This window comes from Streptomyces sp. NPDC003379 (genome assembly GCF_053589195.1).
The window spans coordinates 171,488-225,226 of sequence record NZ_JBSFRK010000011.1 but is presented as its reverse complement, the minus strand read 5'-3'; the positions used below and the strand labels follow the sequence as shown (position 1 = coordinate 225,226).

The window sequence follows — 53,739 nt, the reverse complement described above, 5'->3', positions numbered from 1 at the left end:
CACCCCCACCCCCACCAAAAACCACATCCCGCAAAGAACCCCTCAACACCCCATCAAACCCCGAACACACCTCATCAAAAGCCTCAGCGAACACCGGAAACGCCTCATACAAACCCCGCCCCATCCCCACCCGCTGCGCACCCTGACCCGAGAACAGAAACCCGACCGGTCGGCGTTCGCCGCTCGACGGCGCGCCCGTTGCCAGTCGGTCGTCGCCGAGCCATACGGAGCGGTGCGAGAGCTGCGTACGAGCCGCCAGGGCGGCGCCGACCTCGGCCGGGTCGGTGGTGGGTGAGGCGGCCAGCCATTCCCGGAAGCGGTTCTCCTGCCTGCGCAGTCCGTCCTCGCCCCGCCCGGACACGACCCAGGGCACGACCGGCAACTCCCGGCCCTGCATCGGCAGTGCACGGGAGGGCTCTTCCGGCGCCTGCTCCAAGATCACGTGGACGTTCGTGCCGCTGATCCCGAACGACGACACACCCGCCCGACGCGGCCGCCCCACAACCGACGGCCACGGCCTGTTCTCCCGCAACAACTCCACCGCACCCGCCGACCAGTCCACCTCCGGCGACGGATCGTCCACATGCAACGTCTTCGGCAGCACACCGTGCCGCAACGCCATCACCGTCTTGATGACGCCCGCCGCTCCCGCCGCGGCGGCCGTGTGCCCGATGTTGGACTTGACGGAGGCGAGCCACAGCGGATCGCCGCCGTCCCGTTCCTGTCCGTAGGCCGCCAGGAGTGCCTGGGCCTCGATGGGGTCGCCGAGTTCGGTTCCCGTGCCGTGCGCCTCCACGGCGTCCACGTCGGACGGGGACAGACGCGCGTCGGCCAACGCCGCGTGGATGACGCGCTGTTGGGAGGGGCCGTTGGGTGCGGTCAGGCCGTTGCTGGCGCCGTCCTGGTTGACGGCGGTGCCGCGTACCACCGCGAGGACACGGTGGCCCAGGCGGCGGGCATCGGAGAGGCGTTCGAGGAGCAGCAGGCCGACGCCCTCGCTGGAGCTGAAGCCGTCCGCGGCGGCGGCGAACGCCTTGCAGCGGCCGTCCGGGGCGAGGGCACGCTGGCGGGAGAGTTCGACGAAGACCGCGGGGCTCGCCATCACCGTCACACCGCCGGCGATGGCCAGCGAGCTCTCGCCCGCGCGCAGGGACCGGCAGGCGAGGTGCAGGGCGACCAGGGAGGACGAGCAGGCCGTGTCGACGGTGACGGCCGGGCCCTCCAGGCCGAGCTGGTAGGCGAGGCGGCCGGAGAGGACGCTGGAGGTGTTGCCGGTGAACGCGTACCCCTCGGTGCGCCGGGGCGCGCGGACGAGGTCCGGGATGTAGGTGGACGTCGACGCGCCGACGAAGACGCCGGTCGCGCTGGACCGCAGGGTCGCGGGGTCGATCCCCGACCGTTCGAGGAGTTCCCAGGACGCTTCGAGGAGGAGGCGCTGCTGGGGGTCCATGGCGAGGGCCTCGCGGGGTGAGATGCCGAAGAACTCGGCGTCGAACTCGCCCGGGTCGCGCAGGAACCCGCCCGCGCGGACGTATGACTTCCCGGGGGCGCCGGGGTCGGGGTCGTAGAGGCCGTCGAGGTCCCAGCCGCGGTTGTCGGGGAACCCGGTGGTGGCGTCCGTGCCGCTGACGACGAGGTCCCACAGCTCCTCGGGGCAGCGTGCCTCGCCGGGGAACCGGCAGGCCATCCCGACGACGGCCAGGGGTTCGCGGTCGGAGCCCGCGAGGCGCCGGTTCTCGTCGCGGAGGCGTTCGGTCTCCTTCAGGGACGCGCGCAGTGCGGCGACGATGTCCTCGGTGGGGGTGCTCACCTGTGACTCACCTGTCACTCTCGTTGCCCGCGATGCGGAGCAGGTCCTGGACGCTCATCGCGTCGATGGGGTGGGCGGGCCCGCCGGGCGCGTCGTCCGGGGCGAGCTCGCCGTGCAGATGCCGGGCCAGCAACGCCGCCGTGGGGTGGTCGAAGATCAGCGTGGCGGAGAGGCGGAGGCCCGTCGCCGCGCGCAGGCGGCCCCTCATCTGCACGGCCGTGACCGAGTCGAAGCCGAAGTCCTTGAAGGCCCGGTCCGGTTCGACGGCGTCCACGCCGTCGTGCCCGAGGACGGACGCCACCTCGCCGCGGACCAGGTCCAGGAGGATCCGCTCGCGTCCCGCCGCGGTCGTCTCCCCGGCGAGGCGTGCCGCAAGGGCCGCCGCCCGCGATCCGGGGCCGCCGCCCGGCGCGCCGTCCCGGTCCGGCCCCGCGCCGCTCCCGGCGCCCGCGCCGGGGATGTCGGCGATGAGGGGGCGCGGGCGGGCCGCCGCGAAGGACTCGGCGAAGCGGGGCCAGTCCATGTCGGTGACGGAGAGCGTGGTGTCGCCCCGCTCGACGGCCTGCCGCAGGGCGGCGAGTGCCATGGGCGGCGGCATGGGGCGTACGCCGCGCCGGGTGAGGAACCGCTCGGCGTCCGGTGTCGCGGCGCCGCCGCTGTCCGCCCAGGCGCCCCAGGCGATCGAGGTGACGGGCAGTCCGCGCGCGGCGCGCCGCTCGGCGAACGCGTCGAGGTAGGCGTTGGCGGCCGCGTACGGCCCCTGGCCGCTGCTGCCGTAGACACCGGCGTTGGAGGAGAACAGGACGAAGGCGTCGAGCCGTCGGTCGCCGAGGAGCGCGCCCAGGTGGGCGGTGCCCACGACCTTGGGTCCGAGGATCTCCGCGAGGTCGGCCACGGTGACCTCCGCGAGGGGTTTGCGCTCCCCGATCACCGCGGCGGCGTGGACGACCGTGGTCAGCGGCGACTCGTCCGGGATCCGCGCGAGGACGCCGGCCAGTGCCTCCTTGTCCGTGACGTCACAGGCCTCCACGACGACCTCGGCCGTGCCGGACCGCTCCAGCTCGGCGAGGAGTTCGCTCACGCCGGGCGCGTCCTTGCCGCGCCGGCTGACCAGGACCACCCGTTCGGTGCCCGCTCCGGCGAGCCAGCGCGCCACCTGCGCGCCGACGCCGCCGGTGCCGCCGGTCACCAGTGCCGTGCCGCGCACTCGCCAGTCGGGCGGGGCCGGGCTCTCCAGGGGTGCGGGTGTCAGGCGCCGCACCCATGCGTTCCGGCCGCGCAGCGCCACCTGGTCCTCGTCGCCCAGGGCGCCCGCGAGCACCGCGCACAGCGCGGGCCCGGGGTCGCCGCCCACGTCCACCTGGCCGCCCCAGCGTCGGGGCTCGTCGAGGCCGAGCACCCGTGTCAGGCCCAGTACCTGCGCCTGGGCCGGGCTGGTGACGGGGTCGTCGGCGCCCACCGACACGGCGCCGCCGGTCACGCACCACAGGCGTGCCTCGACCTCGGCGTCGTCCAGTGCCTGGGAGAGGACGACCGTGGCGGCCAGCCCGGCGGCGACGCCCGGTTCGGCCGCGTGGGGTTCTTCGTCGAAGGCGAGCAGCGAGACGACCCCTTGGATCTCCCCGGACTGCCGTGCGGCGGCGGTACGCAGTTGCCCGGCGAGCCCGACGCGGTCGACCCGTGCCGCATCCACAACAACCTCACGCACATCAGCACCGCCTGCCGCCAGGGCGGCCAGGCACCGCGCCACCGTCCCGCCCTCCGCGCATGGCGCAGCCTTGTCGTCGTCCGCACGCCGCGCCGCCTCATCGTCCGCCGCACCCCGCGTCGCCGTCCCGTCTTCCGCACGCCGCGCCACCGTCCCGTCCGCCCCGCACCGCTCGGGCAGCACGACAAGCCACGTCCCCGCCAGTTCCGCCGGGGTCGGCAAGGGCGTCCGTCGCCACGTGACGCGGTAGCGCCAGGATTCGCCGACGTGTCGTTCGTGGTGGCGGCCGCGCCAGGTGGCCAGGGCGGGCAGCAGCGCTTCCACGGCCCGCCGTTGCTCGTCCGTGGCGTCCAGGTTCAGCAGGCCGGTCAGTTCTTCGGCGTCGCCGCTCTCCACTGCCTGCCAGAAGCCTTCGTCGTCGCCCGATGTGAGGTCCGAGGCCGTAGAACCCCGGCCGCTGGGCAGTTCGGGGCGTCGGGGCCCCGTCCCGGTGAACAGCGCGGGCCAGTCCACGGCGACACCGTGGGCGTGCGCCGCGGCCAGCGAGGTCACGAAGCGGCTCATGCCGCCGTCGTCGCGCCGCAGCGTCTCCAGCGCGGTGATCTGGACGCCCATGGCGCTGCCCGTCTCGTCGAACCCGGCGGCCAGCAGCGGATGGGCGCTGACCTCCAGGAACACCGAGTGGCCTTCCTTGATCAGGGCGCGCGCCGCCTTCTCGAACTCCACCGTCTCGCGCAGGTTGCGGAACCAGTAGGCGGCGTCGAGCCCGGAGCCGTCCATGACGTCACCGGTGACGGCCGAGCAGAACGCGATGTCCGACGAGCGCGGCGCGAGCGGGGCGAGTACGTCCAGCAGCTCGTCCTCCAGCTGGTCCATCTGCGCGGAGTGCGCCGCACAGTGGACGGTGAGGCGACGCACTCGTACGTCCGTCTCGGTGAGGACCGCCTCCAGTTCGTCCAGGGCGGCCATCTCACCGGACACCACCACCGAGCCGGGGCCGTTCACCGCCGCCACCGACAGGCGCTCGCCCCACCGCTCCAGGAGGGCGGTCACCTCGTGCCGGGACATGCGTACGGAGAGCGCGCCGCCGCGCCCCGCGAGGTCCCGGTGCAGTGCCCGGCTGCGCAGGGCGACGATCCGGGCCGCGTCGTCCAGCCCGAGCGCGCCCGCCACACAGGCGGCGGCTATCTCGCCCTGGGAGTGGCCGAGCACCGCTCTGGGCACCACGCCCACGGACTCCCAGAGCCGGGCGAGCGCGACCATCACCGTGAACAGGACGGGCTGGAGCACGTCGTTGCGGGCCAGGTCGGGCGCGCCCTCGGCGCCGCGCAGCACGTCGACGACCGACCAGCCGGTGAACGGTTCGAGGGCGGCCGCGCACGCCTCCGCACGCTCCGCGAACACCGGGGAGGCGTCCAGCAGTTCGCAGCCCATCCCGGCCCATTGGCCGCCCTGCCCGGGGAAGACCATGACCACGCCGGACGGGTCGTCGAGGACGGTGTCCGTGATGACGTTCGGCGCGTCGGCACCGGCGGTGAGCGCGTCGAGCCCGGTGAGGAGCGCGGTCCGGCGCCCGGCGACCACCGTGGCCCGGCAGGGCAGCACGGGCCGGTCCGCGAGCGCGGCCCCGAAGGCGTCGACGTCCAGCGCGGGACTCTCTCGTACGAAGGACGCCAATTGGGCCGCGTAGCTTCGCAGTTCGGCCGGATCCGGGGCTGACAGGACGCACGGAACCGCCGTCTCCGTCCGGCGGACCAGCGGCTCGCGGTACCAGTGGGTGCGGTGGTGCTCCCACGGATAGGCGGGCAGGCTCACCGGGCACACGGGCGTCTCGCCGGGCACCGGCTCGTACCCGGTGGCGAAGAGCTCGGCGGCCGTGTGCACGATCCGCTCCAGCGGGTCGGCGCCGTCGGCGTCGTCGGCATCCCATGGCAGTACGTCGAGGACGATCGTGTCGCCCTCCGGGACCTCGTCGCAGACTTCGTGCCGGGACTGCCGGGGCTGCGGGGACTGCCGGGCCTCGCCGCAGAGTTCGCGCAGCGCCTCCCGTACGCTCACCCGGCCCTCGGCCCACGCCGCGCCGAGCCGCCCCGGTCCCTCGCCGGTGGCGTGCCGCGGGCGCACGCCGATCGCCGCCCACAGCGCGGTGGCGGCGACGTGGTGGCAGAAGACGTGCGCGTCGCGCAGCGCCGGGTCCGGGTTCTCGGTGAGGTCCGTCGAGGTGCCGGTCACGGCGGCAAGGTCGGCCGCGCAGCCGTCCAGGGCGCGCCGGTAGTCGGGGTCGGCGGTGAGCCGCTGCCAGGTGGCGGGCAGCTCGGCGGGGTAGCGGAAGGTGGCCGTGACGGTGGTCTCCGCGTCGCAGCGGCCACGGTGCACGGCGGTGACCGGAGGAGTGTCGCCGCCCGCCGCGGCCGACTCCAGGGCGGCGGCGAGTTCCTCGGCGTCGGCGCCCACGGCGACGATCCTGTGTTCGAGCAAGGAGCGCCGGTGCGTGGCGGTTCCGACGAGCGCGTCCAGGTCAGGATGGGCGGGGTGGCCGGGATGGCCGGGGTCGGTTTCGCGCAGGTGCCGCGCCATCCGGAGCGCGGCGGTACGCAGCGCCCTCGCGCTCGCCGCGGTCACCGGCAGGGCGTACGGACGGGCGTACGGCCGTGCGGGGTGGCGCGGCGCGGCGGTGTCGTCGTCCGGTCGCTCGTTGGCCTGTTCGAGCAGGACGTGCGCGTTGGTGCCGGTGAGCCCGAAGGAGCTGACGCCCGCGCGTGCGGGGCGCCCGTGCCGGGGCCAGGGGCGTGGCGCGGTGGCCAGTTCGACGGGCAGGCCGGCCCAGTCGATGCGGGACGAGGGGCGGTTCACGAGATGGCGCGGTATCCGCCCGTGGTGCAGGGACAGGACCGTCTTCAGGAGTCCGACCACGCCGGCCGCCGCCGCCAGGTGGCCGACGTTCGGCTTCGCGGAGCCGATGAGGAGCGGGGCGTCCGGGGCGCGCCCGGGCCCGTACGCCTCGGCGAGCGCGTTGACCTCGATGGGGTCGCCGACGGGGGTGCCCGTGCCGTGCGCCTCGACGTAGTCCACGTCGGCGGGCTGCCAGCCCGCCCGGTCCAGGGCGCGGCGGATCAGGGCCTGCTGCGCGGCCGCGTTGGGGACGGTGAAGCCGCCCGCGGCTCCATCCTGGTTGACGGCGCTGCCACGGATCACCGCGTAGACGCGGTCGCCGTCGCGGCGCGCCGCCGCGAGCGGTTTGAGCACGAGCGCGACGGCGCCCTCGCCCACGCCGTAACCGTCGGCGGCCTCGTCGAAGGTCTTGCACCAGCCGTCGGCCGCGAGCGCGCCGCTCTCCGACATCGCGACCATGAGAGTGGGGGCGATCATCGTGTGGGCGCCGCCGACCACGGCGACCTCGCAGTCGCCGCCGCGCAGGCCCTGGCAGGCCAGGTGCACCGCCGTCAGCGAGGCGGAGCACGCGGTGTCCACGACCAGGCTCGGACCGCTCAGCCCAAGGACGTACGACAGTCGTCCGGCCACGGCGGCGAACGACGTGCCCGTGCCGAAGTACAGGTCGACGTTGCGCATGTCGCGGGCAAGGAGCTGCTGGTAGTCGGCGGCTTCCAGGCCCACGTAGACGCCGACGGGCCGGCCGGTCAGCGCGGCGGGGCGGCTGCCCGCGTCCTCCAGGGCCTCCCAGGCGACCTCCAGCATGAGCCGCTGTTGCGGGTCGAGTGAGGCGGCCTCGCGCGGCGAGATGCGGAAGAACCCCGCGTCGAAACCGGCGATGTCGTCCAGGTAGCAGCTCCTGCTGGGGATGTCGGCGGCCGCGGCCTCGCCCCATACGGGGTCGTCCCTGCGGCCGGGCGGCGGTTCGGACACCGAGTGCCGCCCCGCCGTCAGCAACTCCCAGAACTCCTGGGGGGATCCGGCGCCGGGCAGGCGGCAGGAAATACCGGTGACGGCGATGGCGGCACCGGCGTCTTCCCCCTCGCCGGTTCCGGGCCCGTCCGCCAGGACGGCATCGACCAGAGCCTCTTCCGGCCCCGCCTCCTGTACGGCCTCCTGTCCTTCCTCCCGTACGGCCTCGCCGTCCTCCCGCGCCCCGAGCTCGGCCAGGTACGCCACGAGCGCCTCGACGGTGGGATGTTCGAATATGGCGGGCACGGGGAGGGTGACCCCGCACTCGCGGTCAAGGCGGCGGCGGAGCGTGGCGGCGCTCAAGGAATCGAGGCCCTGCTCGAACAGTCCCCTCCGGCGCAGCAGGCGCTGGCCGTCGGGGAGGCCGAGGACCTCGCGGACCGCCGTCTCGACGCGGGCCGACAGGGCGCTGCCGCCCGTGCCCGTCGCGCGTTCCCGGCGTACTGGGGACGGAAGCGGTCGTACGTACGTCTCCTCGGCCCGCGGCCGCTGTCCCGCGGGAAGCCAGTAACGGTCGCCGCCCCAGGTGGGCACCGGCAGCGAGTGGTACCTGCCGGGACGCCCGGTGACGTTCTCCCAGTCGATCGGCACGCCGTCGACGTGCAGCCGGGCGAGCGTCCTGTGCAGGGCGAGGCCGCCCGGCTCGTCGCGGTGCAGGGTCGCGTGCGCCTGCCCGGCGCGGCCCCGGTGCCGCAGCGCGTCGGTGAGCGCCCCGGTGAGGACGGGGTGCGGGCCCACCTCGACGAGGGCGCACTCCTGTTCGGCGAGGAGACGGTCGACGGCGGGCCACAGGAGCACGGGGCGGGTGATGTTGCGGGCCCAGTAGTCGGCGTCGACGCCGGTCAGGTCCCGGTCGGGGTCCACGGTGGACAGCCACCGCAGGGTCGCCTCGCGGTGGTCGAGTCCGGCCGCGGCCTCCCGCAGCGGCGGCCCGCAGTGCGCCACGGCCGGGCCGTGGCTGGCGAGCTCGACCTTCAGCCGTCGGCAGCGCAGACCGCGGGCCTCCAGCGCGTCCGCGGCGGCCACGGCGTCCTCGGTGGGCCCGGAGAAGACGCACGACGCGGGGCCGTTGACGGCGGCGACCGCCGCGGCGAGGCCGGTCTCGGCGAGCGCGGCGGCCACCCTGTCCGCGCCGCCCTGAACGGCGTACATCAGGCCGGAGCCCGCGGCGAGTTCCCGGGCGATCGTCGAGCGGACCAGCACCAGGCTCATGGCGTCCGCCAGGGACAGGACGCCCGACACGTGCGCGGCGGTGATCTCGCCCAGGCTGTGCCCGATCACCGCGGCGGGCCGCACGCCGCGCTCCGCGAGCCACCGCGTCACCGCGACCTGCACGGCGAAGATCGCGCAGTGGGAGATGTCCGTGCGGTCGAGGCGGCTGTGCTCGGTGCGGCGCATCTCCTCGGTCAGCGACCAGGACGAGTCGGTCCGTATCAACCCGTCGGTCCGCGTCAGCCCGTCGGTCCCCAGCATCCCGTCGGCCCGCAGCAGCGCGTCGCACTCGTCCAGCGTGGCGCGGAAGACCGGGTCGGTGGCGTGCAGGTCCATCGCCATGCCCGCCCACTGGCCGCCCTGCCCCGGGTAGACGAAGACGGGGGCCGGTGCGGAGTCCGGGTCGGGTACCGCTCCCGTGTAGGCGCCGTCCGGTGGTTCCTCCGGGTCGTCGAGGCCGTCCAGGAGCGCGGGTACGTCCATGGCGACCGCCGCGTACCGGTGGGCCTCGTGGGTACGGCGGGTCGCCGCGGAGGCGATCAGGTCACCGATGCGGTCGGTGCGCGCCGCGTGCTCGCGCAACCCGGTCACCTGCGCGGCGAGACCTTCGGGGCGGGCGGCGGAGGCGAGCAGGAGGTAGGGGGCGCGGCCGGGCCGTACGCCTTCTGGGTCCTCGGGGGCGGCCTCGACGACGGCGTGCACATTGGTCCCGCTGAGGCCGAACGCGCTCACCCCCGCCCGCAACGGCCTTCCCGGCACGGCGAGTTCGGTGTGGTCGAGTGGTACGGCGATGCCCGCCGCCGCCCAGTCGACGGCGGGGTGCAGGCTGTCGATGCCGGGCTGGGCGGGGGCGCGCCCGGAGCCGACGACCCACAGCGCCTTGAGGAGGCCGGTGATGCCCGCGGCGGCGTCGGTGTGCCCGAGGACCGCCTTGAGCGAGCCGACCCGCAAGGGGCGCCCCGGCTCGCGTCCGGTGCCGTAGACCTCGTCGAGCACGCCCAGTTCGTACATGTCGCCGAGGTGGGTCCCCGTGCCGTGCGCCTCGACGTAGTCGACGTCGGCGGGGCCGACGCCCGCGTGGGCGAGGGCGTCGCGCAGCAGCCGGGCCTGGGCGGCGGGGTTGGGGGCGGTCAGGCCCATGCTGGCGCCGTCGTTGTTGGCGGCGGAGCCGCGCAGGACGCCGTGGACGCGGTCGCCGTCGGCCAGGGCGTCGGTGAGCCGTTTGAGTACGACGACACCGCAGCCCTCACCCCGTACCGTGCCGTCCGCCGCCGCGTCGAAGGGGCGGCAGGAACCGGTGGCGGAGAGCGCGCCGACGCGGTGCATGAAGACGCTGATGTCGGGCGTGATGAGGAGGCTGACCCCGGCGGCGAGCGCGGTGTCGCAGTCGCCGCCGCGCAGGCTCTGGCAGGCCTGGTGCACGGCCAGCAGTGAGGAGGAGCAGGCGGAGTTGACGGCGAGCGCCGGTCCCCGGAGGTCGAAGGTGTAGGCGAGGCGGCCGGCCGCGAAGCTGAACTCGACGCCGCTTACGTAGTGCTGGTCGACGCCCGCGGTGCCGAGTGTGCGCGCGTGCAGGAGGTGGTAGTCGCCCGCGAGCATGCCGACGAAGACGCCCGTGCGGGTGCCGCGCCACTGTTCCCGGGTGCGCCCCGCGTCGCTCATCGCCTCCCAGGCGACTTCCAGGAGGAGGCGCTGCTGGGGGTCGAGCAGGCTCGCCTCGGGCGGCGCGATGCCGAAGAACTCCGCGTCGAAACGGGCGACGTCGTCGAAGAACACGCCCTTGGTGGGGGTGCCGTCGGGGTACCGCCCCCAGCGCCCCTCGGGCACGTCGCGGACCAGGCCGCGTCCCGATTCCAGGGCGTGCCCGAGGGAGGGCAGGTCGTGGGTCCCGCCGGGGTAGCGGCAGCCGACACCGACGATCGCGACGGGTTCGGGGGGCGGCGTCTGAGCGGTGCGGGCGTCGGTCATCTACCTCGCGTCCTTTCCCGCTCCCAGGGAGACGACCAGCGCGGTGATGTTGTCGATGTTCTTGAAGCTCTCCGGTGAGACCGCGGTCGGCGGCACGCGCACGCCGAGCCGCTCGCGGATGAAGGCGAGCAGGCGCGCCGTGTTGAGGGAGTTGAGGACGCCCCACTCCAAGAGCGGTGTGCGCGCGTCGAGTTCACCCTTCTCGTCGCCGTCCAGGAAGGTGTCCTTGACGTAGCCCGTGATGAGCTCGGCGGTCTCTTCGGCTGTTGTGGGGCGAGCTGTCATGGGGCGTCCTTCACTGGTTGCGGGGCGTCCTTCACTCGGTGCGGGGCGTCCTTTGCCCGGTGCGGGACGCTCGACGCGAGCGCCGACCGGTCGGTCTTGCCGTTGCGGGTGCGCGGCAGTTCCGGGACCACGTACACGTCGTGGGCGACCATGTAGCGCGGTAGCCGTCCGGCGCAGTGCCGCTTGAGGGCGAGCACTCCCGGGTCGCGTCCGGGCCACGGCACGACGTACGCCACGAGGCGGGCGTCCAGTCCGTCGCCGACCACCACGGCGGCGGCCTCGGCGACGTCGGGGTGCGCGGTGAGGGCGGCCTCGACGTCGCCCAGCTCGACGCGGTTGCCGCGGACCTTGGTCATGTGGTCGCGGCGGCCCAGGTAGTGGAGGGTGCCGTCGGCGTCGGTGCGGACACGGTCGCCGGTGGCGTAGGGGCTGCGGGCGGGTACCGCGCCCCAGTAGCCGAGCATCACCGAGGGCCCCGCGACGAGCAGCTCGCCTTCCTCCCCCGGCTCGCAGGCGGTGCCGTCGGGGCGGGCCGCCCAGACGTGGTCGCCGCTCGCGGCACGGCCGATGGGCAGCGGCTCCTCGCCGGCCAGGTCCTCGGGGGTCGGCTCGTGGAAGGTGCACACGTTCGTCTCGGTGGGCCCGTAGAGGTTCAGGAGCCGGGCGTCCGTCCAGAGCGCCAGCTGCCGGACGTAGCGGACGGGGAAGGGCTCACCGGCGAACAGCACGGCTCGCAGGGCGGCGGGTGCGGGGCGCGCGAGGAGCCCGCCCTCGCGCATCATCAGGGCGAGCACGGACGGTACGGAGTACCAGACGGTGATGTCCTCCTCGTACAGGAAGTCCACCAACTGAGCGGGCGCGTACGCGAGTTCCGCTGAGACCAGGTGAACCGAGGCCCCCGCGGCGAACGCCACGTACAGGTCGAGGACGGACAGGTCGAAGCCGAACGGCGCGTGGTTGGCGAACCGGTCCTCGGGCCGCGCACGCAACTCGGCGGCGGCCCACTCCACGAAGGCGAGGGCGCCCCGGTGACTGACGCAGACGCCCTTGGGGGTGCCGGTGGATCCGGAGGTGTAGAGGAGGTAGGCGAGATCGTCCGGGACGGTGGCTTCGTCCACGGCGGGGGTTCCGTTTGCCGCGGGGGCGGCGTCGCCGGTCCAGGTCACCTGATCCACGGCGCCGGACCCGCTCGCCGCGGGGGCACCACCGGCCCCGCTCTGCGTGCGGGCACCGCCGGACTCACTCGTCGCGAAGGCGCCACCGGATCCGTCCGAGGCGGAGGCGTCACCGGCCCCGCTCGACGCGGAAGCAGCACCACCAGTTCCGTCCGACGCAGAAGCGCCACCACTCCTGTTCCAGGTGGAGGCACCACCGGCCCCGCTCGCCGCTGAGCGCTCACCGGGCCCTTCCGAAGCCGAGCACTCACCGGTCCCGCCCGACGCTGAGCACTCACCGGCCCCTTCCGAAGCGGAGGTGTCACCGGCCCCGCCCGACGCTGAGCACTCACCGGGCCCTTCCGAAGCCGAGCACTCACCGGTCCCGCCCGAGGCGGGGGCGCCACCGGTCCCGCCCGACGCTGAGCACTCACCGGGCCCTTCCGAAGCCGAGCACTCACCGGTCCCGCCCGAGGCGGGGGCGCCACCGGTCCCGCCCGACGCTGAGCACTCACCGGGCCCTTCCGAAGCCGAGCACTCACCGGTCCCGCCCGAGGCGGGGGCGCCACCGGCCCCGCCCGACGCTGAGCACTCACCGGCCCCTTCCGAAGCGGAGGTGTCACCGGTCCCGCTCGCCGCTGAGCGTTCACCGGCCCCTTCCGAAGCCAAGCACTCACCGGTCCCGCCCGAGGCGGGGGCGCCACCGGTCCCGCCCGACGCGAGGGCGTCACGGTCCCCCGCGGGCGGTGGCAGGAGCGGTGCGCACGGGATGCCGGAGCCCAGTTCCGCGGCGGTCTCCTCGATGCGGTCCGCGTCGGTGAGGACCACGCGGGCGGCGCAGTCGCGGGCCATGAGTGCGACGCGGGCGGCGGGGGTGGTGTGGTCGGCGGGGACGTAGGCCGCGCCGAGCCGCAGTACGCCCTGCATCGCGGCGACGGCGGCGGGGGACTTCTGCGTCCACACCACGACGCGGTCGCCGCGGCCGACGCCGAGTCCGCGCAGCCGGTGGGCGAACAGGTCCGCCCAGTGGTCGAGTTGGCGGTACGTGACCCGGCTCGCGGCCCCGGAGACCGCGAGCCGGCCGGGGTATCTGCGCGCGGCGTCGATGAGGAGGCGGTGCAGTTTCACGGACCGGTTCACAGACCGGCCTCCCGGGCGATGAGTTCGCGCTGCATCTCGCTCGTACCAGAGAAGATGGTGCCGGGCACGGCGTCGCGGAGCTGCCGTTCGACCCCGCTCCCGGCGAGGTAGCCGGAACCGCCGTGGAGGTGGACCGCGTCCAGGCTGTTGGCGACCGCGGCCTCCGAGACCGCCACCTTGGCCAGCGCGGCGGCACCGTCGGCGGCGCCGTCCCTGTCCAGCAGCCAGCACGCCCGGTACAGGAGGAGGCGGGCGCTCTCCAGCCGCTGCTTCATCGTGGCGATGCGGTGCGACACGGCCTGGAAGCGGCCGATGGCGCGGCCGAACTGGGAGCGTCGCCCCGCGTGTGCGACGCACATCTCGAACTGCCGGTCCATCATGCCGAGATACGTCGCGAAGAGGCAGGCCCGCTCCCAGCCCATGGAGTGCTGGAAGACGATCTGCCCCTGGCCCTCCGCGCCGAGCCGCCGGGTGTCCGGCACCGGCGCGCCCTCGAACCGCACGCGTCCGGCGGGGCAGCCGTGCAGCCCCATCTTCCGGAAGGGCTCGCCGACGGAGAGCCCGGGGGTGGCGCGGGGCACGGCGAACGCCGTCGTGCCGAGGTAACCGGCCGCCGGGTCCGTCGTCGCGTACGTCACGAAGACGTCGGCGACGGGGGCGTTGCTGGCGAAGGACTTCTCCCCGTCGAGGACGTAGCCGCGCGCCGCTCCGTCGCCGCGCCGCGCCGTCGTGGCGAGGCGGCCCACGTCGCTGCCCGCTCCGTCCTCCGTCATCGCGTTGGCGGCGATGAGCGCGCCGCCCGCGAGCTCGGGCAGCAGTTCGTCGCGTACGTCCTTGTCGGCGAAGTCCCTGATGGGCACGGTGCAGGCGAACAGGTGCGCGCTGACCGCGAAGACCAGGCCGGTGTCCGGGCAGGCGTGGCCGAACGCCTCCAGGCACAGCGCGGTGTCCAGGGCGCCGAGCCCACCGCCGCCGTACTCCTCCGGCACGCACAGCCCGGTGAGCCCGAGGTCCGCCGCGGCCTGCCACACGGGGCGGGTGAACGGCGCGCCCTCGTCCGCCGTGCGGTCGCCGAACCTCTCGCCGGCGGCGGCCATGATGTCACTGCGGCGCTTCTGCTGTGCGGCCGTCAGATCGAAGTCCATGGGTCTTACTAAGGGCCATGGCGTGCTCCGGGGTCATCCCCTAGCCCTCCCCTAGCCACCCCGAGGCGCCACGCCGGGGCCGCCTAGGGGGCGGGCGGCATTGCGCCACGGCGGCCGCTCCCGTCTGGTGACCTCATGACCACTGAGCAGAGCAGGGAGTTCACGCGCGCGGTGCGGGCCGTGGTGGAGCGGACCTGGAGTCCCCCACCGCAGGCGGCCACGGCCGACATCCGCAAGATGTGGGAGGCGGCGGCGGATCAGGGCTGGACGGCCCTCTCCGGTGCCGGGGCCCTCGACGCGGTCCTCACGGTGGTCACCGCGACGGGGCGGGCCGCGTGCCCGCTGCCCGTCATGGACGCGTACGTGGCCGCCCACCTCCTCGCGGACCGGCCCGAGCTGGTCACGGACATCGGCTCGGGCGCGCTGCGCGTCCTCGCCGCCACGGGGCGACCGAGGCGGCCGGGGCAGGCGGAGCAGCCGGGGCAGACAGGACGGTCGGGGCAGGCAGAGCAGCCGGGGCAAGCAGAGCAGCCGGGGCCGCCGGGACAGGCAGGACAGGCAGGACAGGCAGGACAGCCAGGGTGGCCGGGACAGGCAGGACGGCCAAGGCAAGCAGACCAGCCGGGACGGCCAGGGCAGGCAGGACAAGCAGAGCAGCCAGGACGGCCGAAGCAGGCAGAGCAGGCAAGACAGACAGGGCAAGCGGAGTGGGGTCCGCAGGATTCTGTCCGGTGGGCGGAGTGTGGGCCCGCCGTCACGCACGTCCTGCTGTTCCCGCCCGGCGGCGGCCCCGCCCGGCTGCGCCCCGTGGAGCGGGCCACGGCGCTGCCCGGCCTCGCGGTGCCCGCCTGGTCGGAGCTGGGCCTCGGCCCGTCGGTCGCGGACGTCGAGGTCCCCGCCAGGGACGCGGACGAGGCGGTGGTGCTGCTGCGGCTCGGGCTCGCCGCACGGGCCCTGGCCGCCGCCCGCCATGCACACGAACTGGCCGTCGAACACGCCCGTGCGCGGCGGCAGTTCGGCAGGGCCATCGGGTCGTTCGGCGCGGTGCAGCAGCGCACGGCGGCCTGCCAGATCGACGTGGACGCGTGCACCTTGCTGGTGGCCGACGCCGCGCACCGGCACGCCACGGGCGCCGCCGACTGGACGCTCGCCGCCGAGCTGGCCGTCCGGCACATCGAGGCCGTGGCCCCGCGCGTCCAACTGGGCGCCCAGCACACGCTCGCCGCCGCGGGCTACTTCGAGGAGCACGCGGCGCCCTGGCTGCTGCGGCGGCTGCACGCCGACCTGTCCCGGCTGACCACCGTCGCCCGCGCCGCCGGCGGACCCGGCGACGTGCTGGTGGAGAGCGGCGCCGCCCTGCCCGCGCCCGACATGGGCCGCACGGCGGAACGGTTCCGTGGCCGGATGACGTCGTTCCTCGCCGAGCACGCGCCGGAACCCCGCGCCACGCTCGTCGCCCGCGACGACGACCCGGAGCTGGTGTCCGCCGTAGCCGCGCAGGGCTGGTTCGGGATGGCGTGGCCGCCGAGCGCGGGCGGGCGGGGCGCGACGGTCGCGGAGCAACTCGTCCTCCAGGACGAGTTGGTGTACCGGCGGTTGCCGGTCGGCCGGGCGCTCGCCGCGACGGCCACGGTGGGCGCGCCGCTGCTCAGGCACGGCACGGCCGAGCAGCGGGAGCGGCTCCTGCCGCTGCTGCGCCGGGGCGCGCTGCGGGTCTGTGTCGGCTACAGCGAGCCGGAGGCGGGCTCCGATCTCGGCTCGGTGCGCACGCGGGCGGTCCGGGACGGCGACTCGTGGGTGATCGACGGGCAGAAGGCGTGGATCACGGACGCGCACGCTTCCGACGCGATGTGGCTGGCCGCGCGGACCGACCCGGAAGCAGCCCCACCGCACACGGGCATCACCGTGTTCCTGGTCCCCATGGACACCCCGGGCATCACTCTCCGCCGGCGCGAGGCGCTCTCGGGCCATGTGGCGTGCGACGTGTTCCTGGATGACGTACGTATTCCCGACTCCGCCCGGATCGGGCAGGTCGACGCGGGCTGGGAGGTGATCACCGACGGGCTGGGCGGCGAGCGCGTCGTCCTGGCGAGCCTCGCCGCGACGGTGCGGCGGCTGCTGGACGATCTGCTCGCCGAGGTGCGCGCGCGGCCCGACACCGCGGACGGCGGCCGGGGTTCGGCGCTGCGGGACCGGATCGGCCGCCTCGCCGCGGCGGCGCAGGCCGCCCAGCAGCTCACCGCAGCGGTGGGCAGGCCCTCCCTCGCCGCGCTGGTGAAGCCGCGGCTCGTGGTGGCCATGGCGCAGGTGCTCGGCAGTGAACTCGCCGAGGAGTTCGGCGCGGCCGCGCTGGATCTCCTCGGCCCCGACGCGGCGCTCGGCCCGGGCCCGGACACACCGGCCGGCGGCGGCTTCGAGCAGGCGCTTCGCACCGCGCCGATGTACGTGATCGGCGGCGGCAGCAACGACGTCCTGCGCGGCCTGATCGCCCGCGGCCTGGGCCTTCCCGCGTAAGCCGGGTTTTTCGGGTGCGGACTGCCGGTGCGGTGGTGTGTGATCGTGCCATGGCAATCGTGTTGGGCAGGCCGGGAGTCGACGAGCTGAGCGAGGCCGTGGATGTGCTGCGGGAGTGGCAGTACGACGGGGCGCCGACGCAACTGCACCCGGGCGACCTGGGCTGGTTCTGGCGGTCAGGTGCGGAAGCGACCGCCGCGGCGGTCAGGACGTGGAGCCGGGACGGACGGATGCTCGCCGTCGGCCTGTTGGACGGTCCCGGACTGTTGCGCCTGACGATCGCACCGGACGCGCAGCGGGACGAGCGTCTGGCGCAGCAGTTGGTCGATGACATGACCAAGCCGGAGCGCGGCGTGCTGCCCGAGGGGAGGGCGAACATCGAGGCGCCGATGGGCGCACTGGTCCAAGACCTGCTGTCCGAGGCCGGCTGGAACACCGACGCCCCGTGGACGCCGCTGCGCCGCGACCTCACGGAGCCGGTGAGCGCCCCCGACATGCGGATCGAGGTGGCCGGGCCGGAGCAGGCGCACGTGTTCGCGGCGGTACATCGGGCGGCGTTCGACGGGTCGAGGTTCACGGACGAGCGCTGGCACGCGATGGCGGCCGGACCGCCGTACGCCGACGCGCGCTGTCTGGTCGCGTACGACGCACAGGGCGACGCGGTGGCGGCGGTGACGGTGTGGTCGGCCGGCCCGGGCAGGCCCGGGTTGCTCGAACCGATGGGCGTGCACCGGGAACATCGGGGCCGCGGCTACGGCAAGGCGATCACCGTCGCAGCGGCGTCCGCACTCCAGGAGCTCGGCTCATCGAGCGCGCTCGTCTGCACGCCAAGCTCCAACACTGCCGCCGTCGCCACGTACAGGTCGGCCGACTTCCAGCAACGCCCGGAGGTCCGGGACCGTTACCGGGACACCTCGCGCCGTGTCCCCTCACCCACGAGCGAAGCCAACTGAGGAACGCGGCAGGGGCCCTCCCCGAGCCCGTGGCCCCCGAGGGCATCTCAGCGCCACCGCTTCCACCGCATCGGCAAGCACCGCAACGGTGGGCGTCAGGAACAGCGCGGCCGCCGGCACCTCGACGCCGAGCTCCTGGTCGACGGCCAGTCGCAGCTCGGCCGCGAGCAGGGAGCCGCCGCCCAAGGTGTACGCCGCCGCGCAGACCATGGCGGGCAGTCAGCCCACCACTGATCTACTTAACCGGTTCCGTCCGGAGCATTGTGCTGCCGTCCTCCCTCCCCCTAGCCTCATGCAAGCCACCGGGCCGGAAAGCGCGCACCAGAACCACACGGCACATTCATGTCCTTGATGTGCATGACCCTCGGGAGCACGTATGAGAAAGAGAATGGCCGCCGCCATGGCGACCCTCCTCACCGTCCTTGCCACTGCCCTCATGACGGCACCGGCGAGTCAGGCGGCGGAAACACCGGGATTCCACGTCAGCAAGGGCCGTCTTCTCGACGCCAACGGAAAGGATTTCGTCCTGCGAGGCGTCAACCACGCCCACACCTGGTATCCGGACCGCACGGACCGAGCGCTGTCGGACATCAAGGCACTCGGCGCCAACTCGGTGCGTGTCGTGCTCAGCACCGGCGACCGCTGGACGAAGAACGACACCTCCGACGTCACCGCCGTCGTCGCGCGGTGCAGGCAGAACCAGCTGGTCTGCGTACTGGAGGCGCACGACACCACGGGGTACGGCGAGCAGAGCGGCGCGGTCTCCCTGGCGCGGGCGGTCGATTACTGGCGCAGCGTCAAGGCCGCGCTGAAGGGCCAGGAGAAGTACGTCATCATCAACATAGGCAACGAGCCCCACGGCAACGCCGGTTACCAGTCCTGGGCCTCCGACACCTCCGCGGCCATCCGCGCACTGCGAAAGGACGGCTTCGCCCACACCCTGATGGTCGACGCCCCCAACTGGGGCCAGGACTGGTCCTTCACCATGCGCGACAACGCCGCGTCCGTCTTCGCGTCGGACCCCCGCCGCAACACCGTCTTCTCCATTCACATGTACGGCGTATTCGACACCTCGGCCGAAGTCAGTGATTACCTGAACCGATTTGTCTCCGCCGGTCTTCCGATAGCGATCGGTGAATTCGGCAACGCCCATTCCGACGGGAACCCCGACGAGGATGCCATCATGGCGACGGCACAGCGGCTGCGGCTCGGCTATCTCGGCTGGTCCTGGAGCGGCAACGGCGGTGGCGTCGAGTATCTGGATCTGGCCACCGGCTTCGACGCCAACCGGCTGACCCCGTGGGGCGAGCGCCTGTTCAACGGCGCCGACGGCATCAAGCAGACGGCCCGCGAGGCAAGCGTGTTCAAGAGCCGGGGTAAGGTCGGCCCGGCAGGGTACTAACCGGTTAAGTCATGGGGGCGGGGTGGCGGATGAAGCGGCCGACGATCGCGGACATCGCGAAGCGGGCCGGGGTCTCGAAGGTCGCGGTCTCCTACGCGCTCAACGACCGGCCCGGCGTCTCCGCGCGGACCAGGGAGTCCGTCAAGGCCATCGCCGCCGACCTCGGCTGGCGCCCCAGCAGTGCGGCCCGCGCCCTCACCGGGGCGCGGGCCCGCGCGGTCGGCCTGGCCGTGTGCCGCCCCGCCCGCACCCTGAGCATCGAGCCGTTCTTCATGGAGCTGATCAGCGGCATCGAGTCGGTGCTCGCCCCGCTCTCGTACTCGCTGATGCTCCAGACGGTCACCGCGCACGAGAACGAGATCGAACTGTACGAACGGTGGTGGGGCGAGGGCCGTGTGGACGGCGCCCTCGTGGTCGACCTGCACGAACAGGACACGCGGGTCCGCGCGCTCGACGCCCTGCGGATGCCCGCCGTGGCCCTCGGCCCGCCGGACGCGGCCGGGCCCCTGCCCGCCGTGTGGTCGGACGACGGGGCGAGCGTCACCCAGACCGTCCGCTACCTCGCCACGCTCGGGCACCGCCGCATCGCACGGGTGGCCGGACTCCGCCACCTCGCGCACACCGCGGTCCGTGACGACGCGATGCGGCAGGCGTGCCGGGACGCGGGCCTGCCCGAACCCGCGCTGGTGCACACGGACTACACCGGAGAGGAGGGCGCCCGCGCCACCCGCCGCCTGCTGATCTCCGCCGACCGCCCCACGGCGATCGTCTACGACAACGACATCATGGCGGTGGCCGCTCTGTCGGTGGCGCAGGAGCTGACCCTGACGGTCCCCCGCGACCTGTCCGTCGTGGCCTGGGACGACTCGCCGTTCACCCGGGTCGTGCGGCCCGCGCTCACCGCCCTCAACCGGGACATCGCCGCCTACGGCGCGCGGGCGGCCCGGACCCTGCTCGATCTGATCGCCGACGGGCGGGCGGACAGTGTGCGGGACGAGCCCGCACACCTGGTGCCGCGCGCCAGCACCTGCCCGCCCGCTCCCTGACCTCCGCCGCTCAACCCGCCTGCGACGGCGGCGCCGTGGAGCCGCGCGGGGTGAGCGACGGTGTGGGCACCGGGCGCGACGCGACGTCCTTGCCGCCGATCACGTCGAAGAGGGCCCGGGCCACTTCGGCGCCGAAGCCGTGCACGTCGTGGCTCATCGCCGAGAGCGCGGGATGCGTGAGCCGGCACAGTTGGGAGTCGTCCCAGGCCAGCAGGGAGAGGCCGTCGGGCACGGCGATCCCCAGTTCGGCGGCGACGCCGGCACCGGCCACGGCCATGATGTCGTTGTCGTAGAGGATCGCGGTCGGGCGGTCGGCGGCGAGCAGCAGTGAGCGCGTGGCGCGGGCGCCGTCCTCGCCCGCGAAGCCCGTCGCGACCTGACGGGTGCCGTCGAGGCCCAGCTCGCGCCCGGTCGCCTCGAAGGCGGCGGCGCGGATGCCGCTGTGGCCCAGGCCGCCCGGCCCGCCCACCCGTGCGACACGCCGGTGCCCGAGGGCGGCGAGGTAGCGGACGGCCTCGGCGACGGCGGTCGCGTCGTCCGTCCACAGGGAGGGCAGCCCGCCGGTGAGCGAGGGGTGCCCGACGGCGATCGCGGGCAGGCCGAGCGCCCGCAGCGGGGCGACCCGGGGATCGTCCTCGTGGAAGTCCACCAGGATGGAACCGCCGATCAACCGCCCCCGCCACCAGCTCTCCTGCAGCTCGACCTCCTCCTCCAGGTCGCGGACCAGCCGCAGCAGCAGCGAGCAGGACCGTTCGGCGAGGACGCTCTCGATGCCCGAGATGAACTCCATGTAGAAGGGTTCGAGGCCGAGCAGTCTGGCCGGGCGGCAGATCGCCAGGCCGACGGCGTCCACGCGTCGGCTGGAGAGGCTGCGCGCGGTGGAGTCGGGCCGCCAGCCCAGGTCGCGGGCCGCGGCGAGGATCCGCTCCCGGGTGGCCCGCGAGACGCCGGGTTTGTCGTTGAAGGCGAGGGACACGGCTCCCTTGGAGACCCCGGCGCGCGCCGCGACGTCCTTGATGGTGATGCGCGGGGACGAGGCGCTCACGCGGCTTCCACGCAGAACAGCGCGGCCCTGATCTCCTCGACGCCGACATCGACGCCGACACCGCCGTCGGCGCCGCGCAGACCGCGTACGCGGATGCGGGTCCGCTCGCCAGGCAGGAGCGTCACCAGGCCCCGGTCGGCGCGTGCGCCGGGGGCGATCCGGTCGGCCTGGAGCAGAAGGTCGCGTACCAGGGTCTGTGCTGTCACCACGACGTCGACTGTATCCCCCTCGTCATCCGCCTCCCCGGCACCTGCCACGGGCTCCACCGCGACGTCGTAGCCGACGCTCGGATAGGCGAAGTCCCGGTCGACCACGGGGAAGTACACGGCACGCGGCCCGTCGGCATCCGCAGCGACATCCGTACCCCCGTCCGCGTCGGCCACCAGGTACTCCTTCGTCGAGCCGGCCGCAGGGACGAGGTCCTGCGGGACCGGTAGCCGCAGTACCGCGCGCGGGGCCACTTCCAGGTCGAGCGTGGTGGTGCACGGAGTGCCGCCGTCGGCTTCCATGCGGCGCAGCAGGACCTGGGTGTGCCACGGCTCGGCGGCTTGGTTGACGAGGGCGAGGACCGGCCCCGTGGCGTCCGGTCGCAGAGTGAGGAGCCGGTCGGCGTAGACGCGGCGCAGTTCGTGGTGGAGCGGCTTGAGGCGGCCGTCGCCGTCCACCGCGGACCAGGAGCTGACGGGCCAGCAGTCGTTGAGCTGCCAGACGACCGTGCCGGCGCAGACCGGCCAGTGGGAGCGCCAGTGCTCGATCCCGGCGGCGACGGCGCGGGCCTGGACGAGCTGGGTCAGATAGTGCCAGCGGTCGAAGTCGCCCCCGGGCGGCGCGAAGTGGCGGGCGACACCCCGGTCGAGCTTGCCGTTGCCGTCCTCCGCCTTCTGGTGGTGGAGCATGCCGGGCGAGTCGGGCGCCAAGTCCTCACCGGGCAGGGCGCGCCGCAGGGTGGCGTGGTTCGGGGGCGCCTGCCAGCCGAACTCGGCGACGAAGCGGGGCACGCTCGCGCGGTACTCCGTGTAGTCCTGGCGGTTCCACACCTCCCAGGAGTGGTGCGTGCCGTGGGCGGGGTCATTGGGGTGGTGGTCCCAGGAGCCGGACCAGGGGCTGCCCGCCGCGTACGGGCGTGTGGGGTCCAACTCGGCGACGACGCGCGGCAGGAGGCCCAGGTAGTAGCCCTCGCCCCAGGAGTTCCCCGCGAGTTCGGGCTCCCAGCCCCAGTCGCGGAAGCCCCACAGGTTCTCGTTGTTGCCGTTCCACAGGACGAGGCTGGGGTGCGGCATGAGCCGTACGACGTTCTCGCGGGCCTCGGCCTCCACCTCGCCGCGCAGCGGCTGCTCCTCGGGGTAGGCGGAGCAGGCGAAGAGGAAGTCCTGCCAGACCATCAGGCCGAGTTCGTCGCAGGTGTCGTAGAACGCCTCGTCCTCGTAGATGCCGCCGCCCCACACCCGTACGAGGTCGACGTTGGCGTCCGCCGCCTGGCCGAGGCGGGTGCGGTAGCGGTCGGGCGTGACGCGGGAGGGCAGGACGTCGTCGGGGATCCAGTTGACGCCGCGGGCGAAGACCCGGATGCCGTTGATGACGAAGGTGAAGCCGGTGCCGTGCTCGTCCGGGCTCCGGTCCAGCTCCACGGTGCGGAACCCGACGCGCCGCCGCCAGGTGTCGAGCGACGGCTCCGGGGCGTCCACCGCGGAACCGGGCTCCCGCGACGCGTCGTGCAGCGTCACCTCGATGTCGTACAGCGGCTGTTCGCCGTATCCGCGCGGCCACCACAAGGCGACGTCGGGGACCTGGAGGACGATGACCGCCTCGTCGCCCTGGATGTCCGCGCTCGCCTGGACGCCGGCCACCGAGGCGCGGGCCGTCAGGGGGCGTTCGGAGCCCTGGCGGGTGCGCTCCACGTCGACGCGCAGTTCGACGCGGCCGGTCGTGCCCTCGACGGTCACCAGGGGCCGGACTTCCCGTAGGCGCGCGGTCGACCAGCGCTCCAGGCGGGCGGGGCGCCAGATGCCGGCGGTCACCAGGGTGGGCCCCCAGTCCCAGCCGAAGCCGCACGCCATCTTGCGGATGTACTGGGAGGGTTCGGGATAGACGTTGGGCCGTTCGCCGGTGGCCGCGCGCACGGCGGCCGCCTCGTCGTAGGCGGAGGCGAACTCCACGCGGAGCTCTCCGGTGCGCCCGGTGATGTCGAAGCGGTGGCTCCGGTGCATGTTCCGGGTGCGGCCGAGCTCCACGCCGTCCAGCGTGATCAGCGCCGCGGTGTCGAGGCCGTCGAACACCAAGTCGGTACGTTCGTACGCCACTTGAGCTTCCGGCGCGGGCGCGAGGGTTCTCGTGTACGTCCATGCGCGCCGTCCGACCCAGTCGACCTCGCGTTCGTTCAGGCCGAGGAACGGGTCGGGGATGAGCCCGGCGGCCAGCAGATCGGTGTGGACGCAGCCGGGGACCCGGGCGGCGATCGACGCCCCGTCGTGGCACAGGCTCCAGCCCTCGTCGAGCTGGGTGACGTCCTTCATGGTGCGGCTCCAATCGGCGGGCACGACCCCGTTGGGGTGAGACGCGGCCCAACTTAACCCCACGGAAGTAAACCGGTCTAGTCCCGCCTAGTCCCTTCCGAGGGGACCGCTCGGGTCACCAACCAGCCCGTTCCTCCTGCGCAGTTGCCTGTCACGGCAAGGAGTGAAGTAACGATTGGGCATCACGACGGAAATCGGAGCTTTACCGGTTCATACATCGCTGACATAGTGCCGACATCCCACCTGGAGACCTGAGCCGTAACCCTTGGAAGGAGTTGGGCACATGGAGAGGAAGACGCTTGCGAGCGCGCTTCTCGCCGTCGCGATGCTGGCCGTCGCGGGGTGCGGCGGCGGAGGCACACCCTCCGGCGAGACCGCGACCGCGCCCTCGGACCCGGGGGACGTCTCGGGCACCATCACGGTCCTGACCCACCGCACCGACCTCGTGCAGAACGGCAGGATGAAAAAGTACGCCGCCGAGTTCAACGAGATCTACCCGAAGGTGAAGGTCGAGTTCGAGGGCGTCACCGACTACGAGGGTGAAGTCAAGATCCGGATGAACACGGAGAACTACGGGGACGTCCTGATGATCCCCGCCGTGATCGCGAAGGACGACTACCCGAAGTTCTTCGCCCCGTTGGGCAGCACGGCGAAGATGAGCAAGAAGTACCGGTTCACCGGCAAGACGGACGTCGAGGGCAAGACGTACGGCATCGCCGGCTTCGGCACCGCCAACGGGTTCGTGTACAACAAGGCGGTGTGGAAGAAGGCCGGGATCAAGGACTGGCCCACCACCCCCGAGGAGTTCCTCACCGACCTGAAGGCCGTGAAGTCCAAGAGCGGCGCAGTGCCGTACTACACCAACTTCAAGGACGGCTGGCCGCTCAGCAGCCCCTGGACCAACAGCATCGGCTCGGTCAGCTGCGACGCCAAGGCCTCCGACGAGCTCGCGACCTCCACGGAGCCCTGGGCGAAGGGCAGCGATCTGAACGTCATCGACACACTGCTGCACGACATCGTCCACACCGAGCTCGCCGAGAAGGACCCGACCACCACCAACTGGGAGTCCTCCAAGAACCTCCTCGCCAAGGGAGAGGTCGGCAGCATGCTGCTCGGCTCCTGGGCGATCACCCAGATGCGGGACGCGGCCCGGAAGGCGGGTGAGAACCCGGACGACATCGGGTTCATGCCCTTCCCCGCGCAGCAGGACGGGAAGTTCTGCGCCACGCTGCTCTCCGACTACCAGCAGGCCGTGAACGTGCACTCCGACCACAAGACGGCGGCACGCGCATGGATCGACTGGTTCACCGAGAAGTCGGGCTACGCGGACACCGAGGGCGCCGTCTCCGCCCTGAAGTCCGCGGAGCTGCCGTCGACCCTCAAGCCGTACATCGACAACGATGTCAGGCTCATCGAGCGCTCCGAGGCGAAGACCGCGCAGGTGAACGCCATCGATGACGCGGCCGAGATCGGCCTCGCCAAGCAGGACTACCGCCAGAAGCTCGTCGACCTGGCCCGCGGCGCCGGACAGGGCAGCCTCAAGGACTACTTCGCGGACCTCGACCGACGCTGGGCCGAGGCGGCGAAGACCGCCGGCTCCTGACGGGCGGCGGTCGCGGGGCCCCGGACCCTCCCGGGACGCCTCCTTCCGGTCCCGGCCCCGGGGCCGGGGCCCCGCGCATGACACCGCGCTCCCGGACGACGAAAGGCTCTGGCCGACATGACCGACACGACCGACAAGGCGCCGACGGCCCCGGGCGGGCGGGCCGCCGCCCGCGCCCCGCGTGAACGGGCGGACCGCCCCGCCACGGCTCCCCCGCGCTCCTGGCGCTCCCACCCCTTGCGGCGGGCCACTCCCTGGCTCTTCCTCGCCGTACCCCTGGCCCTGCTGATCACGTTCACCTACGTCCCCGTGGGCAACATGATCTATTACAGCTTCACCGACTGGGACGGCGTCAGCCCGGAACGCGACTTCACGGGCGTCGACAACTACACCCAGCTGTTCACCCGGCCCGAGCTGTTCCGGGTGTTCTTCGTCAGCTTCTACTACCTGGCCGCGTCCGCGGTGCAGATCGTGGTGGCGCTGTACTTCGCGACCGTCCTCAGCTTCGATCTGCGCTTCCGGAACCTCTTCAAGGGGATCCTCTTCTTCCCCTACCTGGTCAACGGCGTCGCCATCGGCTTCGTCTTCCTCTACTTCTTCCAGGACGGCGGCACGCTCGACTCGCTCCTGTCCTGGTTCGGCGCGGACGGCGACCACGCCTGGCTCGGTGACCCCGAGTCGGCCAACACCTCGCTCGCGGGCGTGTCGGTGTGGCGCTTCACCGGGCTCAACTTCGTGCTGTTCCTGGGCGCCATCCAGTCGGTTCCCGGCGAGCTGTACGAGGCGGCGCAGCTCGACGGCGCGAGCAGGTGGCAGCAGTTCCGGCACATCATCGCGCCGAGCATCAAGCCCGTCCTCAGTCTGAGCATCATCCTGGCGGTCTCCGGCTCGCTCGCCGTGTTCGAGATCCCGTACATCATGACCGGCGGCGCAACCGGCACCTCGACCTTCGTCATCCAGACGGTGAAGCTCGCCTTCCAGTTCAACAAGACGGGCCTGGCCTCGGCGGCCGCCGTGGTGCTGCTCCTGATCATTCTGGTGATCACCTGGATCCAGCGCCGGCTCGTGCCCGACGAGAAGGTGGATCTCGTATGACCACGACCACACGTCCCGCTGGACCCGGAGCCGGAGCTGGATCCGGAGCCGGAGCCGGAGTCCGAACCAGGCGCAGGCGCAGGCGTCCGGCCCTTGGGCGCGGGCTGACCTACCTGTCCCTCGTCGTCGCCTCCCTGGTGGTGCTGCTCCCTCTCGTCGTCGTCTTCCTGACCTCGCTCAAGACGTCGCGGGAGGTCGCCGACGGCGGAGCCCTGGCGCTGCCGGGCGACTGGCTGAACTTCTCGAACTACGCGACGGCCTTCAACGACGGCCACATGCTGACGGCCTTCGGCAACACGGCGTTCATCCTGCTCTTCTCGATCACCGGCACGGTGGTGATCGGCTCCATGACGGCGTACGCGATCGACCGGTTCGACTTCAAGGTCAAGAAGCTGGTCGTCGGTCTTTTCCTGGTCGCCACGCTGGTGCCGGGCGTCACGACGCAGGTCGCGACGTTCCAAGTGGTCAACAGCTTCGGCCTGTTCGACTCGCGGTGGGCCCCGATCCTGCTCTACATGGGGACCGACATCGTGTCGATCTACATCTTCCTGCAGTTCATCAGGGGCATCCCGACCTCGCTCGACGAGGCGGCGCGGCTGGACGGGGCGAACGCGTTCACCATCTACCGCAGGATCATCTTCCCGCTCCTGAAGCCCGCCATCGCGACCGTCGTCATCATCAAGGGCATCACGGTCTACAACGACTTCTACATCCCGTTCCTCTATATGCCCTCGGAAGAACTCGGCACGATCTCGACGGCGCTCTTCCGCTTCAAGGGGCCGTTCGGGGCGCACTGGGAGAACATTTCCGCGGGGGCCGTCCTCGTCATCGTGCCGACGCTGGTCATCTTCCTGTTCCTCCAGCGGTACATCTACAACGGGTTCGCCCAGGGGGCCACCAAGTGACCGGCCACCCCCATTTGTTCACTTGCCGCACTAATCTGGGACCCGTTACCGAGCGGCAAGTCTTCACGCTGAGATCACACACTCCCCACGTCCCTGTTCCCCACCTTCCCTCCTGAAGGAGTCCCTACGTGGTCACGCCCCGCCCCACCCGGTCGACGACGCTCGCTCTCGCCACGGCGGTGGCCGCGCTCGCCGCGGCCGCGCTGCCCTTCCAGGCCCTCGCCGCCCCGGCCGGCGCCCCGGTCGGCGCGCGCGCCGCGCTGCCCGCCGTCGCTCCGCACGCTGAGACCCCGGCCCTGCACGACGACGAGGCGGGCGGTGACGCCGACGCGGACGACCCGGCGATCTGGCGCAACGCGGCGGCTCCGGGCCGCAGTCTGGTGATCGCCACCGCCAAACAGGGCGGCCTGCGCGTCTACGACCTGGACGCCCGCGAGGTGCAGTACCTGCCCGCGCCCGCCGCGCCCGGCCCGGACCACGCGCCCGGCCGCTTCAACAACGTCGACCTGGTGCACGGCCTGCGCCTGTCCTCGGGCCGCGCCGACCTCGCCGTGACCAGCGACCGGGGCAGCGACCGGCTCCGCTTCCACCGCATCGACGGCGACCGCGCCGACGCCCCGCTCACCGATGTCACCGACCCGTCCGCCCCGCCCGTGTTCTCCTCCTCCCAGGAGCAGATAGACGAGCAGCGCACCGCGTACGGACTCGCCACCTGGACCGACAAGTCCACGGGCCGCTCCTACGCCCTGGTCAGCCGGCGGGAGCGGACCAGCGTCGCGCTGCTGGAGATCACGCCGGGCGCCGGCGGCAAGGTCGGCTACCGCAAGGTCCGCACCCTCGACCTGCCCGCCGAGTTCCGCCTCCCCGACGGCACTTCGTGGTCGCCCTGCGGTGAGCCGGGCGAACTCCCCCAGGTCGAGGGCATGGTGGTGGACCCGGCCAACGGCATGCTGTACGCGGGTCAGGAGGACGTCGGCATATGGCGGGTGCGGGCCGACCTGACCGGCACGCCGAAGCTCGTCGACAAGGTCCGCGAGTACGGCGTCCCCGGCACCTACGACGAGGAGACCGAGGAGTGCGTCGCGGGCGCCGACCCCGGTTACGGCGGCACCCGTCTCACCGCCGATGTCGAAGGGCTGACGCTGCTCACCGAGTCGGACGGCGACGGCCACCTCCTGGCCTCCAGCCAGGGCGACAACACCTTCGCCGCCTACGACCGCGAGGTGTCCGACGACAACGAGTACGAGGGCGGTTTCCGCGTCACCGCGGCGTCCGCCGCCCTCGACGGCTCGGAGGAGTGCGACGGCGCCGCCGCCCTCGCCGCGCCGCTGGGCCCCAAGTACCCGAACGGGCTGCTCGTGGTGCAGGACGGACATGACGCCCCCGGCGACGCCGAACGCCCCTCCACCAACTTCAAGTTCGTGGACCTCGGCGACGTCGAGGACGCCCTGGCGGACTAACACGCCCCGACCCGACCCACGCCGGCGCTCACCGCGGGGTGCCCGCTGAAGGACATGCCCCACGAGGCCGTCGCCGCCGTCGCCGCCGACGCCGCCGTCGGCAAGGGGAGCGGCCTGCTCCTGCTGTCGCGGGAGGCGGTGGGGACGTGCATGTCCGCGGACGTGGCGTGGCCCTCGGTCACTGCGGGCCGGACGGGCGAGGGCCGGCGGGCAGACCCGAGAGGTCAGGGCCGGTGGACCAAACCCGGTGGGTCCGGGCCGGCGGGTCCGGGTCGGCGGGTCCGGGTCGGCGGGGCAGGCCTGGTAAGTCGGGGCCGATGGAGCAGGGCCGGTGGACCGAGTTACGGTCAGTCGGCGTGGTGGGGTCCGCGGTGGGTGCGGGATGTGGTGAGGAGTTCGGTGAGCGTGGCCAGTTTTACCCGGGGGCGGTCCGCGCGGCGGCCTCGGGCTGTCTCGGTTCGTTCGATCGCGGCAAGGCCGCGGGCGTCGATCAGACGGCGGTTGCGGCGGCGGGCCAGGCGGTGGAAGGAGCGGGTCGTGTGGAGGGGTGCGGGCAGCGCCCCGGCGACCGCGTCGGCCAGGAGCGTGGTGACCGTCTCGGCGGCGCAGGTGCGGTTGGCGCCGATGCCGCCGGTGGGGCCCCGCTTGATCCAGCCCACGACGTAGGTACCCGGCTGCCCGGTGACCCGGCCGCCCTCGTGCGGAATGGTGCCGCTGACCTCGTCGAAGGGCAGTCCCACGACCGGCAGGCCACGGTAGCCGATGGCCCGCAGCATCATGCCCGCCCGCAGGATCCGCTCCCCCGCGTCCGAGGCGACGCGCACCGCCTCCACCCGGTCGCCGCCGAGGACTTCCGCGGGCGTGCAGTGGAACCGCAGGACGATACGCCGCCCGCTCTCCGGCGGCCCCTCCCAGTCCATCCGCCGGCGCGTGACGCCGCGCAGGACGGCCGCCTTGCCGCCCGGGTCCGCCTCGTCGACGGCGAGCGCGATCCGCGGGTCGTGGTCGTCGACGACCAGTTCCACGCCCGGCAGGTGCTTGAGGGCGAGCAGTTCGGAGCTGGTGTACGCGGCGTCTTCCGGGCCGCGCCGCGCGAGCAGGACCACCTCGCGGACCCGGCTTTCGCGCAGCGCCGCCAGGGCGTGGTCCGCGATGTCGGTGCGGGCCAGGGCGTCCGGGTCGGCGAGGAGGATACGGGCCACGTCCAGGGCGACGTTGCCGTTGCCGACCACGACGACGCGCTCCGCCGACAGGTCGACGCCGTCCGGGGCCGCGTCCGGGTGGGCGTTGTACCAGGCGACGAACACGCTCGCGGAGACGCTGCCGGGCAACTCCTCCCCCGGAACGGCCAGACGGCGGTCGCCGGATGCCCCCACGGCGTAGATCACCGCGTCGTGGTGCGCGGCGATCTCCTCATGGGTGACGTCGGTTCCCACGTCGAGCCCCAGGAGCATCCGCACCCTCGGGTGCGCGTGGAAGCGGGCGAAGGTGTCGCCGACCTTCTTGGTCGCGGGATGGTCGGGCGCCACGCCGTAGCGCACGAGCCCGCCGGCCACCGGCAGCCGGTCGATCAGCGTCACCTCGGCGCTGGTGTGCAGCAGCAGGTCCTGTGCGGCGTACATGCCGGCCGGGCCGGTGCCGACGACGGCGACCTTGAGCGGCGCGAAGTCGGCGGGCAGCACGCGCGGGAAGGCCGGCTCGCCCCAGGAGTGGAAGTTCGGCCCGTCCGGCTCCGGTTCGGGGGCCTTCGCCTCCTTGTAGTACGCCGCGTTGATCGCGCCGTACTCCTTCTGTGCCGGGGGCAGGCTGTCCACCGGGAAGACGGCGTCGACCGGGCAGGCGTCGGCGCAGGCGCCGCAGCCTATGCAGGTCGCGGGGTCGATGTGCAGCATCTCCGTGCTGCCGAACGCCCGCTCCTGTGGGGTGGGATGGATGCAGTTGACGGGGCACACGGCCACGCAGGTGGCGTCGCCGCAGCAGGTCTGTGTGATGGCGTAGGTCATATCGCGTATCGCTCAGATGAGGTGGGCACGCTTGTAGAAGGCCAGCGCCGGCCTGGTGAGCAGGCGGCACGAGGCGAGGAACTCCATGAGGCCCGAACAGCTGGAGCGCATCATGGACTTGTGGTGCTCGTTGGCCTTCGCCTCGGCGAGCGCGCGCTTCTCGTCGAGTCCGGCGTTCGCGTAGACCTCGCGGTTCACCATGCTGGTGACGATGACGTACGACGCGATGGCGATCACGAGGGCGTTGATCTGGCGGCGCACCCGGCCCGCGCCCGCGAGCCGTCTGCGCGTCTGGTCGCGGGCGAACTTCATGTGCCGCGACTCCTCGACGACATGGATGTTGTTGATCGTGCGGACGAACGGCACGACACGCTCGTCCCGCATCCAGTCGCGCTGCATGACGTCGAGCACCTCTTCGGCCACGAGGATCGCCGCGTACGCGGCCTCTCCGAAGGCGACCGTTTTGAAGGCCCTGCCGAGTTCCACCGCGAACCTGCGCGGTCGGTAGGCGGGCGCGCCGAGCTTCTCGGCGCCGCGGGCGAACATGATCGAGTGGCGGCACTCCTCAGCGATCTCCGTGAGGGCCCACTGCACTTCGGTGCTGGTCGGGTCCTTCGCGTAGACGTCGCGCAGCACCATCTGCTGGAGGATCATCTCGAACCAGATGCCGGTGCTGGCCACCGACGCGGCTTCCTGCCGGGTCAGCTCCTTGCGCTGTTCCTCGGTCAGCTCCTGCCAGTACGCGGTGCCGTACAGCGTGCTCCACTCGGGGCTCGCGCCGTGGAAGCCGCGGTCCAGTGGCGTCTCCCAGTCGACCTCGGTGGCCGGGTCGTACGCCAGTACGGCGGCCGAGTCGAGCAGCCGCCGGGCGATGTCGCCCTCCGGAGAGTGGTCCTGTGTGCTCGGCCGAACAGTGCTGCTTGCCATGGAGCGGCTCCTCGACTCGGACGTCAGGGCAAGGACCGCGGCGGCGCCTCGCACGGCACGCCGCGACCCCCTTGTTAGACAGACCGTATAACAAGGGGGTCGGGTTGGCCTACCCCCGAGTAGGCACGGGCGAGGGGAGATGGGCGGCCGGGACGGGAGAGGTCATGTGCGGGTCAGCTCCTCGGTGGCCGTCCACCGGATGCGCGTACTGCACGCGGAGACGACCAGCGCCGAGGCGGCGACCGCGGCGAAGCCCCAGACCAGGCTGCTCGCATGGGCGATGAAGCCGATCAGCGGCGGCCCGGCCAACAGGCCCGTCGTGCCCATGGCGGCGACCAGGGTCAGCGAGTCCGAGCCCTGCCCCGCAGCGGCCACGTAGACGCACGGGGTGACGGCCGCGATACCGAGGCCCACGCAGGCGAAGCCGAGCAGCGCCGGGACCAGGCCGCCGCTGACCAGGGCGAGGAGCAGGCCCGCGCCCGCCAGCGCGCTGCCCGCCAGGACGACGCGGCCGTCGCCCCAGCGGCTGCGCCAGCCGTCGGCGAAGAGGCGGGCCACGACCATCATCCCGGAGACGACGGCGATGCCCAGGGGCGCCAACTCGGCGGAGGCGTCGGCGACGTCCTTCAGATAGAGGGCCGACCAGTCGTTCATGGCGCCTTCGGTCACGGTGCCGAACGCCATCGCGACGCACATCCACAGCGTCATACGGGACGGGACGGACCACTTCCCGGCGCGCTTCTTCTCCCCCCTCTCCCCCTTCTCTCCGCTCTCGGCGGGGGTTTGGTCACCGGTCAGGAGGCCTGTGCGGGCGTACGCCACCAGCAGGAGCAGGATCGCGGCCGCCGCCGCGAAGTGCACGGCGACCTCCGTGGTCACCGCGTTCATACCGGAGGCGAGCAGCGCGGCCAGCAGGGAGCCGCCGCTGAACGTCGCGTGCAGCCGGGCCATGGCATTGCGCTCGTACGCGGCTTCCAGGGCGGCGCCCTGAGCGTTCATGGCGACGTTCAGACAGCCCACGAGGACGCCGTCGACGCACATGACGAGCAGCGCAACGGGATAGTTGGGGGCGGCGGCCAGGGCCGGGAGCAGCAGGGCCAGGCAGAGCGCCGACAGAAGCGCGAGGCGCTGTGAGCCGAGGCGCCGCATCAACGCCGCGATCAGCGGGAACGCCACCGCGGCGCCGACCCCCGCGGCCATCAGCAGGACGCCGACCTCCGCCGCGCTCAGGCCGAGGTCGGACTTGAGCGCGGGGATCCGCGACGCCCATGTGGCGTACTGGAAGCCGAGCGAGCAGAACAGGGCCGCGATCGCCAGCTGGCCCCGGTGGAAAGGATCACGTACGCGGAGCACCCGCATCAGCCCACTTCTCTGTTTCTCCGCGCGGTGACGGCCCGGCCGGCACCGCCCTGGACATGTAGACGGCGGTCGGGCCGTATGCGGCGGGGCGCACGGCCCCTTGGCCGGCGGTGAAGCCGCGGGCCGACCAGAACGTGTCGCTGCCGCCGACCGCCACCAGGGATATCTGTTCGTAACCGTGCGAACGGGCCGTCATGGTGAGGCGGTTCAGGAGGTGCCGTGCGAGGCCCCTGTGCCGCAGGTCCTCCGCGATGACGATGTCGTGCAGGTGCAGGTTGCGCGACGCGGGCGCGGGCTCCTCCTCGGTCCCGCGCAGGTCCGGGTAGGCGGACGCCGGGTACGGCAGGGCCAGCAGATAGCCCACGAGGCGCCCGCCCAGGTCCAGCGCGAAACAGGTGGCCGGGGAGGCGTGCGCCTTGGACTTCAGCGCGGCCCGCCCCTCCGACAGGCCGAGGCGGCTGTAGGCGCGGTGCTCAAGGACGGTGATGCCGTCCCAGTCGCTGTCGGCGACGCGGCGTATCCGTATCCCGTGGTTCACGATCTCGTGGTTCGCGATCTTCTGGTTCACGCGTCCCCGCCGTCTATCCACGTGTACGGGAGCGGGCTGAAGCCGTTGAAGCCCTGCGTCATATAGCTGGTCGCGTACGCGCCGCAGGACAGCACCCACACCGGATCGCCCGAGGCCAGCGCCTTGGGCACCGGGACAAGGCCGTCCTCGTGCGAGAAGGCGTCGTCGCTGTCGCAGGTCGGGCCCGCCACCACGGCCGGTACGGACTCGGCGTCGCGGTGCGAGGGGAAGACGAGGCGGTACTGCAACTGGTCCATCTCGTAGAGGCCGTTGAACTTGCCGCAGCTCAAGTACAGCCAGTACTGCCGCTCGCCGTCCGGTCTGCGCCGTGCCGAGAGCCGGGAGACGTGGGCGCGGATGGCCCCGTGGTCGGCGATGAGATAGCGGCCGGGTTCGATGACGAAGCCGAGCCGGTGGCCCCGGATCTCCTTGAGGCGCGCCATGCCGTCGCGGATCACGGCGAAGATCTTGTCCATCGGGGGGTCGAGCGCCCGGCCGCGCTTGTCGCGGTAGCCGAGCGCGGGCAGGCCGCCGCCCAGATTGACGTGGTCCAGGGGGATGCCGCGCCGTGCGAGGGCGTCGAGCACGTCCGCGATGCGGTCGAAGGCGCCGCGCCAGGCGTCGGCCGTCATCTGCTGGGAGCCGACGTGGACGGACAGGCCCGCGGGGGTCAGCCCCAGCTCACGCGCCCTGTCCAGGACGGCGACGGCGTCGGCGGGCGAGCATCCGTACTTGTTGCTGAGCCCCCAGAGCGCTCCCTCGCCGGTGGTCGCGAGGCGGCAGAACACCCGGGCGCCCGGAGCGTGGCGTGCGAGGGCGGCCACGTCCTCCAGGCTGTCGGTCGCGAAGTCCCTGATGCCGAGGCGGTGCGCGTCGGCGATGTTGCGGTCGGACTTGACGGTGTTGCCGTAGTGCATCCTGTCGACCGGCACCCCCGCGCGCAGGGCCTGCTCCACTTCATGGGGGCTCGCGGCGTCGACGCCGGAGCCCCGCCCGGCAAGGCGGGCGAGCACCTCGTCCACCGGGCAGGCCTTCATCGCGAAGCGGACGGCGACGCCGGGCAGTTCGCGGCGCAGCGTCTCGTAGCGCTCCTCGATCCCGGGGAGGTCGAAGACGATCTGGTCCTCGACCGCGGCCGCCAGCGCGTCGAACAGCGGCACGGTCCCGTGCGTCATCGTCGCGCTCATGTCGTCCGCCCCGCCGGAAGGAGCGGACGGCCCGCGTCCTTGCTCGCCCGCATGAGGGGTTCCCAGGCCTCGATCAGCAGGGCGAAGTCCTCGATGTCGCTCCGTGCCTCGTCCAGGAGGCGTTCGCGGCGCGCGGCGAGGAGGTCGGCGAACTGCCCGTATCTGCCGCCGAGCCGGCGGTAGGCGGCGTCGACACGGTCCAGGCGCTCGACGTTCTCGGCCCGGTCGAGCGTGGTGCTCTCCCTGACGAGGGCACCGACGACGGAGCCGCGGACCTGGCCCCGGTCGTCGAGGAGCGTGTCACCGGCGGCGGCCATCCGGTCGTAGATGACGTTGAAGTAGAGCATCGACAGGAAGAACTTCACGAAGCGCGTCTGGTACGCGATGAAGCCCGCGTCGGTCCTGCGTTCCGCGGTGTAGAAGTTGACGATGTTGCGGTTGTGCAGGACGCCGGGCAGGGCGGCGTCGTGGACCAGGTGGATGAGGAAGTAGTCGCTGCCGATGGTGTCGGTGGCGGGCGGCAGCGGCACGTGTTCGTGCACCGAGTGGAAGCTGATGTTGCACATGTCGACGCGCATGGGGTCGACCAGGGTCAGCGTCGCGTGGTCGCCCGTGAAGGGTTCCGTGCCGGCGCCCCGGAAGGAGTCGTCGACGAGCTCGCGTTTCTGGTCGTCGGACCAGTGGCCGGGCGCCCAGAGGCTGACCACGTCGTGGTAGACCTCGGGGTCGAGGCCGCGTATCTCACCGATGTCCACGGAGAGTTCGCCCACGAAGGAGCTGCCGACCATCGCCACGCGCCTGTGGGCGTGGCGATGGTCGAGGGTGGTCTCCACGGCGCCGTGCGCCACGTCCGCCGCACGCTTGCCGAGCGACATGAGTTCGTGGTGGACGGGGAAGACGGGTGCGCCGTCGAGGGTCTGGTACCGGCTGTCGGAGTCCCTGCGGTGCACGGACTCGCAGCCGAGGGCGGCGGCGATGAGGAACGCGCGGTTGGTGCAGGCCCCGTAGGAGAGCTTGGCCGGGAGCATCAGCTCCAGCATCAGCTCGGGCTTGGCGACTCCGGCCCGGCCGATCACCCCGCGCAGGAAGTCGCGCTGCTCCGTCTCTCCGAGGTGGTGCGTGACGACGCGCGGGACGTCGCCCAGCGCGCTGACGGCCCGCGCGTGGGCGGCGAAGGTGTCCGGGCCGGAGGAGTCGAGGATCAGCAGATGCACCTCGACGTCGAAGTGAGCGACGGCGTGGGCCGCTTCCTCGCCGATCGCCGCGATCGTCTCGGGGCAGGCCCTGTTGGTGGGCAGGGTCAGGCAGACGCGGCGCATGCGGCTTCCCCGATCGGCTGGTCGGGGGCCTGTCCGGTCCAGGACGTGAGGCCCAGCAGCTTCTCGCCCAGGTCGCTGAGCGTGGCGGTGCCGTAGCGCAGGGACTCGGGCTTGTCGGCGTCTCCCAGGAGCGTGCCGTTCCAGTCCGGGGTGGTGAGGTGGCGCCAGGAGTCGACCCGGGAGCGGCGCAGCTCCTCGTGGGACTCCAGGGCGGGCATCATCGAGAGGTACTGGACGGCGCGGACGCCGCTCGCCGAGGTGTTGGGGGCCACGCCGTGCGCGAGCAGCCCGTTCCAGATCAGCAGGTCACCGGCCGCCAGTTCGGGCCGGATGACGGGCATGTCGTCCTGGTCGATCGCGGGGCGGATGGGGTCGCGGCCGTCCGGCTGGAGTGCCTTCCACCGGTCGAACCGGCGGAACAGCTCGGGGCAGCACTGGAAGCCGCCGTGCTCGTGCCGGGTGTCGTCCAGGGCGATGATGCCCTGCACCCGCTGCGGCAGCACGCCGAGGGTGGTGTCGACGTCCCAGTGGAGGTTGATGTCGAAGCCGCGCTCGGTGGGGGCGATCAGGGAGCGGGAGCGGTTCCTGACGTTGGGCGGGTTGAGGTTGAGCCGGTCCAGGGTCACCCAGAGCTCGTCGCAGTCCCATACGTCGGTGAAGGCGTCGTAGACCCGCCGCGTCTGGCGGCTGTCCCAGATGAGCTGGTGGTGGTATGCCTCGACGAAGCCGTAGACGTGCAGTTCGCGGTCCAGGTCGGAGCGGAACTTGCGCTCCTCGTACCAGGTCTCGGGGCGGCCCCGGTCGAGCCCCTGGAACTCCCAGGCGAAGTCCAGCAGGTCCTTGGCCGCCTCGGTGGGGATCGCCTGCTTCACGACGACGTAGCCGTACGTCTGCCAGAAGGCGAAGTCCTCCTCGGAGAGCACCTTGAGCGGCCGTGTCTTGGCCAGGTCCCGCAGCTGTGTCTGCGCCAGGTACGTCTCGCCGTCGGCGCTGAAGTAGGGGACGGCGGACGGGGCTCGATGGAGGTAGCGGTCGGACGCTGGCATGGCGTGCTCCAAGGTTCGGTTGCTGGCCGCTTCAGGTCGGCCGGGGCAGCGGGTGCCGCATCCGCCCCTCGTCGAACTGGCGTACCACCAAAATGGACTAGACCAACTGGCGCTGTCAACAATTGACTTGGGCGCCTTGTCGACCGAAACGACGATATTTACCCCTGGTTCACGCGCTCGCCATACGGGATCCCAACGGAATTCTCCGCTTCAACTGCCGCTCAGCTTCCCGCAGTTGGCGCGCAGTACTGGCATCCGCGCGCATTGACGCCTCACCCTGGACGTCGAACGCTGAACCCCGTACGCACACCACCCGAGGAAAGGCTCTTCTCATGCGAAGACGTGACGTGATCCGTGGGCTTGCCACCGTCGGCGCCGGGTTGGCCCTGCCCGTGTCCCTGACCGGTACGGCCGCGGCGCGGCCCGCGTCGGCCGCCGCGACATGGCGGGAAGTCACCGCCCCCGCCGGCCGGCCCGCCGCCCACCTCGTCGGCGTGGCCGCCGCGGGCCCCGACCGGGCCTGGGCCGTGGGCGAGCAGGGCCGCGATGGTGGCACCCTGGGCACCGCCATCGCCCTCAGCTGGGACGGCACCGCCTGGAAACCGACCAATCTGTCCCACCTGACGTACACCTCCCTGCGGTCCGTCGCCGTCAGCCCCTCGGGCGGGGCGGCCTGGGCCGTCGGCACCGACACCAAGGGCCACGACCAGCTCCTGACCTGGGACGGCGCGACCTGGCGGGAGACCACGTTCCCCGGGCGGGGCGAGGCGGGGACGCGGCTGACGGATGTCGCCGCCGGGCCCGACGGCCGGTTCTGGGTCTCGGGGCGGCGCGGCGACCGGGCCGGGCTGCTGTGCGGTGACGGCGGGACATGGCGCTGGTGCCGTCCGCTTCCGGACGTGGCCGCGCCCACCCCGACCGGCGTACACGTCACGCCCGGCGGGGAGGTGTGGGTGTTCGGCGACGTCATCGCCCGCTGGGACGGCGCCTGGACGGTGATACCCCGCCTGCTCGGCATCCGCGCCTCCGTGAGCGGACTGCTGCCCGTCGCGCACGACGACATCTGGCTGACCGGATTCGCGTACGGAGTGGGCGGACCGCCCGGCAAACCGCCCGGGGTCACGCTGGAGCACTGGGACGGCACGCGGTGGAACGACGTCGGGGCGCCGTTCGGCGTAGGCCTGTTGAGTGCCGTCGTGGGAGACGCCGACGGCAGGCCCGACCTGATCTCGGGCTGGGACTTCTGGGACCAGAAGCGCGCCCACTACCTGCGCTGGGACGGCACGGCCTGGATCGGGGAACGGGGCCCGGAGACCCCGGCCGCCTACCTGCCGGAGGCGCTCGCGCCGATCCCCGGGACGGACGGCGGCCTCTGGTCGGTGGGCACGACCTCCTTCTCGCCGTACCCACCGGCCCAGATCCGCGTCGAACGCTTCGGCTGACGCCGGGGCCCCGCGGCCGGCCCGGCGCAGAGGCTCAGCCGCGCGGCGTGACGCTGAAGTCGAAGGCGACCGTTCCGGGGTCGACGGCCGTGACCCCGCCGTCCACGGTCAGCGCCGCGCCGTTGACGAAGGACGCGACGGGCGACAGCAGCCAGGTGATGGCCTCGGCGACCTCCTCCGGCTGCCCCGGGCGGCCGGCGGGGATCAGCCGCGCCGCCTCCTCGTACGCCGCGTCGGCCCCGCGCCCGCCGAGACCGGCCTCCTCGGCGAACCGCGTCATGCGCCGGTCCGCCATCTCGGTCCGCACCCAGCTGGGGCAGACCGTGTTGGCCCGCACCCCGTCCCTGCCGTAGTCGACGGCGACGGAACGGCACAGCTGGACGAGTGCCGCTTTCGACGTCGCGTACGCCGCGTTCGCCACGCCGTTGCGCAGCGCGGCGACCGACGCGACCGCGACGACGGCGCCGCGCGCCGCAAGCAGGTGCGGCAGCGCGGCGCGCAGGAGCAGGAAGGGGCCGGTGAGGTTGGTGCGCAGCACCGTGTCCCAGTCCTCGTCGGAGAGGTCACCGACCGCGCCACTGCGCCCGACCCCGGCGTTGAGCACGAGCCCGTCGATCCGGCCGTACGCCGCCACGGCCGCGTCGACGAGACCGGCGACGGCCTCGGCGTCACCCGCGTCGGCGGGATGGGCCAGCGCCCCCGTCTCCTCGGCGACGCGGCGCAGCGGCTCCGGGCGGCGGCCCGAGACCACCACATGGTGCCCGTCGGCCCGCAGTCGCCGGGCGGTGGCGGCTCCGATGCCGGTCCCGCCGCCCGTGACGATGACAACTCGGCTCTCTGTCATGCCTGTCCAGCCTCCGAACGCGGTCGTGAGCGCGTGGCGCGATCACCGCGATGATACGGAGACGCCCGCTCACGACCGCGTCCGGAGGTCCTTTCAGGCCGTGCTCACTCGTCGATGGCCGCGCCGAACGCCGCCCCGGTGCCCGGCGCGCCCAGCGACGACCCGCCGTACGTCCAGGAGCCCGACGCGGTGACGCCGCCCGTGCCTGCCGACAGGACCCACACCACGCCGTCCCCGGCGTTCTCGCCGGGCGCGGCCGCGAGGAGGCCGAAGCGGCCGTCCCTGTTCGGGTCGGAGAGCCGCACCTGCGCACCCCACTTGTCACCCTTCTCAGGCACGCCCGGGATGTCCGCGGAGTCCTGGTCGAACGACTTGGCGCCGGTCGCCGTCACGCCGTTCTGCGAGCCGCGCAGCACCCACACCGCCCCCGCGTCGGCGACGGTGCCGATGTCCTCGCCGGGCGCGCCGATCGCCACGTCCGCGTAGCCGTCGCCGTTGGTGTCCGCGACGGACAGGTCGGCGCCCCAGCCGTCACCGCGCTCGGCGGTGCCGGGCACGCCGGTGGAGTCCTGCGTCCACCACTTGGCCTCCTCGCCGAGGCCGTCCGCGGTGCCGTAGCGCACACCGACCAGACCGCCGGTCATCGTCTCGCCGCCGTCGTCGGGAGAGGCCGGTTCGCCGGTCACCAGGTCGTCGTAGCCGTCGTTGTCGATGTCGCCGGAGGCCGCCGCCGGTCCGCCGCGCAGATCGCCCTTGTACGTGAGTCCACCGGCGTTCCCCGCGAAGTGCAGGGACCAGCCGTGCCCCGGCTCCTCGCCCACGGTGACGCCGGAGACGACGAGGTCGGCGTAGCCGTTGTCGTCGTAGTCGCCGGTGGTGAGGGACTTCGGCAGGATGTCGCGCTCCTCGGCGGCCGCGGAGAGCCGCTGGGTGTCCTGGTGGCGCAGCGGGGCCCGGCCGGGCTGCGGCGCGGCGTCGTACACGAAAAGTTCCAGGTCGTCGCGGTCCAGTACGGCGAGCACGTCACCCGGCGTGTCGCCGGTGAGGTGCGCCGCGGCGAGGCCCCCGCCGAACTGCTCGCCCCCGGTGGGCTCCTGGGTCTGGAGCCAGTCGCTGGCCGCGCCGCTGAGCCCGGTCTTCGAGCCCCACAGGATGGCGACGCCACCGGCGTCCGCCTGGTCGCCGATGTCCTCTCCGGGGATGCCGACGATCGCGTCGTCGTAGCCGTCGCCGTCCAGGTCGCCCGTGGCGACGGCCTTGCCGAAGCCGTCGCCCACCTCGGCGGCGCCGGCGACCCCGTCCGTCGACTGGCTGAACCGGGCGACGTCGCTGGTGCCGATGCCTCTGGTGGAGCCGTACTGGACGGTGACGAGTCCCGCGCCCTTGTCACCGCTGACCGTGGCGCCCGGGGCGCCGACCAGCACGTCCTCGTATCCGTCGCCGTTGAAGTCGCTGTTGCGGTCGTCGGCGCGCGTACCCCCGGGGGTGCCGGCGAAGGCGGCGGGGGCGGCGGCGATACCGGCCCCGGTCAGCAGAAGGAACGATGCCGCGGCGAGGGCGGCAGAACGGTTGTTGCGCACGAGCGGCTCCTGTGAAGGAAGGTGGCCGGGCTGGCGCGAGGGTGTCCGGAAAGGGCCCGTTCCTTGTCCGGCGCCCTGTTCGACACGGGATGGGCGGCAAGGGTTGTACGGGAGTTCACTTCCAGCCGTACGCGTATGCCGCGACCCAGGTGATCTCCAGTCGCGCGCTGCTGCCGGGCGCCGCCCCCGGCCCCTCCAGGGCGCTCTCGTTCTGCAGGACCCAGGACAGGGGGCGGTCCGGCACCCCCCTCGTGTCGTGCCCGATCTCCTTGCCGTCCACGAAGAACCGCACATGGCCGGGGGTCCACTCGGTCGACACGGTGTGCCACCGGGTCCAGTCGTCGGCGCCGCGGAACGAGCCCTGTTCACCGCCGCCGCACGGGTGGTGGAAGGCGCTGAGCGGCCCCGTCCACTCGCCTTCGGGGTGGTCCATCTCGCAGCCGCCGCCGTAGTGCAGCCAGGCCGACTTGTAGCCGGGGGCCTGCCTGGTCACCTTGATGCGGGCGCTGTACTTGCCGTACTTCATCTGCATGACGGCACGTGGTACGACCGCCGCGGCGTGTACGGGCCCCCCGTCGGCGGGCCGCCACATCCGGATGCGCATCCGGCCGTCGCCGTTCTCCGCGGGACCCACGCTCACGGTGTCCTCCGGGTGGTAGACACCGGCGACGTCACGGGCCCGGCCGTTGGCCGTGTCGCGCCAACCAGTCGGGTACGCCCACCAGTTGTCGCGGTAGGAGCCCTCCAGTCCCTCGCAGTACGCGGCGGAGGTGTCGGCGTGGTGGTCGCAGCCGCTGAACGCGCCGAGCGGCACCCGGTCGCCGTTGAAGTCCTCGGCGAGGACCTGCCAGAACGGCCCGCAGTCACCGCGCGGCAGCGAGGGCCCCGCGTCCCGGCAGGCGTCGGCCGACACCGGCGCGCCTCCCGCGCCCGGGACGCACAACAGGGCGGCGAGCAGCGTCACACCGAGCGCACCGAACACGACGGGCCTGCGCCGCCCCGCCGCCGCGTGTGATCCCATCGCGCTGCCTCCGCTCCACGGAGCCCACAGAGAGGGGCCATCCTCGCGGAGCGCGCACCGCCCCGCCATCCCTGCGGGGGACTCCGTGCAACCCTGTTGCAACGTGCCGAGGGGAAGGGTCGCTCCATGGACCGTCATGAGAGCAAGGACCGCTATGAGAGCAAGGACGATGCGTCCCGCGTCGAGCTGACCCCCGCCGCCGCCCGGCTCCTGCGCCGACTGGCGGAGGCGCACGGGCCGCTGATGTTCCATCAGTCGGGTGGCTGCTGTGACGGCAGCGCGCCCATGTGCTACCCGGAGGGTGAGTTCCGTACGGGCGACTCCGACATTCGGCTCGCGTCGCTGACCGTCGAAGGCGTGGCGGAGCCCATAACCTTCTGGATGTCGAAGAGCCAGTACGAAGTGTGGAGCCACACCCGGCTGATCGTGGACGTCGTGCCGGGGCGCGGCAGCGGCTTCTCGCTGGAGGCTCCGGAGGGCGTACGTTTTCTGATCCGTTCCCGGGTGGTCGGGGCGCAGCCACCGCCGTCTGGTGAACTCCGCTGACCGCTGGGACAGTTGGTGGCCCGGCCGACCCCCAGGGGGAATCTGTGACACGGCAGGCACAGCAGGCACGGCAGGCACAGCAGACAGGGCGGACGCGGCAGACAGGGCGGACACGGCACGGTGGACGGTTCAGAACGGCCCTCGCGCTCATCTCCACGCTCGGCACGCTGGCCGGTGCGGCTCTCGCGGGAGCGGCACCGGCCGGCGGCGCTGTCGGGGACACCCGGCGGGCGGTGGCCACCCGGATCGCCCCAGGTGTGGAGTACCGGTACTTCGACATCCCGGGCTCGCGCGGCACCGCCCGCGCCCATGTGCTCGACGTCGACCTGCGCGATCCGCGCACCGGTGTGGGCCTGCTGTATCCGGGCAAGGTCGCCGCGCGCTCGACCGTCTCCGCGCTCGCGGACGGGGCCGGCGCGGTCGGCGGGATCAACGGCGACTTCTTCAACATCACCGAGACCCAGCACCCTGGCGTCGAGGCGACCGGCGCGCCCGTGGGTCCGGCGGTCGCGGCCGGTCGGGCGCTGAAGGCCGCCGTGCCGAACGGGCAGCGCTTCGGGCCCGCCATGCCGCCGGGCGTCACCACCGAGGCCGTCCTGGGCGTGGGCGTCGACCGCCGGGCGCGCCTGGACAGCCTCTCGCTCGACGGGGAGGTGCGCACCCGGCACTCCCGTCTGCCGCTCGGCGGCCTCAACCAGTACGCGCTGCCGGTCGGTTCCGTCGGCGCGTTCACCAGCGACTGGGGGACCGTCTCACGGGTGCGCGCGACGTGCGGCACGGACACGAGCCGCGGCGCGCCCTGTAGTACGGACACCCATGAGGTGACGGTCCGCCACGGGCGTGTCGCGGCCTCGGCCGACACGCCGGGCAGCGGCCCCGTCGCCGACGGCAGCACCGTCCTGGTCGGCCGCGAGGCGGGCGCGCAGGAGCTGCGGAAACTGTCGAAGGGCGACCGTGTACAGGTCAGGCACCGTCTCGTGGCCGCCGATTCGCGCATTCCGTTCCGCTTCGCGCTCGGCGGCTATCCCGTGCTGCGGGGCGGCGCGCCGCTGCCCGGCCTGGACACCACCGCGTCGGCGGTGCGGACCGCGGCCGGGATCTCCGACGGCGGCCGGCGCCTGCTGCTGCTCTCGCTCGACGGCTCCCCCGAGTTCCGTACGGGCCTCACGATCGCCGAAGTGGCGCGGACGCTGCGCGGGCTTGGCGCGACGGACGGCTTCAGCCTGGACGGCGGCGGCTCCTCCACCCTGGTCTCCGCCACGTCCACGCTGGTCGCGCGGGCGCCGGGGGCCGACGCCGTGACCGTGCGCAACAACCCCAGCGGCGGGGTGGAGCGCCCCGTGCCCAACGGCATCGGCGTCTTCTCCCGGACGTGACGGGGGCGTGCCCCCGGCGGTTCACTCGGTGTCCCGCACCGCCACCAGGCCGTTGAAGACGCCCACGTAGGCCGTCCCGTCGGGGCCGAGCGTCACGGGCGCCCAGTTGTTGTCGTACGCGATGCCCGTACCGGCGAGCCGCTTCCACCTGGTGTCGCCGGTGCGGAAGTCGACCGCGGTGAGGTACCAGGCGTCGACGCCGAGGCTGTTGGGCTCCTTGGTGTAGAAGTACAACAGGCCGTTGGCGGTGGAGAGTTTGGGCACGGTGGAGGGGGCGCGCACGCCGCTCTCCCAGGCCGTGTCGCAGCCGCTGTCGTCCTCGCGCACGTCGATCCTGCTGACGCCGCCGACGACGTTGCGGCCGAGGGTGAGCGAGGTGATGTTCTCGTAGCCGTAGTTGTTCTCGACGACGAGGCTGTCGCCCCAGGTGATCAGCGAGTTGTCGGTGGTGGACGCGCCGGAGCCGAAGACGGGCACCTTGCAGACGAGGCGCCGTTCGTCCGGTACGTCGGCGCCGCGCCGGTAGACGAGGACGTTCATGCGGTCGTCGGCGTTGTCGGTGATCGCCACGTAGTCGTCGCGCTCGCCGAAGAGGTCGGGCGTGCTGCCCGAGCCCTGGTTGACCGAGCCGGGTTTCGTGCCGGTGCCGCGGTCGTACGTCTGGCGCCAGCTGATTTCCGGCGTTCCGTCGGGGGCGGCGCGGAAGCTGTAGAGGGCGTGGTCGGAGACGATGGAGACGCCGTCGTCGGCGACCGAGAAGGAGTTCTGGATCTCCTCGCCGTCGAGCCGTAGGGAACGGATGGAGCCGGACTCGGGGTCGACGGTGCCGACGCGGCCCTGCCGCGTCACCCACCACATGCGGCCCTCCCAGTCGGGCATCACCGACGTGACCGGGTCACATTCGCCACTCGGGTAGAGATTCGACCAGGTCACGCAGTCGTGCGGGACGTGCGCCGTCAGGTCCCACTCCTTGTCGACGACGAAGCGCCAGCCGCCGTCCGCCGTCCGCTCGTGGGCGAGCCTGACGATGTGCTGCCGGGAGTCGGCGAGGACGAGGCGGTCCTTGTGGTCGAGGTACGAATAGGCGCCGCCCGAGGTGTCCTTGAAGATTCTGGAGAAGTCGAGGCGCGTGATGGCCTCGACCGTCGAGGGCCGCTGGGGCAGCTTGTACTCGGCGAGCGTGGCCAGCGTCTTCGGGTCGAGCAGCTTGACGAGGAAGCCGGTGAACGTGCCGCAGACGGTGACGATGCGCCCGTCGCGGTCGAAGGTGACGTTCGCGCACTCGCCGCCGAGCGCCGCCATCTTCTCGCTGTCGACCGCGGGCCGCTTCCCGAGCGGACCGCTCCAGGGGTACGTCCCGCTGCCCGCCGCGTCGGCGTGCATACCGCTGCGGCCGTTGGCGGCGAGGTAGGGGTGCTGGGGCGGCGGGGTGCCGGGCAGCGGTCGGGCGGCGGCGGGCGCGCCCTCGTAACTCTTGACGAGCCGGTGGCCGGGCGCCTTGGGGATGTCGTCGGCGTACGCGGGGAGGGCGAGGGACACGGTCAGGGCCACGACACTGGCGGGGACGAGGCGGCGCAGTCTGCTGGACATGCGCCGAAGCTAGAGCGGCCCTCTTGAAGTGTCCATGAAATAGCGTCAGTTGTTCATGAACCCGCAAGGAACGGGCCCGCAAGGAACGGTCACGGCTGGAACGCGCTCACGGCTGGAGTTCGCTGACGATGTCGGCGGTGGCCGTCAGGCCGTTGTGGATGGTCGGCGCCATGCTCGTGCTCGCCAGGTAGAAGCCCAGCAGGGCGCAGACCACGGCGTGCGAGACCTTCAGCGCGCCGTTGCGCAGAAAGACCACCGCCAGGATGAACAGCAGCAGCACCACAGAGATCGAGACAGCCATGGCAAGTACCTCCTCCGCCACGCGACATCGCGGCTTTCGGCCGTCAGTGTCGCGTAGCGGAGGGTGCGTCCGAGGCTCTGACCTGTGCTCCGAACGGGTTTTACTTCTACCGGCGTTGACCGGCCCGGCTTACCGGCCGCGCGCGTCGAGGAAGGCTTCGAGCCCCGCGAGGTCATCGGTGTTGAGGTGATCGACACCGGCGGCGAGCAGCTCGCCCCAGACCGCGTCGCGCTGCGGGCCCGGCAGATCGGGCGTCGCCCAGAAGCGGACGCGCTGCCCGCGCGCGTGGGCGGCGGAGACGATGCCGCGCAGCTTGTCGCGCTCGGCGGCGGGGATCGGTCCCGTGCCCTGCCAGCTGAAGTTGAGCGACCAGTTGTCGCTGATCAGCGGGATGAACGAGGCGGGCTGGGCGGTCCCGAGGTCGGCGAGGCGGCCGTCGTAGAAGGCGTGCCGGACCTTCTGCGCCCGCATCGGGGCGCGGGCCGCGCGGTCGCCCGAGACGACGGCAGTGATCGCGGAGCGGCGGACCTTTCCGTGGGCGTACGACGTGAACAGGTGCCGGTAGGGCCGCAGATGGCGGTGGAGCTCGGCGTACGTCGACGCGCCCTCGGTCTTGATGTCGATGAGGAGCTGGAAGGGCGTGCGGTGGTAGCCCCGGTGGACGGAGCCGTGGTGGGCGCGGACGCGGGCCGCCAGCGGGTCCAGGTAGAGGGATTCGAGGGTGCGGGAGGGGTCGAGGTCCACCGGGTCGTGGGCGACCAGGAGCTGTCCGTCGACGAGGAAGATGTCGGCCTCGACGCTGCCGAAGCGGTGGTCGAGGGCGTCGAGGAGCGGCCTGGGGTGTTCGTAGTCGTTGTGCGCGTGGGCGCGGATCAGGGGGCGGGGGCGCGGGTGGTGGCCGCGCTCGCCCGCCTGTGCGTGGGCGGGCGCCCCGACGCTGCCCGCGAGGGCGGTGCCGAGGGTGGCGCCGAGGGCGGTGAGCGCTCTGCGACGGGTGGTGAGGGCCATGTCTGCCTCCCGGGGCGTCGGTGCGTGTGCGGAACCTCAGTGAGTATGCGGCTCCGCCCGCGTCACGGCACCCCGCGCGGACGGGAGTTGGCGTGGTCGTCGCCGGGCGTTCACGCCGGCCCGGTGAACACCTCCGGGTTGGCGCAGTGCGTGAGCGGCTCACCGCGCAGGAAGCGGCCGACCTCGCCCGCCACGATGCGGGCCGCCTTGCGCGCGGCCTCCTGGCTCGCTCCGGCGATGTGCGGGGTCATGACGATGCCGGGGGTCTTCAGGAGGCGCGAGTCGGCGGGTGCGGCCTCTTCGGGGGTAGATGTCGAAGGCGGCGCCGACGAGCTGCCCGGAGTTTCTGTACGCGCCGGCCCCGCTGTCGGAGTTCGACCTGCTGGTGGTGGACGACGGGCCGGCGGGCGCGGAGGTACGGGCCGTCCGGCAGGGCGGGACGGACGTACGGGTGCTGGCGCGCGGCCGGGAAGCTCCCGGCGACCGGTGAACCATCCGGCCGCCGGGAGCCAGTGCCCTCCCGCGATGCGCCAGGGCGGTGCCCTTAAGGCACTGCCCTACGCCGGGTCGTTCTCGTGCTTCCACTCCCTGACGTGCTCGGGCTGGTTCTGGACGGCGAGCACCATGATGTTCCGGTTCCCGGTGGTCCAGTCCGCCGTCATCTTCAGACCGCTGATGCGCCAGCCCTCGGCGGTGCGGACCAGGCGGTAGTGGTAGTGCCCGCCGACCGTCCACGTCGGCTCGCCCTGCTCGTTCGCCAGGATGTGGGTCGCCAGGACGGACGCGGTGCACTCGGCGGTGTCCCCGTGCAGCGTCACCAGGTGGTTGCTGACCAGGTGCTGGGTGGCGTCAAGACCGGTGAGGACCGTGCTCCAGCCGTTGACGACACTCTCGCGCGGCAGCCGCAGGGGCTCTCCGCCGTTGAGAGAGGTGTAGTCCAGATCGACCTCCTCGGCGAAGATCTCCTGGAAGGCGGCCCAGTCCCAGCGGTCCGCCATCCAGGCCGACAGCGTGCAGGTCTCGATGATCGAGGCTTGGTCGCGCAGCACCGACAGGCTGTCGGCGTCGTGCTGTGCGGTTTCGGGCACGCGGAACCTCCCTGTGAGGGTGAGGGTGAGGGTTTGAGGGGCGCGAGGTCACCGGCGCAGGGTCACCGGCAGGTGGGACATGCGGACCATCAGCGGGCCGGCGAGCCACTGGGGCTCCCCCTCCAGCGCGAGGTCGGGGAAGCGGCTGAACAGCGCGGAGAGCGCGATCTCGGCCTCCTGACGAGCCAGAGCGGCCCCGAGGCAGTAGTGGATGCCGTGCCCGAACCCGACGTGCCCCTCGCCGCGCTCCCCCTCGCGTCGCCGGATGTCGAAGCGATCGGGGTCGGCGTGGTCGGCCGGGTCGGTGTTGGCGGAGATCAGTACCGGCTGCACCGCCTCGCCAGCCCTGATCGGCACACCGCCGATCTCCACGTCCTCGGTGGCGTACCGCAAGGCGGTGACGCGCACCGGTGTCCACAGCCGCATCATCTCGTGCACCGCGACGGGCCAGCGCTCCGGCTCGCGGCGCAGCAGCTCCAGCTGGCCGGGGCGGGCGAGCAGCCCGGCCACGGCGTTGCCGAGCAGATGCGCGGTGGTCTCGTGCCCGGTGTTCACCAGCGTAATGATCATCTTGACCAGGTCGCGGTCGGAGAGGTGGCCCCCGCCCCCCGGCTGTGCCTGCGCCTGCGCCTGGGCCTTGAGCATGGCGCTGATCAGGTCGTCGGCCGGCTCGGCGCGGCGCCGCTCCAGCAACTCCTCGACCTGGTCGACCATTGCCTGGAGCGCGCCCGCGAAGCGTGCCGGATCCAGGGTGAGCAGCGCGTCGCCCCACTCGCGCCACGTCGGGCGGTCGCTCTCCGGCACGCCGACGAGTTCGCAGATCACGGTGATCGGCAGCGGATACGCGAACGCGTTGATCATGTCGACCGGGCCGGGGCCGCACGCCTCGATCTCGTCCAGGAGCCGGCCGGTTATCTCCGTCACCCGGGGGCGGAGGCCGGTGATCCGGCGCCCGCTGAAGGCTGGGGCCACGAGCCGGCGCAGCTGGGTGTGGTCGGCGCCGTCGCGGTCGGGGAGCAGGTCCACGACGTAGGTGGCGAGTTCTTCGGAGACACCCAGGTTGGCGACGAGCTGTACCTTCGGGTCCTTGGCGCCCGGTGCCGCGTTGACGTTGGTCACCACGAACCGCGGGTCACTCAGTACCGCGCGGACGTCCGCGGCCCGGGTCACGTACCAGGCCGGGTCCCCGCCCATGGTCCGGCCACGGCTGATCGGCGCTTCTTCCCGTAACCGCTTGAACCCGCCATGGGGGTCGGCCATCAGCTCGGGGTCCAACAGGTCGGGTTCGTATGTGCTGGTCATCGGTCGGTGCCTCCTTGCTCCGGCGGGCGTGGGAAGACGAGCAGTTGCCCCAGCCGCACCATCAACGGGTGGGGGGCCCAGTGGGGTTGGGTGTCGAGGGTGAGGTCGGGGAAGCGGCGGAAGAGCGCCGAGAGGGCGATCTCCGTCTCCATCCGCGCCAGTGGAGCGCCCAGGCAGTAGTGGATGCCGTGCCCGAAGCCCAGGTTGCCGCCGCCGCGTTCACCGTCGCGGCGGCTGACGTCGAAGCGGTCGGGATCGCTGTGGGAGTCCGGGTCGGTGTTGGCGGAGATGAGCACGGGCTGGACCGCCTCGCCCGCGGCGATGGTGAATCCGCCCAGTTCGACGTCCTGAAGGGCGTACCGCAGCGGGCTGATGGGGAACGGCGTCCACAGGCGTACGAGTTCATGCACCGCGGAGGGCCAGCGGTCCGGTTCGGCGCGCAGGAGTTCCAGCTGGTCGGGGTGGGTGAGGAGCGCGGCGATCGAGTTGCCGAGCTGGTGGGCGGTGGTCTCGTGGCCGGCGAACACGATGTTGATGACGAGCGTGACGAGTTCGTCGTCCGAGAGCCGGTCCCCGTCCTCGGCCTGCGCCCGCAGCAGCGCGGTGACGAGGTCGTCGGCCGGTGTGGCGCGTCGGCGCTTCACGAGGTCCTTGACCTGCTCGACCATCGACCGCAGGGCGTCCGGCGTGCGCTCGGGCGTCATCGACACCAGCGCGTCACCCCACTGGCGCCACGCCGGGCGGTCGCTCTCCGGCACACCGACGAGTTCACAGATCACGGCGATCGGCACCGGATACGCGAACGATTCGATCAGGTCGACGGGGTCGGGTCCCGCCGCGGCGGCCTCGATGCCGTCCAGCAGTTTCCCGGTGATCTCCTCGATGCGCGGACGGAGGTTCGTGACCCGGCGTGCGGTGAACGCGTGGGAGACCAGCTTGCGCAGCCGGGCGTGCTCGGCGCCGGAGAAATTGATCAGCATCCCGGTGACGTAGACCATCAGGTCCTCGTCGATACCCAGGTTCGCCAGGGTCTTGATCAGCGGATCGTCGGTGCCGGGCTCCGGCGCCTTGCGGGTGGCGAACCGGGCGTCGCCGAGCACCGTTCGGACCTCCGCCGCGCCCGTCACGTACCAGGCGGGAGTGCCGTCCATGGCCCAGCCACGCCAGACGGACGACTGGTCCCGCAGCCGTCCGAACTCCCCGCGGAGATCGGACATGATCGCGGGGTCCAGAAGATTGGGCTCATAGGTATCAGTCATGGAACCGCCCCTTATTTTTTGCAGCGCGATGGCGACGCACTCGGCCCGTGTGTCAATGCCGGAGGCCGCAGGGAGAAATTGACGTTACGCGCGACCGTCAAAGCGTCGCGGTATTCACGCATCCGATATTTCGATCACCACGGCGATCACCACGGCGAAAAAGCCGCTGATACCGGAGGGAAAGTAGAATTCGGCGGTCGTGGCTGCCGCCGGGCTCAGTCGGGGGTTCGGGAAGCGAACCGGGGACGAGCATGTGGCAACGCCAGAGAGCGGTTCGAGGGGACGGCCAAGCCTCTGAGCAACGGTCTTCCGGTCAGTGGACCGGGCCGTAAGTGATAGCCGAGCTGAGAATCCATATCCGAATACTTCTCCCGCCAAATCAGTGGGATCAACTACCGGCGTACTCAGTTAAACGGGTCGTCACCTTTGATGTCAACAAAGATCCAGACGGAGTATTTTTGACTCTTTCTGCTTTGATGACAGTTCGTCTTATTGGGTCCGGAGTGCTTTGTTTCGTGCCGCGGGGCCGAGTTCGTCCCAGTGCGTGGTGCGGTCGCACCACCGCTCAAGGAGCACGCGGTCGTGGCCGACGGCGAGGAGTCCGGCGCCGCGCTCGCGGCGGTACTCCTCCACGACGTGGACCAGGGCCGCCGTCGTCGAGGCGTCCAGCATGGCCGTCATCTCGTCGCAGATGAGCCAGCGCGGGCGCAGCACCAGGGCGCGGGCGAGGCAGGCCCGTTGCAGCTGGCCGTCGCTGACCTCGTGCGGGCGGCGGCCCAGGAGCTCCTTGCCCAGGCCGACGCGGGCGGCGAGCTCCGGGACCAGGGCGGCGGCCTCGGCGGACCGGCCCACCGCGCGCAGCGGCTCGGCGACAAGATCCCTGAGCGCCAGCCGGGGGTCGGCGGACAGCCGCGGCTGCTGGAAGACGACACCGAAGGCGGTGCGCTGCTGGCGCGGGGCGCGGTGGCGCCAGCCCCCCGCGGCCTCGCCGTCGATCACGACCTGCCCGGCGTCGGGCCGGTGCAGCAGCGCCGCTACCCGCGCCAGCGTCGACTTGCCGCAGCCACTGGGGCCGAGCAGCCCCACGGACTCCCCGGGGGCGATGGCGAGGTCCACGGAGCGGACGACCGGGGCGCGCCGGTCGTATCCGGCGGTGATGGAGCGCAGTTCAAGCACGGGAAGCCTCCAGCACGTCCGCGTGGGGATGGTGGCAGGCGGCCCCGCCGGTGAGCGCGGGCACGGTGGCGCACGCCTCGTCGGCCCGGTCGCAGCGCGCCGCGAACGCGCAGCCCGCCGGGAGCGCGGACAGCTCGGGCGGCATGCCGGGGACGGGCGTGAACTCGCGCTCCGGCAGGGCGTTGAGGAGCCCGCGGGCGTAGGGGTGCCGGGGTCCGCGCGGGCCGAAGAAGTCGGCGGCTTCGGCGATCTCGACGACGCGGCTCGCGTACATCACGGCGACGCGGTCGGCGATGCGCTCGGCGGCCGCGAGGTCGTGGGTGATCAGGAGCAGCGCGCGGTCGTCGCCGACGTGGCGGCGCAGTTCGTCGACGGTGCGGTCCACGAGGTCACGGTCGAGCCCGGTGGTGGGTTCGTCGGCGAGCAGCAGCGGCGCGTCGCCGATGAGGGCGAGCGCGGTGGCGGCGCGCTGGGCGAGGCCGCCGGACAGTTCGTGGGGGTAGCGGTCGAGGTGCCCCGTGGGGAACGCGGCGCGCTCGGCGGCCGCTTCGGCGGCGGCGCGCAGCCGTGGCCGCCGCACCCCGGCGAGCTCCCGCAGGGTCTCCTCCAGCTGCGAGCGCACGGTCCGTACCGGCGTCAGATGCGCGGCGGGACTCTGCGGTACGAGGCCGACGCGCCGCCCGCGCACGGTGCGGGCCAGGGTGCGTTCGTCGGCGGTGAGGAGGTCGATGTCGCCGAGGAGGGCCGCCCCCGCGGTCTCCGCGTTCTCGGGGAGCAGCCCGAGCAGCGCGGAGGCGAGCACGGACTTGCCGCAGCCGCTCTCGCCGACCAGGGCGAGGCACTCCCCCGCCGCGAGGTCGAAGGTGGCGTCGGTGACGGCGGAGACGTGGGCGCCGCCGCGCATGCGGAAACGTACGGAGAGTCCCTGTACGGACAGAACGGGCTTCACAGCATGAGCTCCGATCGGCGCCGGGGGTTGATCCGCTCCCGCCAGGCGCCCGCGAGGCCCGCGATCGCCAGCGTGGGCACGATGATGAACAGGCCGGGGAAGAGCGTCGGCCACCAGTCGCCGGCGAGCAGCGAGCCGCGGGCGCTCTGTACGAGCGTGCCGAGGCTGGCCTGGTGGGTGGGCAGGCCGAGGCCGAGGAAGGAGAGCGCGGACTCGTGCCAGATGGCGTGCGGGACCATCAGGACGGCGGCGAGCCCGGCCTGCGGCAGGACGCCGGGCAGCAGGTGCCGCACCACGACGCGCAGCCGTGAGGCACCGCCGGAGATCGCCGCGTCGACGTAGGGCCGCGAGCGCAGGGAGAGCACCTCGGCGCGCACGATGCGGGCGGTGGAGAGCCAGTGCGTGAGGGCCACGGACACGACGACCGGCCAGACGCCGGGCCGGAACATCGCGACGATGAAGATGCCGAGCAGCAGGTGCGGCACGGACGAGAAGACGTCGACGAGCCGCATCACGATCCGGTCCACCCAGCCCCCGGAGGCGGCCGCGAGGGCGCCCACGGCGGTGCCGATGACGGTGGCGACGACGGCGGCCACGACACCCACCAGAAGTGAGACGCGCAGTCCGTAGACGCAGCGCAGGAGCAGGTCGCGTCCGACGTCGTCGGTGCCGAAGGGGTGCGCGAGCGACGGCGGCCGCAGCTTCGCCGCCAGGTCGACGGCCTGCTCGTCGAGGTTGACGAGCGGCGGTACGACGAGGACGGCGAGGACGACCGCGGCGACGATCACCGCGGAGGAACGCACCCGCCACGCGCGCGTGGAGCGGCGCACGCCGCCGTGGACGCGCCAGACGATGTCGGCCTTCTGAGTCATCGCGGTCTCAGCCATCAAAACCCACCCTCGGATCGGCGAGGCCGTACAGGAGGTCGGCCACGAGGTTGCCGAGCAGCACCGCGGCCGTGGCGAGCGCGGTCAGCGCGGCCAGCAG

General features: G+C 72.6%; 41 protein-coding genes (1 of these 41 running past the window's edge). 12 read left to right on the top strand and 29 right to left on the bottom strand.

What is annotated here, in order from left to right; translation table 11 throughout:
- The 5 genes from ACWDVB_RS13390 to ACWDVB_RS13370 all read right to left on the bottom strand — a co-directional run.
- On the bottom strand, positions 1–1,810 hold a 1,810-nt coding region (locus ACWDVB_RS13390; protein WP_451611963.1), incomplete at its 3' end, for a type I polyketide synthase.
- 7 nt (positions 1,811–1,817) lie between these two features.
- Positions 1,818–10,601, bottom strand: a complete 8,784-nt coding sequence (locus ACWDVB_RS13385; protein ID WP_451519156.1) for a type I polyketide synthase — start codon at positions 10,599–10,601, stop codon at positions 1,818–1,820.
- Positions 10,602–10,886 (bottom strand): acyl carrier protein, encoded by a 285-nt coding sequence (locus tag ACWDVB_RS13380; RefSeq protein ID WP_451519157.1) that lies wholly within the window; start codon positions 10,884–10,886, stop codon positions 10,602–10,604. It abuts the gene before it with no gap.
- Positions 10,883–13,180 carry an AMP-binding protein gene (locus tag ACWDVB_RS13375; protein ID WP_451611962.1) on the bottom strand — a complete coding sequence of 766 codons (2,298 nt, stop codon included), beginning with the start codon at positions 13,178–13,180 and terminating at the stop codon, positions 10,883–10,885. The genes ACWDVB_RS13380 and ACWDVB_RS13375 overlap by 4 nt, the downstream gene beginning before the upstream one ends.
- Positions 13,177–14,325: an acyl-CoA dehydrogenase family protein gene (locus tag ACWDVB_RS13370; protein WP_451519159.1), complete on the bottom strand. Its 1,149-nt coding sequence runs from the start codon at positions 14,323–14,325 to the stop codon at positions 13,177–13,179. The genes ACWDVB_RS13375 and ACWDVB_RS13370 overlap by 4 nt, the downstream gene beginning before the upstream one ends.
- Before the next feature lie 135 nt (positions 14,326–14,460).
- Between ACWDVB_RS13370 and ACWDVB_RS13365 the strand changes: the two genes are divergently transcribed.
- Complete coding sequence (locus ACWDVB_RS13365; RefSeq protein WP_451519160.1) at positions 14,461–16,839, top strand: acyl-CoA dehydrogenase family protein; 2,379 nt, start codon at positions 14,461–14,463, stop codon at positions 16,837–16,839.
- 50 nt (positions 16,840–16,889) lie between these two features.
- Positions 16,890–17,792, top strand: a complete 903-nt coding sequence (locus ACWDVB_RS13360; protein ID WP_451519161.1) for a GNAT family N-acetyltransferase — start codon at positions 16,890–16,892, stop codon at positions 17,790–17,792.
- Here the strand turns inward: ACWDVB_RS13360 and ACWDVB_RS13355 are convergent.
- Positions 17,769–18,002: an acyl carrier protein gene (locus ACWDVB_RS13355; protein ID WP_451519162.1), complete on the bottom strand. Its 234-nt coding sequence runs from the start codon at positions 18,000–18,002 to the stop codon at positions 17,769–17,771. The two genes, ACWDVB_RS13360 and ACWDVB_RS13355, sit on opposite strands and share 24 nt — an antisense overlap.
- A gap of 166 nt (positions 18,003–18,168) precedes the next feature.
- Between ACWDVB_RS13355 and ACWDVB_RS13350 the strand changes: the two genes are divergently transcribed.
- Positions 18,169–19,194: a glycoside hydrolase family 5 protein gene (locus ACWDVB_RS13350; RefSeq protein WP_451519163.1), complete on the top strand. Its 1,026-nt coding sequence runs from the start codon at positions 18,169–18,171 to the stop codon at positions 19,192–19,194.
- Between the two features lie 29 nt (positions 19,195–19,223).
- Positions 19,224–20,240: a LacI family DNA-binding transcriptional regulator gene (locus tag ACWDVB_RS13345; RefSeq protein WP_451519164.1), complete on the top strand. Its 1,017-nt coding sequence runs from the start codon at positions 19,224–19,226 to the stop codon at positions 20,238–20,240.
- Between the two features lie 10 nt (positions 20,241–20,250).
- Here ACWDVB_RS13345 and ACWDVB_RS13340 read toward each other — a convergent pair whose 3' ends face one another.
- Both ACWDVB_RS13340 and ACWDVB_RS13335 read right to left on the bottom strand, forming a co-directional pair.
- Positions 20,251–21,285 (bottom strand): LacI family DNA-binding transcriptional regulator, encoded by a 1,035-nt coding sequence (locus ACWDVB_RS13340; protein ID WP_451519165.1) that lies wholly within the window; start codon positions 21,283–21,285, stop codon positions 20,251–20,253.
- Entirely contained in the window at positions 21,282–23,798 is a 2,517-nt protein-coding gene (locus ACWDVB_RS13335; protein WP_451519166.1) for a glycoside hydrolase family 2 protein, read from the bottom strand. The genes ACWDVB_RS13340 and ACWDVB_RS13335 overlap by 4 nt, the downstream gene beginning before the upstream one ends.
- A 283-nt stretch (positions 23,799–24,081) precedes the next feature.
- Here ACWDVB_RS13335 and ACWDVB_RS13330 point away from each other — a divergent pair, with 283 nt between their 5' ends.
- From ACWDVB_RS13330 to ACWDVB_RS13315, 4 genes are all read left to right on the top strand, one after another.
- Positions 24,082–25,401 (top strand): ABC transporter substrate-binding protein, encoded by a 1,320-nt coding sequence (locus tag ACWDVB_RS13330; protein WP_451519167.1) that lies wholly within the window; start codon positions 24,082–24,084, stop codon positions 25,399–25,401.
- A gap of 117 nt (positions 25,402–25,518) precedes the next feature.
- Positions 25,519–26,496, top strand: coding sequence for a carbohydrate ABC transporter permease (locus ACWDVB_RS13325; protein ID WP_451519168.1), 978 nt, complete (start codon positions 25,519–25,521; stop codon positions 26,494–26,496).
- Positions 26,493–27,401, top strand: coding sequence for a carbohydrate ABC transporter permease (locus ACWDVB_RS13320; protein WP_451519169.1), 909 nt, complete (start codon positions 26,493–26,495; stop codon positions 27,399–27,401). The genes ACWDVB_RS13325 and ACWDVB_RS13320 overlap by 4 nt, the downstream gene beginning before the upstream one ends.
- Before the next feature lie 128 nt (positions 27,402–27,529).
- Complete coding sequence (locus ACWDVB_RS13315; protein WP_451519170.1) at positions 27,530–28,861, top strand: phytase; 1,332 nt, start codon at positions 27,530–27,532, stop codon at positions 28,859–28,861.
- A gap of 347 nt (positions 28,862–29,208) precedes the next feature.
- Here ACWDVB_RS13315 and ACWDVB_RS13310 read toward each other — a convergent pair whose 3' ends face one another.
- The 7 genes from ACWDVB_RS13310 to ACWDVB_RS13280 all read right to left on the bottom strand — a co-directional run bounded on the left by ACWDVB_RS13310 (position 29,209) and on the right by ACWDVB_RS13280 (position 37,270).
- Entirely contained in the window at positions 29,209–30,864 is a 1,656-nt protein-coding gene (locus ACWDVB_RS13310) for an FAD-dependent oxidoreductase (protein ID WP_451519171.1), read from the bottom strand.
- Positions 30,865–30,876: 12 nt separating this feature from the next.
- Positions 30,877–31,791: an AurF N-oxygenase family protein gene (locus tag ACWDVB_RS13305; protein WP_451519172.1), complete on the bottom strand. Its 915-nt coding sequence runs from the start codon at positions 31,789–31,791 to the stop codon at positions 30,877–30,879.
- 162 nt (positions 31,792–31,953) lie between these two features.
- Positions 31,954–33,150 carry an MFS transporter gene (locus tag ACWDVB_RS13300; RefSeq protein WP_451519173.1) on the bottom strand — a complete coding sequence of 399 codons (1,197 nt, stop codon included), beginning with the start codon at positions 33,148–33,150 and terminating at the stop codon, positions 31,954–31,956.
- Positions 33,128–33,718 carry a GNAT family N-acetyltransferase gene (locus ACWDVB_RS13295; RefSeq protein WP_451519174.1) on the bottom strand — a complete coding sequence of 197 codons (591 nt, stop codon included), beginning with the start codon at positions 33,716–33,718 and terminating at the stop codon, positions 33,128–33,130. The genes ACWDVB_RS13300 and ACWDVB_RS13295 overlap by 23 nt, the downstream gene beginning before the upstream one ends.
- Positions 33,715–34,905: a type III PLP-dependent enzyme gene (locus tag ACWDVB_RS13290; protein WP_451519175.1), complete on the bottom strand. Its 1,191-nt coding sequence runs from the start codon at positions 34,903–34,905 to the stop codon at positions 33,715–33,717. Before ACWDVB_RS13290 ends, ACWDVB_RS13295 begins: the two co-directional genes overlap by 4 nt.
- Complete coding sequence (locus tag ACWDVB_RS13285) at positions 34,902–36,224, bottom strand: DUF6271 family protein (RefSeq protein WP_451611961.1); 1,323 nt, start codon at positions 36,222–36,224, stop codon at positions 34,902–34,904. Before ACWDVB_RS13285 ends, ACWDVB_RS13290 begins: the two co-directional genes overlap by 4 nt.
- Positions 36,206–37,270, bottom strand: coding sequence for a phytanoyl-CoA dioxygenase family protein (locus tag ACWDVB_RS13280; protein WP_451513529.1), 1,065 nt, complete (start codon positions 37,268–37,270; stop codon positions 36,206–36,208). The genes ACWDVB_RS13285 and ACWDVB_RS13280 overlap by 19 nt, the downstream gene beginning before the upstream one ends.
- 332 nt (positions 37,271–37,602) lie before the next feature.
- On the opposite strand from ACWDVB_RS13280, the gene ACWDVB_RS13275 reads away from it, so the two are divergent.
- The gene (locus tag ACWDVB_RS13275; RefSeq protein ID WP_451513530.1) at positions 37,603–38,712 is read left to right on the top strand and encodes a hypothetical protein; all 1,110 of its coding nucleotides are present in this window, start codon (positions 37,603–37,605) and stop codon (positions 38,710–38,712) included.
- Between the two features lie 34 nt (positions 38,713–38,746).
- On the opposite strand, the gene ACWDVB_RS13270 is transcribed toward ACWDVB_RS13275, so the two are convergent.
- From ACWDVB_RS13270 to ACWDVB_RS13260, 3 genes are all read right to left on the bottom strand, one after another.
- Positions 38,747–39,556, bottom strand: coding sequence for an SDR family NAD(P)-dependent oxidoreductase (locus ACWDVB_RS13270; RefSeq protein WP_451513531.1), 810 nt, complete (start codon positions 39,554–39,556; stop codon positions 38,747–38,749).
- 104 nt (positions 39,557–39,660) lie between these two features.
- Complete coding sequence (locus ACWDVB_RS13265) at positions 39,661–41,136, bottom strand: esterase (RefSeq protein ID WP_451513532.1); 1,476 nt, start codon at positions 41,134–41,136, stop codon at positions 39,661–39,663.
- Between the two features lie 115 nt (positions 41,137–41,251).
- Complete coding sequence (locus ACWDVB_RS13260; protein ID WP_451513533.1) at positions 41,252–42,157, bottom strand: glycoside hydrolase family 16 protein; 906 nt, start codon at positions 42,155–42,157, stop codon at positions 41,252–41,254.
- A 126-nt stretch (positions 42,158–42,283) separates the two neighbouring features.
- On the opposite strand from ACWDVB_RS13260, the gene ACWDVB_RS13255 reads away from it, so the two are divergent.
- Both ACWDVB_RS13255 and ACWDVB_RS13250 read left to right on the top strand, forming a co-directional pair.
- A complete protein-coding gene (locus tag ACWDVB_RS13255; RefSeq protein ID WP_451513534.1) occupies positions 42,284–42,703 on the top strand; it encodes a DUF779 domain-containing protein in 420 nt (139 codons plus the stop codon).
- 149 nt (positions 42,704–42,852) lie between these two features.
- Positions 42,853–44,079, top strand: coding sequence for a phosphodiester glycosidase family protein (locus ACWDVB_RS13250; protein WP_451513811.1), 1,227 nt, complete (start codon positions 42,853–42,855; stop codon positions 44,077–44,079).
- 21 nt (positions 44,080–44,100) lie between these two features.
- On the opposite strand, the gene ACWDVB_RS13245 is transcribed toward ACWDVB_RS13250, so the two are convergent.
- From ACWDVB_RS13245 to ACWDVB_RS13230, 4 genes are all read right to left on the bottom strand, one after another.
- The gene (locus ACWDVB_RS13245; RefSeq protein ID WP_451513535.1) at positions 44,101–45,669 is read right to left on the bottom strand and encodes a hypothetical protein; all 1,569 of its coding nucleotides are present in this window, start codon (positions 45,667–45,669) and stop codon (positions 44,101–44,103) included.
- A 106-nt stretch (positions 45,670–45,775) separates the two neighbouring features.
- The gene (locus ACWDVB_RS13240; RefSeq protein WP_451513536.1) at positions 45,776–45,970 is read right to left on the bottom strand and encodes a hypothetical protein; all 195 of its coding nucleotides are present in this window, start codon (positions 45,968–45,970) and stop codon (positions 45,776–45,778) included.
- Positions 45,971–46,099: 129 nt separating this feature from the next.
- Entirely contained in the window at positions 46,100–46,978 is an 879-nt protein-coding gene (locus ACWDVB_RS13235; RefSeq protein ID WP_451513537.1) for a phosphatidylinositol-specific phospholipase C/glycerophosphodiester phosphodiesterase family protein, read from the bottom strand.
- Positions 46,979–47,088: 110 nt separating this feature from the next.
- Positions 47,089–47,229: a hypothetical protein gene (locus ACWDVB_RS13230; protein WP_451513538.1), complete on the bottom strand. Its 141-nt coding sequence runs from the start codon at positions 47,227–47,229 to the stop codon at positions 47,089–47,091.
- A 59-nt stretch (positions 47,230–47,288) separates the two neighbouring features.
- On the opposite strand from ACWDVB_RS13230, the gene ACWDVB_RS13225 reads away from it, so the two are divergent.
- Positions 47,289–47,468 (top strand): hypothetical protein, encoded by a 180-nt coding sequence (locus ACWDVB_RS13225; protein ID WP_451513539.1) that lies wholly within the window; start codon positions 47,289–47,291, stop codon positions 47,466–47,468.
- Between the two features lie 67 nt (positions 47,469–47,535).
- Here ACWDVB_RS13225 and ACWDVB_RS13220 read toward each other — a convergent pair whose 3' ends face one another.
- From ACWDVB_RS13220 to ACWDVB_RS13190, 7 genes are all read right to left on the bottom strand, one after another.
- On the bottom strand, positions 47,536–48,066 hold the full coding sequence (locus tag ACWDVB_RS13220; protein ID WP_451513540.1) for a nuclear transport factor 2 family protein: 531 nt from the start codon (positions 48,064–48,066) through the stop codon (positions 47,536–47,538).
- Between the two features lie 48 nt (positions 48,067–48,114).
- Positions 48,115–49,368 (bottom strand): cytochrome P450 family protein, encoded by a 1,254-nt coding sequence (locus ACWDVB_RS13215; protein ID WP_451513541.1) that lies wholly within the window; start codon positions 49,366–49,368, stop codon positions 48,115–48,117.
- Complete coding sequence (locus ACWDVB_RS13210; protein ID WP_451513542.1) at positions 49,365–50,627, bottom strand: cytochrome P450 family protein; 1,263 nt, start codon at positions 50,625–50,627, stop codon at positions 49,365–49,367. Before ACWDVB_RS13210 ends, ACWDVB_RS13215 begins: the two co-directional genes overlap by 4 nt.
- A 489-nt stretch (positions 50,628–51,116) precedes the next feature.
- A complete protein-coding gene (locus ACWDVB_RS13205; protein WP_451513543.1) occupies positions 51,117–51,803 on the bottom strand; it encodes an ABC transporter ATP-binding protein in 687 nt (228 codons plus the stop codon).
- A complete protein-coding gene (locus ACWDVB_RS13200; RefSeq protein ID WP_451513812.1) occupies positions 51,796–52,707 on the bottom strand; it encodes an ABC transporter ATP-binding protein in 912 nt (303 codons plus the stop codon). The genes ACWDVB_RS13205 and ACWDVB_RS13200 overlap by 8 nt, the downstream gene beginning before the upstream one ends.
- Before the next feature lie 41 nt (positions 52,708–52,748).
- Positions 52,749–53,639 (bottom strand): ABC transporter permease, encoded by an 891-nt coding sequence (locus ACWDVB_RS13195; protein WP_451513544.1) that lies wholly within the window; start codon positions 53,637–53,639, stop codon positions 52,749–52,751.
- On the bottom strand, positions 53,632–53,739 hold the final stretch of the coding sequence (locus tag ACWDVB_RS13190) for an ABC transporter permease (RefSeq protein ID WP_451513813.1). The gene runs 858 nt beyond the window's last position; only the last 108 of its 966 coding nucleotides appear in the window; the start codon falls outside the window, past its right edge — the gene reads right to left on this strand; the stop codon is at positions 53,632–53,634. The genes ACWDVB_RS13195 and ACWDVB_RS13190 overlap by 8 nt, the downstream gene beginning before the upstream one ends.

What these genes read in the sequence shown, in the direction of transcription:
- ACWDVB_RS13270 (WP_451513531.1), bottom strand. Translation starts at nt 39,556, where the DNA reads ATGACAGAGAGCCGAGTTGTCATCGTCACGGGCGGCGGGACCGGCATC.
- ACWDVB_RS13305 (WP_451519172.1), bottom strand. Translation starts at nt 31,791, where the DNA reads ATGGCAAGCAGCACTGTTCGGCCGAGCACACAGGACCACTCTCCGGAG.
- ACWDVB_RS13325 (WP_451519168.1), top strand. Translation starts at nt 25,519, where the DNA reads ATGACCGACACGACCGACAAGGCGCCGACGGCCCCGGGCGGGCGGGCC.
- ACWDVB_RS13360 (WP_451519161.1), top strand. Translation starts at nt 16,890, where the DNA reads ATGGCAATCGTGTTGGGCAGGCCGGGAGTCGACGAGCTGAGCGAGGCC.
- ACWDVB_RS13225 (WP_451513539.1), top strand. Translation starts at nt 47,289, where the DNA reads ATGTCGAAGGCGGCGCCGACGAGCTGCCCGGAGTTTCTGTACGCGCCG.
- ACWDVB_RS13235 (WP_451513537.1), bottom strand. Translation starts at nt 46,978, where the DNA reads ATGGCCCTCACCACCCGTCGCAGAGCGCTCACCGCCCTCGGCGCCACC.
- ACWDVB_RS13350 (WP_451519163.1), top strand. Translation starts at nt 18,169, where the DNA reads ATGAGAAAGAGAATGGCCGCCGCCATGGCGACCCTCCTCACCGTCCTT.
- ACWDVB_RS13200 (WP_451513812.1), bottom strand. Translation starts at nt 52,707, where the DNA reads ATGCGCGGCGGCGCCCACGTCTCCGCCGTCACCGACGCCACCTTCGAC.
- ACWDVB_RS13380 (WP_451519157.1), bottom strand. Translation starts at nt 10,886, where the DNA reads ATGACAGCTCGCCCCACAACAGCCGAAGAGACCGCCGAGCTCATCACG.
- ACWDVB_RS13230 (WP_451513538.1), bottom strand. Translation starts at nt 47,229, where the DNA reads ATGACCCCGCACATCGCCGGAGCGAGCCAGGAGGCCGCGCGCAAGGCG.
- ACWDVB_RS13300 (WP_451519173.1), bottom strand. Translation starts at nt 33,150, where the DNA reads ATGCGGGTGCTCCGCGTACGTGATCCTTTCCACCGGGGCCAGCTGGCG.
- ACWDVB_RS13215 (WP_451513541.1), bottom strand. Translation starts at nt 49,368, where the DNA reads ATGACCAGCACATACGAACCCGACCTGTTGGACCCCGAGCTGATGGCC.
- ACWDVB_RS13330 (WP_451519167.1), top strand. Translation starts at nt 24,082, where the DNA reads ATGGAGAGGAAGACGCTTGCGAGCGCGCTTCTCGCCGTCGCGATGCTG.
- ACWDVB_RS13370 (WP_451519159.1), bottom strand. Translation starts at nt 14,325, where the DNA reads ATGGACTTCGATCTGACGGCCGCACAGCAGAAGCGCCGCAGTGACATC.
- ACWDVB_RS13255 (WP_451513534.1), top strand. Translation starts at nt 42,284, where the DNA reads ATGGACCGTCATGAGAGCAAGGACCGCTATGAGAGCAAGGACGATGCG.
- ACWDVB_RS13280 (WP_451513529.1), bottom strand. Translation starts at nt 37,270, where the DNA reads ATGCCAGCGTCCGACCGCTACCTCCATCGAGCCCCGTCCGCCGTCCCC.
- ACWDVB_RS13385 (WP_451519156.1), bottom strand. Translation starts at nt 10,601, where the DNA reads ATGACCGACGCCCGCACCGCTCAGACGCCGCCCCCCGAACCCGTCGCG.
- ACWDVB_RS13355 (WP_451519162.1), bottom strand. Translation starts at nt 18,002, where the DNA reads ATGGTCTGCGCGGCGGCGTACACCTTGGGCGGCGGCTCCCTGCTCGCG.
- ACWDVB_RS13365 (WP_451519160.1), top strand. Translation starts at nt 14,461, where the DNA reads ATGACCACTGAGCAGAGCAGGGAGTTCACGCGCGCGGTGCGGGCCGTG.
- ACWDVB_RS13210 (WP_451513542.1), bottom strand. Translation starts at nt 50,627, where the DNA reads ATGACTGATACCTATGAGCCCAATCTTCTGGACCCCGCGATCATGTCC.
- ACWDVB_RS13335 (WP_451519166.1), bottom strand. Translation starts at nt 23,798, where the DNA reads ATGAAGGACGTCACCCAGCTCGACGAGGGCTGGAGCCTGTGCCACGAC.
- ACWDVB_RS13290 (WP_451519175.1), bottom strand. Translation starts at nt 34,905, where the DNA reads ATGAGCGCGACGATGACGCACGGGACCGTGCCGCTGTTCGACGCGCTG.
- ACWDVB_RS13240 (WP_451513536.1), bottom strand. Translation starts at nt 45,970, where the DNA reads ATGGCTGTCTCGATCTCTGTGGTGCTGCTGCTGTTCATCCTGGCGGTG.
- ACWDVB_RS13285 (WP_451611961.1), bottom strand. Translation starts at nt 36,224, where the DNA reads ATGCGCCGCGTCTGCCTGACCCTGCCCACCAACAGGGCCTGCCCCGAG.
- ACWDVB_RS13275 (WP_451513530.1), top strand. Translation starts at nt 37,603, where the DNA reads ATGCGAAGACGTGACGTGATCCGTGGGCTTGCCACCGTCGGCGCCGGG.
- ACWDVB_RS13260 (WP_451513533.1), bottom strand. Translation starts at nt 42,157, where the DNA reads ATGGGATCACACGCGGCGGCGGGGCGGCGCAGGCCCGTCGTGTTCGGT.
- ACWDVB_RS13245 (WP_451513535.1), bottom strand. Translation starts at nt 45,669, where the DNA reads ATGTCCAGCAGACTGCGCCGCCTCGTCCCCGCCAGTGTCGTGGCCCTG.
- ACWDVB_RS13195 (WP_451513544.1), bottom strand. Translation starts at nt 53,639, where the DNA reads ATGGCTGAGACCGCGATGACTCAGAAGGCCGACATCGTCTGGCGCGTC.
- ACWDVB_RS13310 (WP_451519171.1), bottom strand. Translation starts at nt 30,864, where the DNA reads ATGACCTACGCCATCACACAGACCTGCTGCGGCGACGCCACCTGCGTG.
- ACWDVB_RS13345 (WP_451519164.1), top strand. Translation starts at nt 19,224, where the DNA reads ATGAAGCGGCCGACGATCGCGGACATCGCGAAGCGGGCCGGGGTCTCG.
- ACWDVB_RS13320 (WP_451519169.1), top strand. Translation starts at nt 26,493, where the DNA reads ATGACCACGACCACACGTCCCGCTGGACCCGGAGCCGGAGCTGGATCC.